Below are 57,056 nucleotides of genomic sequence, written 5' to 3' on the forward strand. Positions count from 1 at the left end.
GGCAGGTCGAGGTCTTGGGCGGCGGCCTTGGCGGCAGCCAGCGAGACGGCCAGGATGGCGTTGGCGCCCAATTTGCCTTTGTTTTCAGTACCGTCGAGCTCGATCATGGCGCGATCGAGGGCTTTTTGCTCGGCAGGGTCTTTGCCCAGCAGCAGGTCGCGGATCGGGCCATTGATGTTGGCTACCGCCTTGAGCACACCTTTGCCCAGGTAACGGCTCTTGTCGCCGTCACGCAGCTCCAGCGCTTCGCGGGAGCCGGTCGAGGCGCCAGAGGGTGCGCAAGCGCTGCCGATGATGCCGTTGTCGAGGATGACATCGGCCTCCACAGTAGGGTTGCCACGCGAATCCAGAACCTCACGGCCTTTGATCTCGACGATTTTTGCCATTGTTGTAAGCACTCCAGTATTTGGACGAAATACGACGCAACGGATGAAATTTCAGGCGCCAGGGGACGGCAGCCGCCCCGGCTGGGCGATGTACGAATACAACGATGCCCGGCGAACCGGGCATTGTCGGGTCAGGCGGTTTCTATGATCGGAAAACCTTTGACCAGTTCATCCAGCGCCTTGAGTTGAGCCAGAAATGGCTCCAGCTTGTCCAGGCGCAGGGCACATGGGCCATCGCACTTGGCGTTGTCCGGATCGGGATGGGCCTCCAGGAACAGCCCTGCCAACCCCTGGCTGATGCCTGCGCGGGCCAGCTCGGTAACCTGCGCACGGCGCCCCCCGGCCGAGTCGGCCCGGCCACCGGGCATCTGCAGCGAATGGGTGACATCGAAGAAGACCGGGTAGCCCATCTGCTTCATGATGCCAAAGCCCAGCATGTCGACCACCAGGTTGTTGTAGCCGAAGCTGGAGCCGCGTTCGCACAGAATAAGCTGCTCGTTGCCCGCCTCCTCGCACTTGGTGAGGATATGCTTCATTTCCTGAGGGGCAAGGAACTGCGCCTTCTTGATATTGATGACCGCGTTGGTCTTCGCCATCGCGACCACCAGGTCGGTCTGGCGCGACAGGAAGGCAGGCAACTGGATGATGTCGCACACCTCTGCTACCGGCGCTGCCTGATGTGGCTCGTGCACGTCGGTGATCAGTGGCACATTGAAGGTCTTCTTGATTTCTTCGAAGATCTTCAGGCCTTCCTCCAGCCCCGGCCCGCGATAGGAATTGACCGAGGAACGGTTGGCCTTGTCGAAGCTGGCCTTGAACACGTAGGGGATGCCGAGCTTTTCGGTGACCTTGACGTACGCCTCGCACACTTGCATGGCCATGTCACGGGATTCAAGCACGTTCATGCCGCCGAACAGTGCCATGGGCTTGTCGTTGGCCAGCTCGATGCTGCCGACACGAATGGTTTTCTGAGTCATGTTCAGCCCTTAGCGCGCTGTGCCAGCGCTGCCTTGACGAAGCCGCTGAACAGCGGGTGGCCATCGCGCGGAGTCGAAGTGAATTCAGGGTGGAACTGGCAGGCCACGAACCAGGGGTGATCCTTGCCTTCCACCACTTCGACCAGCGCACCGTCACCGGAGCGACCCGAGACCACCAGGCCCGCGTCCAGCAGTTGCGGCAGCAGGTTGTTGTTTACCTCGTAGCGGTGGCGATGGCGCTCGACGATAACGTCCTTGCCATAGCAATCGTGCACCTTGGAGCCTGCGTGCAGCTGGCACTCCTGAGCGCCAAGGCGCATGGTCCCGCCCAGGTCGGAAGCTTCGGTGCGCGTCTCGACCGCGCCAGTGGCGTCGGCCCATTCGGTGATCAGGCCCACCACTGGGTGCGCACTGTTGCGTTCGAACTCGGTGGAGTTGGCATCGGCCCAGCCCACCACGTTACGGGCGAACTCGATCACCGCCACCTGCATACCCAGGCAGATGCCCAGGTACGGCACTTTGTTCTCGCGGGCGAACTGCACCGCCTTGATCTTGCCTTCCACACCCCGCAGGCCGAAGCCGCCCGGAACCAGAATCGCGTCGACGCCCTCGAGCAGGCCGGTGCCTTGGTTCTCGATGTCTTCGGAGTCGATGTATCGCAGGTTGACCTTGGTGCGGTTCTGGATGCCGGCGTGGCTCATGGCCTCGATCAGCGACTTGTACGCATCCAGCAACTCCATGTACTTGCCGACCATCGCGATGGTGACTTCGTGCTCGGGGTTGAGCTTGGCGTCGATGACTTTGTCCCATTCGGACAGATCGGCACCGCCGCACTGCAGGCCAAAACGTTCGACGACGAAGTCATCCAGCCCCTGGGCATGCAGCACGCCGGGGATCTTGTAGATGGTGTCGACGTCTTCCAAAGAGATTACGGCACGCTCTTCGACGTTGGTGAACAGCGCGATCTTGCGGCGCGACGAGCTGTCGACAGCGTGATCGGAACGGCAGATGAGCACATCAGGCTGCAGGCCGATCGAGCGCAGCTCCTTGACCGAGTGCTGAGTAGGCTTGGTCTTGGTTTCGCCGGCGGTGGCGATGTAGGGCACCAGGGTCAGGTGCATCAGCATCGCGCGCTTGGCGCCGACCTCGACCCGCAACTGGCGGATCGCTTCGAGGAAGGGTTGCGACTCGATGTCGCCCACGGTACCGCCAATCTCAACCAGCGCAACATCGGCGTCACCGGCACCCTTGATGATGCGGCGCTTGATCTCGTCGGTGATGTGCGGGATGACCTGGATGGTCGCGCCCAGATAGTCGCCCCGGCGTTCCTTGCGCAGTACGTGCTCGTAGACGCGGCCGGTGGTGAAGTTGTTGTTCTGGGTCATGGTGGTGCGGATGAACCGCTCGTAGTGGCCCAGGTCGAGGTCGGTTTCGGCGCCGTCGTGGGTCACGAAGACCTCACCATGCTGGAACGGGCTCATTGTGCCGGGGTCGACGTTGATGTACGGGTCCAGCTTGAGCATGGTGACCTTCAGCCCCCGCGCCTCCAGGATGGCCGCCAATGATGCCGACGCAATGCCTTTCCCCAAAGAAGAAACAACACCGCCCGTGACGAAGATGTAGCGCGTCATGAAAAACCCTAGAAGTCTGCGTTAAAGCGGCCTTGGCCGCCCGGGAAAGCGAAGGAGAATCGCCAGCTGCCGGTGCCCTGAGGGGCGTGCCGGAAGCTGTATCAAGAAGGGAGGGTAGTCTACCGGAACTGCCCTTTCATCACAAACACTGCGCGTTCGTCGGCGGCCGCCAGCGCAATAGCGGGCCCTGCCCCGCTTCCAACGCGAACTCCGCTACCGCCACCAGTTGCTCATCGGCGAACAGCAGCGGCCAGCGACTGCGTGCGAATGCTGGCACCCCACGTTCCTGCAACCAACGCTTGAGGTCCCGGCGGCCGCGCCCTGGCAGTGTGAGCACCTCCCCTCCACGGCGATAGCGCACCTGCAATGCCCCGGCCGGCACCTGGGCAAGCATGACCTGGCCATTGCCCGGCAGCGACAGGGGCTGGTGCGGAGCGAGCCAGTGCACGGAAGCGAGCGGCACCGCGCTCAACCAGGGCTCCGCCAGCCACCAAAGGTGGTCGCCGCTGCGTCGCAGTTCGCCACCTTCCAGGCGCCAAGCTGGCTCACCTGCCAGCCGCGCATCCCGAAGGTCTTCCCAGCCCTTCCAGTGTCGGGCGTCTGGCAGCCGTGTCAGTGGTTCGAGAAAACGCCTGAGTGCATTGCGCTGGCGAGCCGGGGACAACGCCTGCAGCGGTGCCAGGGCGAGGCTGGGCAATCCAAGCCAAGTGAACGCAGACGGTGTTGCGTCGGCCAGGTCCTGCGCTGCCAGCTCGCCCAGCAACTCATTCGCCTCGGCCAGGTGACCGGCCGCCTGAGCAATGCGCGCCTGCGCCGCTGGCCAGCGCTGGGTCAACTCGGGCAGGATTCGATGGCGCAGGAAATTACGATCGGCGTCGGTCTGCGCATTGGTCGGGTCTTCGACCCACTCCAACCTGTGGACCCGCGCGTAGGCCTCCAAGTCTCGGCGTGACAGTTCCAGCAGCGGCCGAAGCAAGGTACCTGCACCCAGTGGGCGCTGGCGGCTCATGCCACTCAGCCCCTTGGCCCCAGCCCCCCGCAACAAGCGAAACAGCACGGTTTCGGCTTGATCGTCGCGGTGATGCCCCAGTAGCAGGACCTCGCCCTCAGAAAGCTCGCTTGCGAAGGCTTGATGGCGCGCCTGGCGCGCTTGCGCTTCGAGGCTGGCACCGCTGGCCACCTGCACCGGCACTACGCACAACGGCACGCCCAACCCATGGCACAGCCGCTCGCAATGGGCGGGCCAGGCATTGGCTACGGTTTGAAGACCATGATGAACATGCACTGCGCGTAAGGGTGGCAGTGCGTGCTGGCAAGCGAGACCGCTCAGAAGATGCAGCAGGACAGTGGAGTCCAGGCCGCCAGAGAAACCCACTACCCAGCCTGGCGCGCTGCGCCAGGGGGCCAATGTCTCGAGCAGGGCATCGGCCAGGTTCATCTCCGGGCCCCGCTCAGGTACTGCCTCAGACGCCGTAGCTCATCAGCCGCTGGTAGCGACGGTCGAGCAGGCTGGGCATGTCCATCGCCTTGAGCATGTCGAGCTGCTCGATCAGCGAGTCGCTGATGCTTGCCGAAGCTTCGGCAACATTGCGGTGCGCACCGCCCAGGGGCTCTGAAATAACCTTGTCGACAATGCCCAGGCCCTTGAGCCGCTCGGCGGTAATTCCCATGGCTTCGGCCGCGTCGGACGCACGCTCGGCGGTTTTCCAGAGAATCGAAGCGCAGCCTTCCGGGGAAATTACCGAGTAGGTGGAGTACTGCAGCATGTTCAGCTGGTCGCATACGCCGATCGCCAGGGCACCGCCAGAACCACCTTCACCGATGACGGTGGCGATGATGGGGGTTTTCAGGCGAGCCATCACACGCAGGTTCCAGGCGATGGCCTCGGACTGATTGCGCTCCTCGGCATCGATGCCTGGGTAGGCGCCCGGCGTATCGATGAAGGTGAGAATCGGCATCTTGAAGCGCTCGGCCATTTCCATCAGGCGGCAGGCCTTGCGGTAGCCTTCGGGGCGCGGCATGCCGAAATTGCGGCGCACCTTTTCGCGCACCTCGCGGCCTTTTTGGTGGCCGATGACCATCACCGGTTTACCGTCCAAACGAGCAGTACCACCTACGATGGCCGCGTCGTCGGAGAAATGGCGGTCGCCGTGCAGCTCTTCGAATTCGGTGAAGATGTGATCGAGGTAATCCAGGGTGTAGGGGCGGCGCGGGTGGCGGGCCAAACGCGCGATCTGCCAGCTGGTCAGGTTGCCGAAAATGCTTTCGGTCAGCGTGCTGCTTTTCTCCTGCAGCCGCGAGATTTCGTCACTGATGTTCAGTGAATTGTCATTACCAACGAGACGCAGCTCTTCGATCTTGGCTTGCAGGTCCGCGATGGGCTGTTCGAAATCCAGAAAATTCGGGTTCATAGCTTTCCGTCTTGGGTCGACGGCCTGGCGGCCGGTTGATCCGTTTGGCGCCATACCATACGTAAATGGCGCCTTGAGGTCGAGATAAAATCTTGGTTAACGATACTGGAGGAAGACGTTCTCCCGCCCGAACTGGTCACGCAGTGCCTGAATCAGTGCGTCGGCCGGGTCTATCCGCCAGCTTTCGCCCAGTTGCAAAACGGCCTTGGCGTCGCTGCCGGTGTAGTCGACGGTCACCGGGCAGGCGCCGCGATGGCGCTGCAGGGTTTCGCCCAGCCAGCCCATGTGCCGCGCAAGCTCGGTGCCTGCCACTTTTACTCGCAGGCTCTCGGCCAACTGGGTGCGTGCCTCCTCGATGGTCATGACCCGCTTGACGCGCAGGCGCAGGCCGCCAGAGAAGTCATCGTTACTCACCTCCCCTTCGATGACCACTACCGCATCGTTTTGCAGCAGGTGCTGGGCCCCGGCGAACGCATCGGCAAACAGCGAGGCCTCGATACGGCCGGAGCGATCATCGAGCGTGATGAAGCCCATCTTGTCGCCCTTCTTGTTCTTCATCACCCGCATGGCAACGATCATTCCGGCGATGGTCTGGGTATCGCGTGCCGGTTTGAGGTCAACGATGCGCTGGCGGGCGAAGCGTCGTACTTCGGCTTCGTATTCGTCGATAGGGTGGCCGGTGAGGTAAAGGCCGAGGGTGTCCTTCTCGCCCTTGAGCCGCTCTTTGAGCGCCAGGGGCCGAGCCTTGCGATAGCTGGCATAGACGTCGACGTCTTCAGCTTCGAACAGCCCGCCGAACAGGTCGACATGGCCGCTGTCATGGCTGCGCGCGGTTTGCTCTGCCGACTTGATGGCCTCTTCCATGGCGGCGAGCAGTGTGGCGCGGTTCTGGTCCACCGTCGCCTGGTAGGCCTTGAGCTCATCGTTGAAAAACGGGCCAAGGCGGTCGAGCGCACCGCTGCGAACCAGCGCATCGAGGGTGCGCTTGTTGATGCGCTTGAGGTCGACACGGCTGCAGAAGTCGAACAGGTCCTTGAACGGCCCGCTGGCGCGCGCCTCGACGATCGCTTCGACCGGGCCTTCGCCCACTCCCTTGATCGCCCCCAGGCCATACACGATGCGCCCGTCCAGGTTCACGGTGAACTTGAACTCCGACATGTTCACGTCCGGGGTGTCCAGGCGCAGCTTCATGCTGCGCACTTCCTCGATCAGGGTCACGACCTTGTCGGTGTTGTGCATATCCGCCGACAGCACCGCCGCCATGAATGCTGCCGGGTGATGGGCCTTGAGCCAGGCGGTTTGGTAAGACACCAGGCCATAGGCGGCGGAGTGGGACTTGTTGAAGCCGTAACCTGCGAACTTTTCTACCAGGTCGAAGATGTTGCCCGAGAGCGTCGGGTCGATATTGTTGGCCGTGCAGCCCTCGATGAACGCCCCTCGCTGCTTGGCCATTTCCTCGGGCTTTTTCTTGCCCATGGCACGGCGCAGCATGTCGGCACCGCCGAGGGTGTACCCGGCCATCACCTGGGCAATCTGCATCACCTGCTCTTGGTAGAGGATGATGCCGTAGGTGGGCGCCAGCACTGGCTGGAGGCCTTCGTATTGGTAATCCGGATGGGGCCAGGCAAGCTCGGCACGGCCATGCTTGCGGTTGATGAAGTCGTCGACCATGCCCGATTGCAACGGGCCCGGGCGGAACAGCGCCACCAGTGCGATGAGGTCTTCCAGGCAGTCGGGCTTGAGCTTTTTGATCAGCTCTTTCATGCCACGCGACTCGAGCTGGAATACGGCCGTGGTTTCGGCTTTTTGCAGCAGTGCGTAGGTGGGCTTGTCGTCCAGCGGAATATGGGCGATATCCACCGGCGTTTCGCCGGTTTTTGCGCAATCCCGGTTGATGGTTTCAAGGGCCCAGTCAATGATCGTCAGGGTGCGCAGGCCAAGGAAGTCGAACTTGACCAGGCCGGCTGCTTCGACGTCGTCCTTGTCGAACTGGGTGACCAGGCCATCGCCAAACTCATCGCAATAAATAGGCGAGAAGTCAGTGAGCTTGGTAGGGGCAATGACCACGCCGCCGGCGTGTTTGCCGACGTTGCGCACAACCCCTTCGAGCTTGAGCGCCATGCTCCAGATTTCGGCGGCTTCCTCATCACTGGCGAGGAAGTCGCGGAGCATTTCCTCCTGCTCATGGGCCTTTTCAAGCGTCATGCCGACTTCGAATGGAATCATCTTGGACAGCCGATCGGCCAGGCCGAAGGACTTGCCCTGCGCCCTTGCCACGTCACGCACCACCGCCTTGGCCGCCATCGAGCCGAAGGTGATGATCTGGCTTACCGCGTTGCGCCCGTATTTGTCAGCGACGTAGTCGATGACCCGATCTCGCCCATCCATGCAGAAGTCGACATCGAAGTCGGGCATCGATACCCGTTCGGGGTTCAGGAACCGTTCGAACAGCAGGTCGTATTCCAGCGGGTCCAGGTCGGTGATTTTGAGCACATAGGCAACCAGCGAGCCGGCGCCCGAACCTCGCCCTGGCCCTACCGGCACGCCGTTGTTCTTGGCCCACTGGATGAAGTCCATCACGATCAGGAAGTAACCGGGAAACCCCATCTGCAGGATGATGTCGATCTCGAAGTTCAAACGGTCGACATACACCTGCCTGCGCTGCTCGTAGTTTTCCGAATCAGGTGGCAACACCACAGCCAACCGCTCTTCGAGGCCATCGAAGGACACCTTGCGGAAGAACTCGTCGATGGTCATGCCATCGGGGATTGGGTAGTCAGGCAGAAAGTGCTTGCCCAGCTTGACGTCGATGTTGCAGCGCTTAGCAATCTCGACGGTGTTTTCCAGCGCCTCGGGCAGGTCGCTGAACAGCTCGGCCATTTCCTCGGGGCTCTTGAGGTACTGTTGGTCGCTGTAGCCACGATTGCGGCGCGGGTCGTCCAGGGCCCGGCCTTCGCCGATGCACACACGGGTCTCATGAGCCTCGAAATCCTCGGCCTTGAGAAAACGCACGTCATTGGTGGCCACCAGCGGCGCGCCATGGCGATCAGCGAGCGCCACCGCGGCATGCAGGTACTCCTCATCACCGGCTCGGTTGGTGCGCTGAACCTCGACGTAGAAGCGGCCTGGGAAAGTTTCCATCCAGCCGGTGAGCAAGGCATCTGCTTCGGCCGGGTTGTTGCCCATCAGCGCCTGCCCGATATCCCCTTCCTTGGCGCCCGACAACGCGATGACGCCACCCGAAGCCTCGGTGATCCAATGCCGCTGCAGCACAACCAGGCCATCCCGCTGACCTTCCATGAACCCTCGGGAAATCAGCTCGGTGATGTTGCGGTAGCCCTCGGCATTCATTGCAAGCAGGCTGATCCGGGACAATGGTGCATCGGCGTCCTTGCCGGCCAGGTACAGGTCTGCGCCGCAGATGGGCTTGATACCCGCCCCCATGGCCGCCTTGTAGAACTTGACCAGGGAGCACATGTTCGACTGGTCGGTGACCGCCACTGCAGGCATGCCCATGCCAGCCAGCGCCTTGACCAGCGGCTTGATCCTGACCAGGCCATCGACCAAGGAATATTCGGTATGAAGGCGCAGATGAACGAAAGAGACCGACATGCTGATCCTGTCTGTGACGATGAGCGAAAGGTGCCATTGTACCGGCAGCGAGTGCTGCCGGCGATCAGGCGGGCAACGCTGCCAGGTTGATCAGGCCGCCACGAGCTTCGAGGGCGGCGCGCACAGGCGCGAAAGACTGCCGGTGAATGGGCGTCGCACCCAGGCGAGCCAGGGCTTCGAGATGAACCGGTGTCGGGTAGCCCTTGTGGCTTGCAATGCCATACCCAGGGTAGAGACGTTCCAGCTCAGCCATCTCGCGATCGCGGCTAACCTTGGCCAGGATCGAGGCCGCAGCAATCGCCGGCACCTTTGAGTCACCCTGCACTACCGCCGAGGCCGGCATGGCCAGGCGCGGGCAGCGGTTGCCGTCAATCAGCGCCAGGCGCGGAGAAACGTGCAGCCCCTCTACCGCGCGCTGCATGGCCAACAGGGTAGCGTGCAGGATATTGAGGGTGTCGATCTCTGCCACGTCGGCGCGGGCGATGCACCAACTCAATGCCTTCTCGCGGATTTCATCGTACAGCGCCTCACGGCGCGCCTGGCTGAGCTTCTTGGAGTCATTCAGGCCATGAATCGGGCGAGCCGGGTCGAGAATTACTGCTGCGGTGACCACTGGGCCGCACAACGGCCCACGCCCAACCTCGTCGACGCCTGCCACATATTCTTCGACGAGCTCGAAATCTAGCCCCATCTGAAGTTGCCTGGATGCCATGCTGGGCGCTCCTCGATATCAGCGATGAATCAACTGCAGCAAGGCTTCGGCCGCCTGATTGGAGGCGTCGCGGCGCAGCGTGCGATGGATGGCGTCGAAGCCTTCGGTCTGGCTTTGCTTGCCGTCGAGCAGCGGCGCAACGGCTTCGGCCAGGCGCTCAGCGGTGGCATCATCCTGTAAGATTTCGGGCACCAGCGCCTTCTGTGCCAGCAAGTTGGGTAGCGACACCCACGGGCTGGTCACCATGCGCTTGAGCAACCAGAACGTCAGGGGCGCAAGGCGATAGGTAACGACCATCGGGCGCTTGTACAAAAGCGCCTCCAAGGTCGCGGTTCCGGAGGCAATCAGCACCGCGTCACAGGCTTCCAGGGCCAGGTGTGATTGGCCGTCGAGCAATGCCACCGGAAGAGAACGCCCCGCAAGCATCGCCTCCAATTGTTGCCGGCGCTGTGGGTTGGCGCACGGCAGCACGAAACGAAGCCCTGGCCGCTGCGCAAGCAAACGCTCGGCGGCATCGAGAAACAATGGCCCAAGCCGCTTGACCTCGCCACCGCGGCTGCCAGGCATCAGTGCGACCACTTTCGCTTGCTCAGGTATACCCAATGTATAGCGTGCAGCTGCGCGGTCAGGTTCCAGGGCAATGGTATCTGCCAGTGAATGCCCGACGAACCGGACAGGCACGCCCTGCTCTTCGTAGAAGCGAGCTTCGAAGGGAAACAGCGTGAGCATCAGATCACACCCCTCGCGGATCTTGAGCACACGCTTCTGCCGCCAGGCCCATACCGAAGGGCTGACGTAGTGAGCGGTCTTGATGCCGGCCCGGCGCAGTTGCAGTTCGATGTTGAGGGTGAAATCCGGCGCATCGATACCGACGAACAAATCGGGTTTGGCGGCCTTCAGCTCGGCGATTAGCGATTTACGGCGCCCCAACAGCTCACGCAGGCGGCCCAGCACTTCAACCAGGCCCATGACCGCCAGGCGCTCCATGGGGAAGGATGAACGCATACCTTCTGCTTCCATCAAAGGACCGCCCACACCGATGAAACACGCATCCGGGTGGCGTGCCTTGATAGCGCGCATGAGGCCGGCACCCAGAATGTCACCGCTGGCCTCGCCTGCAACCAGAGCGACCAATAGTGGCTTAACATTTCCCATCAGCGAGTGATGCCCCGATTGGACTGCGCCACGGAGTCGCGAAAGATTGCGACTTCCGGATGCTGCAACGCTGGGCCATGCAATGCTGCGATCGCTTGCTCGATCGTCAAGCCTTCCCGGTAGACGGTTTTATAGGCCCTGCGCAGTGCCTGCATGCAGGGCTCGCTGAAGCCACGGCGCCGCATCCCTTCGAAATTCATGCTGCGCGCCTCGGCAGGGTTGCCGAACACGGTGACGAACGCCGGCACGTCCTTTCCGATGGCAGTGCCCATCCCGGAAAAGGCGTGGGCGCCGATGTGTACGTATTGATGCACAAGGGTGTAGCCGGACAAGATGGCATAGTCGCCCACATGAACGTGGCCGGCGAGTGCCGTATTGTTGACCAGGATGCAATGGTTGCCGATCACGCTGTCATGGCCGATGTGAGCATAGGCCATGATCAGATTATGATCACCCAGCGTGGTTTCGCCGCGATCCTGAACCGTGCCCCGGTGAATGGTCACCCCTTCACGGATAACGTTGTGATCGCCGATCACCAAGGTTGTGGGCTCACCCTTGTACTTGAGGTCAGGGGTGTCCTCGCCGACCGAGGAGAACTGATAGATACGGTTGAACTTGCCGATCCGGGTGGGGCCTCGCAGCACCACATGGGGGCCGATCACGGTGCCTTCGCCAATTTCCACATCCGCGCCAACGATCGACCACGGGCCCACCTCGACGCCGTCGGCAATCTTGGCCGAGGGATCGATGATTGCACGAGGGTCGATCGAACTCATAGTTTCTGTTCCGCGCAGGTAATTTCGGCCGAGCACACCGGCTTGCCAGCGACGGAGGCTACACAGTCGAACTTCCAGATCTGGCGTTTGCTGCTGACAAAACGGGCCTCGAGCACCAGTTGGTCACCTGGGCGAACGGGCTGGCGAAAGCGCAACTTGTCGGAGCCGACGAAATAGTAGAGCGTGCCGTCGGCAGGCGTGACGCCCATCATCTTGAACCCCAGGATGCCGGCGGCCTGGGCCATGGCCTCGATGATCAGAACGCCCGGCATGATCGGGTGCGCCGGGAAATGGCCATTGAAGAAAGGCTCGTTGATGCTGACATTCTTGTACGCGCGAATGCGCTTGGCCTCGACGTCCAGCTCCTCCACGCGGTCTACCAGCAGGAACGGGTAACGGTGAGGCAGGTATTCGCGAATCTCGTTGATGTCCATCATGTCGTGGAAAAGCCTGTATATGGAAAGTAAGGCGCTGCCATGATGCAGCGCCCCTTCATAGATCAAGACGGCAGATTATAGGCGGCGCGTGCTTGATAGTGAGCAGTTATCAGCCATCAGATGGCGTGTCGCTGCCGCGGGTCACGGCATCGACACGTTTTTCGACTTGGGTGAGCCGCCGCGACATGTCGTCAAGATGGCGGATCCGCGCAGCGCTCTTGCGCCATTCAGCTGCAGGCTGCATCGCCGTGCCCGAGGAATACGCACCCGGCTCGGTGATGGAGCGAGTGACCATGGTCATGCCGGTGATGAACACGTTGTCACAAATTTCGATATGCCCTACCAGCCCTACGCCACCGGCCAGCATGCAGTTGCGGCCGATCTTGGTGCTTCCGGAGATACCGACGCACGCAGCCATCGCAGTGTGATCACCGATCTGGACGTTGTGGGCAATCTGGATCTGGTTATCGAGCTTGACCCCGTTCCCGATCACGGTATCGGCCAGCGCGCCACGGTCCACGGCGGTGTTCACGCCAATTTCGCAGTCATCGCCCACGGTGACCCCACCGATCTGGGCGATTTTCTGCCACGTGCCTTTCTCGTTGGCAAAGCCGAAGCCTTCACCACCCAGTACAGCACCCGATTGGATGGAGACTCGCTTACCAATCCGCACGTCGTGGTACAACGTGACCCGAGGGGCAAGCCACCCGCCGTCGCCCACTTCCGAGCGAGCACCGACGAAGCAGTAAGCACCCAGCGTCACCCCAGCGCCGATCCGGGCGCCGGCTTCGATCACCACGAACGGGCCAACACTGGCCGTAGGATCTACCTGCGCATCTGCTGCGATGAGCGCGGTCGGATGCACGCCTGCCGGCGCCCTTGGTTTAGGGTCGAACTGGTGAGAGATCCGAGCGTAGGCCAGGTAGGGATCTGGGACGATCAGGGCATTGCCCCTGAACCCTTGCGCGTCGGCCGCTTTGAGCAGCACGGCACCTGCGGTGCAAGTGTCGAGGAATTTGCGGTACTGAGGATTGGCCAGGAAGCTCAGCTGCGACGGGCCGGCCTCCTGCAAGGTGGCCAGCCCGGTAATTTCAAGCGCTTCGGCGCCGCGAAGTTCAGCGCCTAGCGTAGCGGCCAGCTGGCCGAGGGTAATGCTCAAGGCCGTGCTCACTTGGCCTGGTTCATGCGCTCGATCACCTGGCGGGTGATGTCGAACTGAGGCTTCACGTCGACCACCGCGCCACGCTCGAGAACCAAGTCGAAGTTGCCTTGCTTGATAACCGACTCGACAGCGCTGTCGAGCTTGGGTTTGAGCTGCTGCAGCATATCGCGGTCAGCGGCGGCCTTCGCTTCGTTGAGCTCCTTGGACTGGAACTGGAAGTCGCGTGCCTTCTGCTTGAAGTCGAGCTCCAGGCGCTCGCGCTCGGCCTGTTGCATTTTGTCACCGCCGCTCACCAGGCGGTCTTGAATACCCTTGGCGCTGGCTTCCAGTGCCTTGAGCTTGTTCAGCTGAGGGCCGAACTTCTTCTCGGCATCGACAGCGTACTTCTTGGCAGCATCGGATTCGAGCAGGGCCATCTGATAGTTCAGAACGGCAATTTTCATTTCGGCGAAGGCCGGGGTAGCGATCATGGCCGCTGCGACGATGACCAGTTGGGTGAGCTTGCGCACGATGAACTCCTGCAGAAACCTTGTGTGATAGTGAGGCCCGACGTCAGAACGTCTGGCCCAGGGAGAACTGGAATACCTGCGTTTCGGCATTGTCAGGCTTCTTGACTGGCATCGCCAGGCTGAAGCTGAGCGGGCCCAGGGCCGTGATCCAGGTCACGCCAACGCCAACCGAAGCTGCCATGTTGGAGAAGTCGATGGTGCCGCAATCCTGTGTACGCACGGGGTGCGCGGCATCGTTGCTCGACTTGTACTGGCACTTGGAATCGAAGGTATTGCCCACGTCCCAGAACAGCGAAGTACGCAGCGATTTTTGATCCTTCACGAACGGCATCGGGAACAGGACTTCGGCGCCACCGGTGATCAGTACGTTGCCACCGAAGGCTACGTCGTCCTGGTCCGGGTCGGCGGTAGCGGGCGTACCGCGCGGGCCGAGGGTGCTGTCCTTGAAGCCGCGCACGGAGTTGAAACCGCCCGCGTAATAGTTCTCGTAGAACGGCAAGCCATCGGTTGAGCCGTAACCATCGCCATAACCCAGCTCGGTATGGAAACGCAGGGTATAGGTGTCGGTGATCGGCGCGAACACTTGGCCACGGTAGTCGATCTTGTAGAACGACAGGTCACTGCCCGGCGTGGTGGTTTCGAATGTCAAGCTCTGCGAGTGGCCACGGGTCGGCAGCGTACCGCGGTTGAGGGTCGAGTCAGACCAGCCAGCCGAGGCCTTGAAGTTGGTGAAGCTGTCGCCTTCACGATTGATGAAGTCGTAGATCTCGCCAACAGTGTAGGTACCGGTATTGATGTTATCGCGCTGTACCGTCAGGCCGAAGTTCAGGCGAGAGGTTTCGCTGATCGGATAGCCGAAGTTCAGGCCGGCACCCAGGCTGTCCACCGCGTAGCTGGCCACGTCGACATCCAGCTCATCGTAGTCGGTCTTACGGTAGAAGGCGTTGTAGCCGAGGCTCACGCCATCGGGCGTGTAGTACGGGTTGACGAAACTGAAGTTGTAGCGGGTCTGGTACTCCGAGCGGGTCAAGCCGATGCCGACCTTGTTACCCGAACCCAGGAAGTTGTTCTGGCTGATCGAACCACCCAGGATCAGGCCGGCGCTCTGAGCGAAACCGACGCTGGCGGTAATCGAGCCGGAAGGTTGCTCTTCCACGGCGTAGTTCACGTCTACCTGGTCATCGACCCCCGGAACGGCTGGAGTTTCGACGTTCACTTCCTTGAAGTAGCCCAGGCGCTCCAGGCGCGTTTTGGACTGGTCGATCAGGTAAGTGGAAGCCCAGCCACCCTCCATCTGACGCATTTCGCGGCGCAGCACCTGGTCGTCGGTTTTGGTGTTGCCCCGGAAGTTGATGCGATCGACATACGCACGCTTGCCCGGGTCGACGGTGAACAGGATATCGACGGTGTGATCGTCGTCATGAGGCTGTGGTACGCCGCGCACGTTGGCGAAGGTATAACCTTCGTTACCCAGCCGGCGAGTGATCAGCTCGGAGGTATTGGTCATTACCTTACGGGAAAACACTTGGCCTTTCTGGACCAGCAGCAGCGCCTTGATCTGGTCTTCGGGAACCTTCAGATCACCGGCCAGCTTCACGTCACGAACGGTGTACTTGGCACCTTCATTGATGTTTACGGTGATGTAGACGTGCTTTTTGTCCGGGGTGATGGACACCTGAGTCGAGGTGATGTCCATGTTGATGTAGCCGCGGTCCAGATAGTAGGAACGCAAGCGCTCGAGGTCGCCGGACAGTTTCTCGCGAGCGTACTTGTCGTCATTCTTGATGAATGACAACCAGTTGGTGGTCTTGAGCTCGAACAGGTCGCGCAGGTCTTCCTCGGGGAAGACCGTGTTGCCCACCACGTTAATGTGCTGGATGGCCGCGACCGTGCCTTCGTTGATCTTGATCTTCAGGCCTACCCGGTTGCGCGGCTCGGTCACCACTTCGGTATCGACAGAGGCAGAGTAGCGACCTTGGGCAACGTACTGACGTTGCAGCTCGTTACGTACGCCTTCGAGCGTTGCACGCTGGAAGATCTCGCCTTCGGACAGCCCGGACTGACGAAGCCCCTTGAGCAGGTCGTCGGTGGAAATGGCCTTGTTGCCCTCGATCTCAATGCTGGCGATCGAGGGGCGCTCGACAACGTTGATGACAAGCACGTTGCCATCACGGTTCAGGGTAATGTCCTGGAAGAAACCTGTCTTGAACAGGGCTCGGGTGGAATCCACCAGGTGGGCGTCATCGGCAGTGTCGCCCACGTTGAGCGGCAGCGCGCCGAACACGCTACCGGCGGACACCCGTTGCAAGCCGTTGACACGGATATCGGAGATAGTGAAGGACTCGGCGTGAACTTCGGCGATCATCAGTGCGGACAGCACCGCGGTAAGCAGCAGACGTTTCATGAAGTCCTTTCTTGTTCCTTACGGCAATAAACAAACTGCCGCACAGGCGGCAGGTTCGCAATTGAGCGATGCGTTACAACAACCGACCCAGATCGTTGATCAGGGCAAGCAACATGACCCCGACCACCAGGCTGACACCAATCTGGATCCCCCAGCCTTGCACCCGATCCGATACGGGCCTGCCCCGCACCCACTCGATCAGGTAAAACAGCAAATGCCCCCCATCCAGTACCGGAATAGGCAGCAAATTCAGAACCCCCAGGCTAATACTCAGATATGCCAGGAAGTTCAAAAAATCTCCCAGGCCCGACTGGGCCGAAGCGCCCGCCACTTTAGCAATGGTTATCGGCCCACTCAAGTTTTTTACAGAGAGCTCGCCGAACAGCATTTTCTTTAGTGAATCAAGGGTCAACACAGTCATCGACCACGTACGCCGTGCGCCCTCAACCACCGCATCGAGCGGCCCGTAACGCACCTCACGCAGCATCTGCGCCGGAAACTCCACAGGCTTGACCCCTGCCCCCAGGTAGCCAGCCGCAGCACTGCCCTCGCCTCGCGTTGCCAGTGTGACGGGTACCTGCAGACGCTCCCCGCCCCGTTCGATACTGAATACCACCTTGGCACCGGCGCGCTGACGCACGCGGTCCACTACCTGCTGCCAGTCGCCCAGCGCCTGGCCATCGAGCGCCACCAACCTGTCACCAGCGTGCAGCCCAGCGGCGTGCGCTGGCCCTTCAGGATCGAGCTCGGCCAATACCGGTTCAAGCGCAGGCCGCCAAGGCTGCAGGCCCAGCGAGCGGATCGGGTCAGGCTCATCGGCACCTTGCAGCCAGTGATCGAGCTGCACCTGATGAATCACCGGCTGGCTGTTACCCTGCTCGATAACACCCAGAGCCAGGCTGCCGCTCTCACCCAGGCGCCTGACCATTGCCAGATTGACACCGGCCCAGCCCTGAACGGCGCGCCCGTCGACCGATACGATTTCCTGGCCCGAAGCCAAGCCGGCAGTTGCCGCGAGGCTGCCTGGCTGAACCTCGCCAACCACCGGGCGAACCTGCTGCGTGCCCAGCATCGCCAAGGCCCAGAAAAATACAATGGCGAGCAGAAAGTTTGCGATCGGCCCCGCGGCGACGATAGCGATGCGCTGCAACACCGGCTTGCGATTGAACGCCTGATGCGCCAACACCGCGGGAACATCACCCTCCCGTTCGTCGAGCATCTTCACATAGCCGCCCAAAGGAATCAGCGCGACCACGAATTCAGTACCGTGGCGATCGTTCCAACGCACCAGTGGCATGCCAAAGCCTACGGAAAACCGCAGCACCTTTACCCCACAGCGACGCGCGACCCAGAAATGGCCGAACTCGTGGAAGGTAACCAGCACACCCAGTGCAACCAGGGTGCCAAGGATCATGTAGAGCGCGCTCATTCGTGTCTCCAGTCTCGGGAGTGTCAGGCGTCAGGAGGCGGATCAGTGCGCCTCATCGGACCTCATTGCCCAGTGCGAGTCAACCATTGATTCGCCCTGGCGCGCGCTCTTGCATCGGCTTCGAACACTGCGGGCAAGGCCTCTAGCGCCACCACCGGCTCGGCTTGCAGCACAGCGTCGATCAGGCAGGGAATGTCGGTAAAAAGAATTCGCCGCTCAAGAAACGCCTCAACGGCGATTTCGTTGGCCGCGTTGAGCATCGCCGGGGCGCTGCCGCCCGCCCGTGCGGCGTCGAACGCCAAACCAAGGCAAGGAAAACGCTCGAAGGCCGGTGGTTGAAAGTCCAGGCGGGCGACCGTGAACAGATCAAGCGGCGCCACGCCCGAATCGATGCGCTCAGGCCAGGCCAACGCATTGGCAATGGGCGTGCGCATGTCGGGGTTGCCCAACTGCGCGAGTACCGAGCCATCTACATAGTCGACCAGCGAATGGATGACGCTCTGGGGGTGCACCACCACCTCGACCTGATCGGGTCGCGCATCGAACAGCCAGCAAGCCTCGATCAACTCAAGGCCTTTATTCATCATGCTGGCCGAGTCGACCGAAATCTTGCGCCCCATCGACCAGTTCGGGTGAGCGCACGCCTGCTCCGGCGTGACCTGTTCAAGGGCCTGAACAGGCATTTCACGGAATGGGCCGCCACTGGCTGTCAGGAGGATGCGGCGCACGCCAATCGGCGCGAGGCCCCGGCGATAATCGGACGGCAGGCACTGAAAGATGGCGTTGTGCTCGCTGTCGATAGGCAGCAACACCGCCCCGCTATCACGCACGGCTTTCATGAACAATGCGCCGGACATCACCAGCGCTTCCTTGTTGGCCAGCAGCACCTTTTTGCCTGCATGCACAGCCGCCAGGGTCGGCGCGAGCCCGGCTGCACCAACGATAGCCGCCATCACCGCGTCGACCTCTGGTGATTCGGCGACCTGGCAGAGCCCTTGCTCGCCCAGCAATACCTCGGTGCCTAGGTTCAAGGCTGCCAAGCCTTCGCGCAGCCGCACCGCGGCCGGTTCGTCTGGCACGACTGCAAAAGCAGGGCGATGCCGTTCGCACAGGGCTAGGAGTTGCTCGAGGCGGCTGTAGCCGGTCAGGGCGAAGACTTCGTAGCGCTCGGGGTGGCGAGCAATGACGTCGAGGGTGCTCAGGCCAATCGAACCGGTCGCACCCAAGACGGTGATCCGCTGAAGCCCGCTCACATCGCGCCCCAACCGGCAGCCCAGAGCAGAACTGCGAACACCGGCACGGCGGCGGTAAGGCTGTCGATGCGATCCATCACGCCGCCATGGCCCGGAAGCAGGTGGCTGCTGTCCTTGATACCGGCACGGCGCTTGAACATGCTTTCGGTGAGGTCGCCCACTACCGAGATGCACACCACTACGGCCGCACCAGTCAAGGCCAGTAGGGTTTCCAGCACGCCCAGATGCCGGTACATCGATACCCCTAGCGTAATCAGCAAGCTCAATGCCAGGCCGCCATAGGCGCCTTCCCAGCTTTTACCCGGGCTCACCTGTGGTGCCAGCTTGCGTTTGCCAAAAGCCCGCCCGGAAAAGTAGGCACCTATGTCGGCGGCCCATACAAGCACCATCACCATGACGATCAACCAGTTGCCCAGTGCCCACTGCTTGAGCAGGGTCAGCCCCTGCCATGCCGGCAGCAGGATGAGCAATCCAATGACCAACTTGCTCGCCACATTGTCCCAATGCACGGCGCTACGGGGGTAGGTCAACACCAGAAAGGTCGCCAATGCCCACCAGATCACGGCCAGGCCCAGCACCCAAGGGGCGAGCCCAGGCGAGAGGTAAAAAACGAACAGCACCAAGGCGATGACCAGGCCGTAGGCGACCCGTTGCCATTGCGCCTGAAGCCCTCCCATGCGAGCCCATTCCCAGCCACCAAGGCTGACCACCGCTCCGATGAACAAAGCGAACCAGCCCCCCTCAAGAAGGAAAAACCCTCCCAGCGCCAAGGGCAGCAGCACCAGTGCGGTAAGAATGCGTTGTTTTAGCATCAGGCTCGGGCTCCGGCCTCGACTTGTTCGCTGGTCTTGCCAAAGCGACGTTGACGCGAGGCGAAATCAGCCAGCGCGGTGCGCATGGCTTCGTGTTTGAAGTCCGGCCAGAACAGGTCGGAAAAATAAAGCTCCGCGTACGCCAGTTGCCACAACAGGAAGTTGCTGACGCGGTGCTCTCCACCGGTGCGGATGCACAGGTCTGGCAGCGGCAGGTCTCCAGTGGACAGGCAGGTTTGCAGCAAGCCGGGGGTTATGTCCTCGGGCCGCAGGTGGCCGGCCTGGACTTCCCGAGCCAGCCGCTGCGCTGCCTGCGCGATATCCCATTGGCCGCCGTAATTGGCGGCGACCTGCAGGATGAAACGCTGATTGCCCGCCGTCAAAGCCTCGGCCTCACGCATTGCCGCCTGAAGCTCCGGGTGAAAGCGGCTGCGGTCGCCGATGATACGCAAGCTGATGCCGTTGTCGTTCAGCCGCCGCGCCTCGCGGCGCAGCATGGTGAAGAACAGCTCCATGAGCGCACCCACCTCGTCGGCCGGCCGCTGCCAGTTCTCGCTGGAAAACGCGAACAGCGTAAGCACCTCGACCTTGGCCTCGGCGCACACTTCGATCACTGCACGTACCGCATCGACTCCGGCTTTATGCCCGGCAACACCCGGCAGCAGGCGCTTCTTGGCCCAGCGATTGTTGCCGTCCATGATGATCGCCACGTGCCTGGGCACCTGCTGTTGCATAACGGGCTTGGTCTTTTCCATGGGGCAAGCTTGGCCTCAAACGGCCATCAGATCCTTTTCCTTTGTTTCCAGAGCGCTGTCGACATCGGCAATGTGCTTGTCGGTCAGCTTCTGGATGTCATCAGCGGCACGACGCTCTTCGTCTTCGCTGATTTCCTTGTCCTTGACCAGCTGCTTGAGCTTGCTCAGGGCATCACGGCGCACGTTGCGCACTGCCACGCGCGCATCTTCGGCGACGCCACGCGCCTGTTTGGTATAACCCTTGCGGGTTTCCTCGGTCAGTGGCGGCATCGGCACGCGAATGGTGGTGCCGGCGCTGGATGGGTTCAGGCCCAGGTCGGAGGTGAGGATGGCCTTCTCGATGGCGGCTCCCAAGGACTTGTCGTGAGCGACGATCTTCAGAGTGCGGGCGTCTTCCACGGAGATAGCAGCCACCTGGTTCAGCGGCATCTCGCTGCCCCAGGCCGGAACCTTGACGCTTTCCAGGATACTGGGGTGCGCGCGACCGGTACGAATGGTGCCAAGGTTGTGGCTAAGCGATTCCAGGGTCTTGCCCATGCGCTCCTGAGTGTCTTTCTTGATGTCGTTGATCATTCCACGCCTTCCTCGATCAAAGTACCTTCGGCGCCGCCCACGACGATGTTGAGCAGGGCGCCGGGCTTGTTCATGTTAAAGACTCGCAGCGGCATCTTGTGGTCACGGCACAGGCAGATTGCCGTGAGGTCCATCACGCCCAGCTTGCGGTCCAGCACCTCATCATACGTGAGGCGGTCGAATTTCTCGGCATGCGGATCCTTGAATGGATCGGCCGTGTAGACGCCATCGACCTTGGTGGCCTTGAGCACTACGTCTGCATCGATCTCGATCGCGCGCAGGCAGGCCGCCGAGTCGGTGGTGAAGAACGGGTTGCCGGTACCTGCGGAGAAGATCACCACGTCGCCAGTCTTGAGGTGGCGAATGGCCTTGCGGCGGTCGTAATGATCGGTAACACCGACCATGGAGATGGCGGACATGACGATGGCGGAGATGTTCGAACGCTCCAGCGCATCGCGCATTGCCAGCGCGTTCATTACGGTAGCCAGCATCCCCATGTGGTCGCCGGTCACCCGATCCATGCCGGCTGCGCTCAAGGCGGCGCCGCGAAAGAGGTTACCGCCACCGATCACCAGGCCTACCTGAACACCGATGCCGACCAATTGGCCAACCTCCAGCGCCATGCGGTCAAGCACCTTGGGATCGATGCCGAAGTCTTCGGAGCCCATCAGGGCCTCGCCACTGAGTTTGAGCAAAATGCGTTTGTAGCGAGGTTGCCGACCACTCACCTGCTGGGCCATTGCGTATCTCTCCTGCGGCGTCTGTTTGCAAAAAATTCTAGGGCACTTTCTACCCTGGGTAACTCTAGCGCTATCGCGCCGTCCCGGCATGGCTGGATAAGCCAGCGCCAGGTTTCAGGTTGTGTATGAAAAACAGGCCAATGGCCGACCTTTCGTACAAATCCTGCCCTGCTTTGAAAAAGAGGCTGCGCGCTTTAGCGGGCAGCCTCTTTTCACGACCAGCGAAAGCGGATTACTGCTTGCTGGCGGCAGCTACCTGGGCAGCAACTTCGTCAGCGAAGTTGTCGACCGGCTTCTCGATGCCCTCGCCCACTTCGTAACGAACGAAGGAAACGATTTCTGCACCGGCTTTTTTGACCAGCTCGCCGACCTTGACTTCAGGGTCCATGACGAAGGCCTGCTCGACCAGGCTGGCTTCAGACAGGAACTTGTTGATACGGCCCTTGACCATGTTCTCAACGATGTTGTCTGGCTTGCCAGCGATCTTGTCGGCGTTGAGCTGCAGGAAAATTTCCTTTTCCTTGGCTACCAGCTCGGCAGAGATCTGGTCAGGCGAAACCACGGCAGGGTTGCTGGCGGCAACGTGCATGGCAACGTGCTTGGCCAGTTCCTCGTTGCCGCCCTTGAGCACAACCAGAACGCCGATGCGGTGGCCGTGCAGGTAAGCACCGACGGTGTCACCGGAAACGGAGGCCAGGCGGCGGATGTTCACGTTCTCGCCGCATTTGGCAACCAGCGCCTCACGGGCCGATTCGCGCGAAGCGATCAGCGGAGCGGCGTCAGTCAGGTTCTGCTCGAACGCTTCGTTCAGGCTGTCCTTGACGAAGCCTTTGAAGTCATCCTGCAAAGCCAGGAAGTCGGTCTGCGAGTTGACTTCGATGATCAGGCCACGGCCGCCTTCGACGCGAACGGCGATGGCGCCTTCAGCAGCGATGTTGCCGGCCTTTTTGGCAGCCTTGATGGCACCGGAGGCGCGCATGTCGTCGATGGCCTTCTCGATATCGCCATTGGCGGCAACCAGAGCCTTCTTGCATTCCATCATGCCTTGGCCGGTACGCTCACGCAGTTCCTTGACCAGCGCTGCAGTAATTTCTGCCATTTCAAAATCCTCTTGGATAAATTTCGACCAGACCACCCGACGATGCGGGCGCTCGAATCTTGGATCATCGCGCGCGAAGGTTACGAACGCGGGCGCCAATCCTGAAGGTGGCAAAAAGGGGGCCTAGCCCCCTTTTTGCGTGACAAGCCGTGCCGGTTGGCCTACGGCTCAGCCTTCAGCTGCGGTGTTGGCAGCTTCTTCCTGCACGTACTCTTCGGTGCCGCCACCTACATTGTTGCGGCCACGAATCACGGCGTCAGCCATGGCAGTCATGTACAGCTCGATGGCGCGGATGGCGTCGTCGTTACCTGGGATGACGTAATCGACGCCTTCCGGGCTGCTGTTGGTATCGACGATACCGATGACCGGGATGCCCAGCTTGTTGGCTTCGCTGATGGCAATGCGCTCGTGATCGACGTCGATAACGAACAGGGCATCAGGCAGGCCGCCCATGTCCTTGATACCACCCAGCGAACGGTCCAGCTTCTCCAGATCGCGCGAACGCATCAGCGCTTCTTTCTTGGTCAGCTTGGTGAAGGTACCGTCTTCGGCCTGGGTTTCGAGCTCGCGCAGGCGCTTGATCGACTGGCGGATGGTTTTGTAGTTGGTCAGCATGCCGCCCAACCAGCGATGGTCGACGTACGGCGAACCGCAACGAGCCGCTTGCTCGGCGACGATCTTGCCAGCGGAACGCTTGGTGCCGACAAACATGATCTTGTTTTTGCCCTGGGCCAGACGCTCGACGAAGGTCAGTGCCTCGTTGAACAGCGGCAGGGTTTTTTCAAGGTTGATGATGTGAATCTTGTTGCGCGCGCCGAAAATGAACTTGCCCATTTTCGGGTTCCAGTAACGGGTCTGGTGGCCGAAGTGCACACCGGCCTTCAGCATATCGCGCATGTTGACTTGGGACATGATAGTTCCTTGATAAGTCGGGTTAGGCCTCCACGCATCCCAATGATCCAACCTCTGGCACAAAGCCTTCGGCACCCAGGTCATCGTGTCGATACGTGTGTGGGTTTGAGCTTCGCGGAGGCACCCCCGCGAAACGGCGCACTTTATACCACAGTTCCCTGGCAGAAGGAACTGCCACAAGGCTGGCCCCGTCTGTTTTGCGCCACGCAGGCAATCGCGCGACAATCACACCCAGCCTGGGGCCCGACGCGGGGGCGGCGCCTCTGGTAGAATCGCGGCCTTATACATTGTTTCAAGCGCTGCGGCGCCAAGAGAGCATTCATGACCGTGACCATCAAGACGCCCGAGGACATCGAGAAAATGCGCATCGCCGGCCGCCTGGCCGCCGAAGTGCTGGAGATGATCGAGCCTTACGTCAAACCCGGGGTAACCACCGAGGAACTGGACCGCATTTGCCACGATTACATCGTCAACGAGCAAAAGGCCATTCCTGCGCCCCTGAACTACAAAGGCTTCCCCAAGTCGATCTGCACCTCGATCAACCACGTAGTGTGCCACGGCATCCCCAATGAAAAGCCCCTGAAGAACGGCGATGTATTGAACATCGACATCACCGTCATCAAGGACGGCTACCATGGCGACACCAGCCGCATGTTCAACGTAGGCACCGTGCCACAGTGGGCAGAACGCCTGTCGAAGGTCACCCAGGAGTGCCTGTACATGGGCATCGAAGTGGTACGGCCGGGCGCGCACCTTGGGGACATTGGCGCAGTGATCCAGAAGCATGCCGAGAAAAACGGCTTTTCGGTCGTACGTGAATACTGTGGCCACGGCATCGGCAAGGTCTTTCACGAAGAGCCCCAGGTGATGCACTACGGCGTCGCCGGCGAGGGCCTGGAGCTCAAGGAGGGGATGATCTTCACCATCGAGCCGATGATCAACCAGGGCAAGGCCGATACCCGCCTGCTCGGGGATGGCTGGACGGCCATCACCAAGGACCGCAAACTCTCCGCCCAGTGGGAGCACACCATTCTGGTGACTGCCACCGGCTACGAGATCCTCACCCTGCGCAGCGACGACACCCTGGCCCGCTGCAACTGATCGACGTTCGCACGCATATAAAGGAAGGCCGCCCGATGCCCCAGATGGACCCAGAGCTGTTCGACCGTGGCCAGTTCCAGGCGGAGCTGGCCCTTAAGACCAGCCCGATCGCTGCGTTCAAAAAGGCCATTCGCCAGGCGGGTGAAGTGCTCGACAGGCGCTTCATCGAGGGCCGAGACGTGCGCCGCCTGGTCGAAGATCGCGCCTGGTTCGTCGATTGCCTGCTCCAGCAGGCATGGGGACAGTTCGACTGGAGTGAAGACGCCGACATCGCGCTGGTAGCAGTGGGTGGCTACGGCCGTGGCGAGCTGCACCCGTATTCGGACATCGACCTGCTGATTCTGCTGGAAAGCGCCGACCACGAGATATTTCGTGAGCCTATCGAGCGCTTCCTCACCCTGCTCTGGGACATCGGCCTGGAAGTGGGCCAGAGCGTGCGCTCGGTGGATGAGTGCGCTGAACAGGCCCGGGCGGACCTGACCGTTATCACCAACCTGATGGAATGCCGGACCATCGCCGGCCCTGATCGGCTGCGCAAGCGCATGCTCGAGGCCACTGCCACCGAGCGCATGTGGCCAAGCCGCGAATTTTTCCTGGCCAAGCACGAAGAGCAGAAGGCGCGCCATCACAAGTACAACGACACCGAGTACAACCTGGAACCCAACGTCAAAGGGGGCCCGGGCGGCCTGCGCGATATCCAGACCCTGCTCTGGGTAGCACGGCGGCATTTCGGCACCCTCAACTTGCAGGCCCTGGCCAGCCAAGGGTTTCTGGTGGAAAGCGAGATCAGCCTGCTGGCCTCGTCTCAGGAATTTCTCTGGAAGGTGCGCTACGCCCTGCACATGCTCGCCGGGCGAGCCGAAGACCGGCTACTGTTCGACTACCAACGCAAGATCGCCGAGCTGCTGGGTTACACCGACGGCGATGCCAAGCTGGCCATCGAGCGTTTCATGCAACAGTACTACCGGGTGGTGATGAGCATCGCCGAACTCAGTGACCTGATCGTGCAGCATTACGAAGAGGTCATCCTGGCCGATGACGGCAGCCGCGCGCTCACGCCACTCAACTCCCGGTTCCAGTTGCATGACGGCTACATTGAGGCCACCCACGCCAACGTGTTCCGGCGCACGCCCTTCGCAATGCTCGAAATCTTCGTGCTGATGGCACAAAACCCGGATATCAAGGGCGTACGCGCCGACACCATCCGCTTGCTGCGCGAGCATCGGCACCTGATCGACGACAGCTTTCGCAACGATATCCGAAACACCAGCCTGTTCGTTGAGCTGTTCAAATGCGAGGTCGGTATCCACCGCAACCTGCGCCGTATGAACCGTTACGGCATCCTGGGTCGGTACCTGCCAGAGTTCGGTCACATCGTTGGGCAAATGCAGCACGACTTGTTCCATATCTATACCGTCGATGCGCACACGCTTAACCTGATCAAGCACCTGCGCAAGCTGCAGTACACCCCCATCTCCGAGAAATTCCCGTTGGCCAGCAAGCTGATGGGCAAGCTGCCCAAGCCCGAGCTGATCTACATGGCGGGCCTGTACCATGACATCGGCAAGGGGCGCGGCGGGGACCATTCGGAGCTGGGTGCGGTGGATGCCGAGGCGTTCTGCTCGCGCCATCAGCTGCCGGCTTGGGACAGCCGGCTGATCGTGTGGCTGGTGCAAAACCACCTGGTAATGAGCACCACCGCCCAACGCAAGGACCTTTCCGACCCGCAGGTGATTCACGATTTCGCCCAGTTCGTTGGCGACCAGACGCACCTGGACTACCTGTACGTGTTGACCGTGGCTGACATCAACGCCACCAACCCGTCATTGTGGAATTCCTGGCGAGCCAGCCTGCTGCGCCAGCTCTACACGGAAACCAAATTGGCGCTGCGCCGGGGCCTGGAAAACCCGGTCGACCGCGAACAGCAGATCCGCCATACCCAGAATGCAGCACTCGACACCCTGGTACGGGGCGGGACCGACCCGGACGAGGTCGAGCAGTTGTGGTCGCAATTGGGCGATGATTATTTCCTGCGTCACACCTCCGGCGACGTGGCCTGGCACACCGATGCCATCCTCCAGCAGCCGCCCAGTGGCGACCCATTGGTGCTGATCAAGGAAACCACGCAGCGCGAATTCGAAGGCGGCACGCAGATCTTCATCTATGCGCCCGACCAGCACGACTTCTTCGCCGTGACGGTAGCCGCGATGGACCAGCTCAACCTGAACATCCACGACGCGCGCATTATCACCTCCAGCAGCCAGTTCACCCTCGACACCTATATCGTGCTGGACAACGAAGGTGGCTCGATCGGCAACGACCCGGCGCGCATCGAGCGCATTCGCCTGGGCCTTACCGAAGCGCTGCGCAACCCCGACGATTACCCGACCATCATTCAGCGCCGCGTACCGCGCCAGCTCAAGCACTTCGCCTTCGCCCCGCAAGTGACGATCCATAATGACGCCCAGCGCCCGGTTACGGTACTGGAACTGGCCGCGCCCGACCGCCCAGGCTTGCTGGCGCGGGTCGGCAAGATCTTCCTGGACTTCGACCTCTCTCTGCAGAACGCGAAGATCGCCACATTAGGCGAGCGCGTCGAAGACGTCTTTTTCATCACCGACGCGGCTAACCAGCCGCTGTCCGATCCACAACTGTGCGCTCGCCTCCAGGAGGCGATCGTCGCGCAGCTGTCGGTCGAGCAGCCGGAACTGCCGCGCATCAGCATCTGACTTGCGAACGCACTCATGAACGACGCCCTGAACCAGCTGCAACCCTACCCTTTCGAAAAACTGCGCAAGCTGCTCGCCGGCGCCGAACATACCCAGGGGCTTGGCCACATCGCCCTCTCTATCGGCGAACCCAAGCATGCCTCACCCGAGTTCGTCGCCCAGGCGCTGCGCGACAACCTGGCGCAAATGGCCGTCTACCCCACCACTGCTGGGTTGCCGGCGCTGCGCGAGGCTATCGCGCATTGGTGCGAGCGGCGCTTTGGCGTGCCCGCTGGTTGGCTGGACGCAGCCCGGCATGTGCTGCCGGTCAACGGCACGCGCGAGGCCTTGTTCTCGTTCGTGCAGACGGTGGCGCAACGTGGCGTCGACGGCTTGATCGTCAGCCCCAATCCGTTCTATCAGATCTACGAAGGGGCGGCGCTGCTGGCGGGAGTGCAGCCGCACTACCTGGCTTGCCTGGCCAGCCACGGCTTCAACCCGGATTTCGACGCCGTACCCACCCAGGTCTGGGAGCGCTGCCAGATCCTGTTTCTTTGCTCACCCGGTAACCCCACTGGCGCGTTGATCCCGCTCGAAACGCTCAAGCGCTTGATCTCCCTGGCCGATGAGCACGACTTCGTGATCGCCGCCGACGAGTGCTACAGCGAACTGTACTTCGACGAGGGCACCCCGCCCCCTGGCCTGCTGACCGCCTGCGCCGAACTGGGCCGCAGCGACTTCAAGCGCTGCGTGGTGTTTCATAGCCTGTCCAAGCGCTCCAACTTGCCTGGCCTGCGCTCGGGCTTCGTGGCAGGCGATGCCGACATTCTCAAGGCGTTTCTGCTCTACCGCACCTACCACGGCTGCGCGATGCCGGTACAAACGCAACTGGCCAGCATCGCGGCCTGGAGCGACGAAGCCCACGTGCGCGCCAATCGTGACCTGTACCGCGAGAAGTTCGACGCGGTATTGAACATCCTCTCGCCTGTTATGGACGTGCAACGCCCTGATGGCAGCTTCTATCTGTGGCCGAATGTGGGTGGCGACGATGCTGCATTCTGCCGGGAGCTGTTCGAGCAGCAACACGTGACCGTTGTACCCGGCTCTTACCTTTCGCGCGATGCTGGCGGCCAGAACCCGGGAGCCGGCCGCGTGCGCATGGCACTGGTTGCGCCCTTGGCAGAGTGTATCGAAGGGGCACAGCGGATTCGTGAATTCGTTACGCGCTGAAGGGCCTGCACCTGCCCAGTGCGCTGAGGGCAGGCCGGCGGTCGAGCCGGAATAGACTAAGTGACGCCTGCCCAGGCGGTCGTCTGGGCATGGGAAATTCGATGGTCGTGGGCAGTTTCGAAACGTGGTGAGCCGGGTGCTCACATCAAACGCTCCCGATGCCCTGATAGATTCGGGTCAAGGCTGTTTCTTACCTCTACCCCCTATCAGGCCTGAGCGTGTAACGTCAGCCCCTGCGTCACTACCTCACCGAACAGATCCACAGCGCCTTGAAGGTTGCCGACGAACGCCGCCTGTACCAGCCACAGATCGATGACAGGGCGAAAGTCGCTGACACTGATGACCTCCAGCCGGTCGCGGTGGCGGCTCCGTTGCAGCAGCGGCTCGGGTACTAGCCCAAAGCCCATCCCGTTGGCGACCAGCCCCAATTGCAAATCGGTGCCGAAGATCTCCAGGCTGACCTTCAAGCTTTGGCCTTTTTCGGCCAGCGCTCGCTGCAGCCCGGCGCGGAATCCACAACCGTCGGGGTTGAGGACCCACCCTTGGCCCTGGCAGTCGGCCAATTTGCAACGTTTGCGCGCGCAAGCCCCTTTGGCAACGACCACTACCAGTGACATCTGCGCCAATGATTGCCCGATGACACCTTCTGGGAACAGTTTGCCCGCTGGGAACAATACGGCGGCGGCATCGAGCTCTCGACGCTCAATGCGCTGCACCAGATTGCCGCCCCATCCCTGGGCCACCTGTACCTGTAGCTCCGGGAAGCGTGCCTTCATGCCCTGCAGAGCTTCCAGTAGCACCGCATCGCCTATGGTTTGCGGCACGCCCAGACGCAAGGTGCCAGACGGGGCAGCGTCTTCGGCTACCAACTCGCGCAGGGCTTCGACTTCCCGCATCACCGCCTGGCAACGCTCAAAGACCCGCCAGCCGATGGCGGTCGGCTTCATTGGCTTGGTATGGCGGTCGAGCAACACCGCGCCCAAAGCCTCCTCGAAATTCTGGAGGCGTCGGGTAATGGCCGATTGTGTGAGTTGCAGAGCATCTGCAGCGACGCTCAGCGACTGCGACCGCACTACGGCGATGAAGGCATCGATGTCATCTATTTTCATGCTCAGATCCGGAAGCACGCAGAGCTGCCTAGAATATTCCCGCCACGCATAATCTTCTGCCTACCCATTCAGAAATACTGATGATGAGCTTATAGCCAAACAGCCTTTTACAGTGCTGATCTATAAAAATACAGTGCGGGGCTAGCCACCTCACCGCCCAGAGGCGCTCGCGCAGCAAGCCCCCGATGCTGCAGTCTGCGCCCTTGGCCAGCCGCCATGGGCACGCTCCTCAACCTGGATCAGGACCGCCCATGAAACCGTTTACCGCCACCGCAGCGTCAATTGGCCTGCGCCAGCGTGTATCACCCGCAGAATGGGAAATACGCGTCAAACTTGCAGCGGCTTACCGCATTGCCGCGCAATTGCGCTGGACAGACCATATCTACACACACTTTTCCGCACGGGTGCCGGGTGAGCATGAGCATTTCCTCATAAATGCTTATGGCCTGCTGTTCGATGAGATCAGCGCCTCCAACCTGGTGAAAGTGGACATCGATGGCACGTTGATCGACGACCCTATGGGCTTGGGCATCAATCAGGCCGGCTATGTGATCCACAGCGCCATCCACCGCGCCAGGCCGGATCTCAAGGCCGTACTGCACACTCATACCCGCGACGGGGCCGCCGTGTCGGCACAACGCGGCGGCCTGCTGCCACTTTCGCAGCATGCATTGGCCTACTACAGCCGCGTGGCCTACCACGAGTACGAAGGCATTGCCTTGGATCTGGACGAACAGCAGCGCCTGGTGGCTAACCTGGGTGACAGCAACATCCTCATCTTGCGCAACCACGGCCTGCTCACCGGCGGGGTCAGCGTGGAGCATGCCTTTAGGGAGCTGCATGGCCTGGAGCGGGCTTGCAACATCCAGATCGCAGCCCAGGCCGGCGGCAATGTGGACCTTCTGCACGCTTCTACAGCTGCGATCGGCAGAGTGCGGGAACAAGCCGCCGCGACGGCCGCGGGTCGAAACCCCGGCATCCAATTGCATTGGAACGCACTGATCCGCCAGCTAAACCGCGAAACCCTTGCCTATGCCGACTGAGTTGCCTGTTGCCTCTACCGTTTGAGCTATCCGGCCAGCACTGGCCGCCGGCAAGACGCCCCACAGCGCGCTGGCCCATTGACAACCATGGCATCGAACCGCCCAATCCCGCATAATTCGGCCACTGAATTTTCCGGAGACAGCGGGAAGGCACGGGCAAACCCGGCCTGCCCACGTGAATCAATGGCTTACACCCTCTACGGCATCAAGGCTTGCGACACCATGAAAAAGGCCCGCACCTGGCTCGATGAGCACAAGGTTGCCTACGCCTTCCACGATTACAAAACCCAGGGCATCGACCGCGAGCACCTGGCGCGCTGGTGCGATGAGCACGGTTGGCAAACCGTGCTCAACCGCGCCGGCACCACCTTTCGCAAGCTCGACGAAGCACACAAGGCCGACCTCGACCAGGCCAAGGCCATCGAATTGATGTTGGCCCAGCCGTCGATGATCAAACGGCCGGTGCTCGAGCTGGGCGATCGCACCCTGATTGGCTTCAAACCTGACCTGTACGCCGCGGCCCTTTGAGCCCCGGCGCCGTTTACGAATATAGAGGTATCTGCATGTCCGCTAACCTGTTCAGCCTGGCCTTCGGTGTCGGCACCCAGAATCGCCAGGGCACCTGGCTTGAAGTGTTCTACGCCCAACCCCTGCTCAACCCCAGCGCCTCGCTGGTCCAGGCAGCTGCCAAGGTGCTGGGTTACACCGGCGGCAACCAGGCCATCGCCTTCAACAACACCCAGGCCAGCGAGCTGGCCGACGCCCTCAAGGGTGTCGACGCTGCGCAAGCCGCCCTGCTGACCCGCCTGGCCGAGAGCCAGAAGCCACTGGTAGCCACCTTCCTGGCTGAAGATGCAGCGCTCACCTCCACCCCCGAGGCGTACCTGAAGCTGCACCTGCTCTCGCACCGCCTGGTCAAGCCGCACGGCACCAGCCTGGCAGGTATCTTCCCGCTGCTGCCGAACGTGGCCTGGACCAGCCAGGGCGCCGTGGACCTCGCCGAGTTGGCCGAGCGCCAGCTCGAAGCACGCCTGAAGGGCGAGTTGCTGGAAGTGTTCTCGGTCGACAAATTCCCGAAGATGACCGACTACGTGGTCCCGGCAGGCGTGCGTATCGCCGACAGTGCCCGTGTGCGCCTGGGCGCCTACATCGGCGAAGGCACGACCATCATGCACGAGGGCTTCGTCAACTTTAACGCCGGCACCGAAGGCCCGGGCATGATCGAAGGCCGTGTCTCGGCCGGCGTGTTCGTCGGCAAGGGCTCGGACCTGGGCGGCGGCTGCTCCACCATGGGCACGCTGTCCGGTGGTGGCAATATCGTCATCAAGGTCGGCGAAGGCTGCCTGATCGGCGCCAATGCCGGCATCGGCATTCCGCTGGGTGACCGCAACACCGTGGAGTCGGGCCTGTATGTCACTGCCGGCACCAAGGTTCGCCTGCTCGACGACGCAGGCGAGCTGGTCAAGGTCATCAAGGCACGCGAGCTGGCCGGCCAACCGGACCTGCTGTTCCGTCGCAACTCCGAAACCGGCGCAGTGGAATGCAAAACCCACAAGTCGGCCATCGAGCTCAACGACGCGCTGCACGCTCACAACTGATCTGCCGCTGTGGCCGGGGCACCTGCCCCGGCCTCCGATGCGCGAGGCCCTCGCCATGTTTCACACCTCTCCCTGGCGCGCGGACTTCCCCGCCATCGCTGCGCTGCAACGCCAGCAGCAAACCTACCTGGACAACGCCGCCACCACCCAGAAGCCCCAGGCCCTGCTTGACGCGCTTGCGCATTACTACGGCCACGGTGCGGCCAACGTGCACCGTGCCCAGCACCTACCCGGCGCCCTGGCGACCCAGGCATTCGAGGCGAGCCGCGAGAAGGTCGCGCTGTGGCTGGGCATGCCTGGCGCAGGGCAGGTGGTTTTCACCCACGGCGCCACATCTGCGTTGAATTTGTTGGCCTATGGGCTCGAAAACCAGTGCCGCCCGGGCGATGAGGTGGTGGTCAGCGCCCTGGAGCATCACGCCAATCTGCTGCCCTGGCAGCAACTGGCGCAGCGCAAGGGGCTGAAGCTGGTAGTGCTGCCTCTGACCGAAGTGGGCATCATCGACCTCGAAGCGGCACGCGGTTTGATTGGGCCGGCCACTCGGCTGGTCGCGGTCAGCCAGCTCTCCAATGTGCTGGGCACGCAGCAGCCGGTGCGCGAGCTGGCAGCGCTGGCTCGTGAGCATGGCGCGTTGAGTGTGGTCGACGGTGCGCAGGGCGTAGTGCATGGCCGGCCGGAGTTTGCCGCCTTGGGTTGCGATTTCTACGTGTTCTCCAGCCATAAGCTCTACGGGCCCGATGGCGTCGGGGTGATCTGCGGCCGCAGGGAAGCACTGGAGCGGCTGGCGCACTGGCAGTTCGGCGGCGAAATGGTCCAGCAGGCTGGGTACCACCACGCGACCTTCCGCCCGGCGCCCCTGGGTTTCGAAGCCGGCACGCCTCCGATTGCCGGGGTCATTGGCCTGGGGGCCACCCTGGACTACCTGAGCGGCCTGGAAACCGAAGCGGTGCTGGCTCATGAGCAGGCGTTACACGAGCAACTGCTACGCGGGCTCAACGACCGGGACGGCGTGCAGGTGCTTGGCGCACCGGTGCGGGCACTGGCCAGCTTCGTGGTGCAGGGCGTGCACAACGCAGACCTCGCCCACCTGCTGACCGAGCAAGGCATCGCTGTCCGTGCAGGGCTGCACTGCGCGATGCCGCTGTTCGAGCGGTTGGGGCTGGGGGGCGCCATTCGTGTGTCACTGGCGTTGTACAACGACTCGAGCGACCTCCAGCGCTTCTTCGAAGCACTCGACGCTAGCCTGGAGCTGTTGCGATGAGCTTGCCCATCGCTGCGCAGGCCGCGTTGGACGAGCTGTCTGCCATCGCCAGCTGGGAACAGCGTGCACGCGCGTTGATGCAATGGGGCGAGCGCTTGGCGCCGCTGAGCGAGGCGGAAAAGACCGAAGCGAATCGGGTGCAGGGTTGCGAAAGCCAGGTCTGGCTGGTGGCCGAACGAAAGGCCGATGGCTGGGCGTTTCGCGCCAGCAGCGACGCCCGCTTGCTGCGCGGCCTGCTGGCGCTGCTGTTGGTCAGGGTCGAGGGCTTGAGCGCCCAGCAACTGGATGCGTTGGACGCGGCGCAGTGGTTCCAGGCGCTGGGGCTGGGGCGGCAATTGAGCCCCTCGCGCAGCAATGGGCTCAATGCGGTGGTGCAGCGGATGAAGACCTTGGTCTCGGGATGAGCGTGCGGCAGCGTCACCCCGAGACCGCCGTCTCAATCGTCATACACGGCGCAGCGTTCCATATCGACAAGCTCCACCCACAGCTTGCCCGTACCAGACCGCCTCAACTCGCCGAGCACCAGCAGGTGGCAGCCTGAGAGATCGTCCATCTCTCGCTTGCGGGCCCGCCGCAATAGGTCATCGACCAGTGCCTCAGAGACCAGCACGCTGTAATCCCGATAGGATCGAGAATTCAACCAGAACGAGCCTTCTTGTTTAGCAGGGCCGACACTGGCAATCATCCCCCAGAACCCGCGATATTGCCCTTCAAGGCCAGCGTGAACGTCGGCGGTTGCCACAAAAAAATCCCGGACCGTAGTAACGCCGTGCCCTGGCACCTCCAGAGCCTGCGAGGCATTGCGAAACTGCTCGGAATAGATCAGGTTGCGAAGAATCGGGGTCAGCCGCCGGCGCATACGCGCAGCCGGCCGGGGCCCTTGGCCGGTGTATCGGCCGCCAGCGCCAGGTGCCGGCACCTGAGCATGCTCGGGCACATGAAAACCCGTACCTGCCCGGCCGTAGCCGAGGTCGAGCTCGATCAGGTCGCCGGGATTGTCGAGGATGTCCTGCTCTTCCGAACTGGCGTTGCTTTTTGCGCCATCGGCCGCAGCGGCCTGGCATAGAGGGCCATGTGGCCTGGCACCGAAGCACGCCCCCTGCCCGCTGGTGGAAGCTTTGCGAAAGTATGCCTCGGCGCCGCAGCTGTCGCAGATCAGTGCCCGGCGTTTATATTCAAGCTCCTCTGCCGGTAGCAGGGCGAAGCGGCTGGCAAGGTAACAAACGTTGTCGTCGGTACATCTGGCAATGTCCATGGGCACTCCTTCGATAGGCGGTGACCTATACGTTGGTGCTGTGAGACCGGAGCAACCACACAAATGACAAACTTCAGATTTTTCACAGGGTAGCACCGCCGCTGGCGCGGTCGGATGCGAGCGTATATCATGAGTTATAACATAACATTTAGCCCCGAGAGGATTGCTCATGAAGCCCGGTATTCACCCCACCTATCGCCCCGTGCTGTTCCACGACGTCGGTGCCGATGCCTTCTGGCTGATCGGCTCGACAGTCGACACCGATAAAACCTTCGCCCACAGCGACGGCCAGACATACCCCTATGTGGCCCTAGACGTCTCCAGCGCCTCGCACCCGGTCTACACCGGCAAGGAGCGCAAGGCCAAGAGTGAAGGCCGAGTGGCGGGCTTCAACAAGCGTTTTTCAGGTTTCGTCAGCAAGCCTTGAAGCCTTGGGCCGTTCGCTTGGGCGGCGGGTGCCTGCGACCAATTTGTCTACCGCGCGCGCGGCAGCAGCCATGCCGAAGGTGGCGGTGACCATCATCACCGCGCCAAAGCCCCCCGCGCAGTCCAGGCGCACGCCCTCCCCCACAAAACTTTTGCTCAGGCACACGCCACCGTCTGGAAGCGGATAGCGCAACTGCTCGGTGGAGAACACGCACGGCACGCTGTAGCTGCGCGAGGTATTGCGTGAAAAGCCGTAGTCACGCCGTAGTAACGAACGTACTCGCGAAGCGAGCGGGTCATGGGTGGTGCGGTTGAGGTCGGCGATTTCGACGCGGGTCGGGTCGATCTGGCCACCCGCGCCGCCGGTGGTGACGATGCCGATCTTGCGGCGCTTGCACCAAGCAATCAGCGCTGCCTTGGCCGCAACGCTGTCGATGCAATCGACGACGAAATCCAGCTGTTCGGTCATGTACTGGGCCAAGGTGTCGGCGGTGACGAAATCCTGCACCGAATGCACGGTGCAGGCTGGGTTGATCGCCCGCAGGCGCTGAGCCATCACCTCTACCTTCGGCTGGCCGGTATGGCCCTCAAGCGCATGGGCTTGGCGGTTGGTATTGCTCACACAGACATCGTCCAGGTCGAAGAGCGAAATTTCCCCTACCCCACTACGGGCCAGCGCCTCGGCTGCCCAAGAGCCGACGCCGCCGATACCGATCACTGCCACATGGGCCGCGCGCAGGCGCTCAAGGCCTACTTGGCCGTACAGGCGGGCAATGCCGGCAAAGCGGGGGTCGTCGGTGCTCATCGGGTTACCTCCAGTCAGATCGGCGCGCATTATAGCCTCGTGCGCCATCACCGTCGGCAAGCCAATGCAGTAGAATGCGCCCCTTCCTGTTCCCGCGTGCCGCCCGGCCATGCTGCTCAACGACCCCCTGACGCTGCTGTATCTCATCACCCCGTTCGGGTTGATGACCACACTGGTGCTGTGCCTTTCTTACGTGGGCCATGGCCGCCATAGCCCGGCGCTGCACGCCTGGATTGCCGGGGACTTGGTGCTGGCCGCCTACCGCGTGGTGCCGATGCTGCAACCGGGGCTGCTGCCCGATACCCTGTCGTGGCTGGGGCTGTTCACCCCAGGCCAGTGCTTCACGCTCAACATCGCCTTGCTGCTGGTGGCGATCGGAGCGCACACCCTGGCGATGCATTACATGGGCAAGCCAAGCGTAGGTAACCAGCGGCTCCTGGCGACCGTGCTGGGCCCTGCCATGGCGTTTGCCCTAGGCGCTCAAGCACTGTTGCCCAGTGGGTGGGTATTGCCCTGGTTCACTGGCTGGCTCGCCCTGTCGATCGCCTGGCAACTTCGCGTGACCTGGCCGTTGCGCAAGCGTTACCGCGGCGCCTGGGGCCTGATCGCGGGGCATGTTGCGCTGGTGCTGTTCCACGCCGGCAACACCCTGGCGATGTTGCTGGAACCGCCGCCTGCGCTGCTCCTGGATGCACCGGATTTACCGTCGTATACCGCGCTGGCCATGGATTTCATGGTCTCGTTCCTGTTCACCCTTAGCTTCGCGCTGATGCTGCAGGAGCAATTGCGCCACCAGATCCACCAGTTGAGCGTCACCGACAGCCTCACCGGTGCGTTCAATCGCCGGGGCGCTACGGCGCTGCTTCGCCAGGAATGGGCCCAGGCCTTGATGCAGCGTTACCCTGCCGCGATGGCCATGATTGACCTGGACCACTTCAAGCGCATCAACGATCAGCACGGCCATGCCACCGGAGATGCCGCACTGCAGGTATTCGCCCGCACCGTTCAGGCGCTCAAGCGACAGAGCGATGTGTTCGTGCGCTGGGGGGGTGAAGAGTTTTTGCTGGTGTTTCCGCACACCGAAGCCGCCCAGGCTCAGCGCTTCCTCGAGCGCCTGAAAGCGGCGCTGGCGGCCAACCAGCAGTTGCCTTTTACCTTGGGTTTCAGCGCGGGCCTGGCAGACACCCGTAGCCTGGGGGCCGGGGACGATTTCGAAAGCCTGCTGGCGCAGGTGGACCAGGCGCTGTATCGCGCCAAACAGGCCCGTGGGCAGGTCGAGGTGGTCGCCTGATACGGCGCTTTTGCTATAACCTATCGCCCTTTGCCCGCTACCTCGCCCGGAGTTTCCCATGACGGCTGTCGCCGACCTTTCGCCCACCCTGCAACTGGCTTGCGACCTGATCAGCCGCCCCTCGGTCACCCCGCTCGATGCGGACTGCCAGGCCCTGATGATGCAACGCCTGGGCGCAGTGGGCTTCAAGCTCGAGCCAATGCGCTTTGAAGACGTCGACAACTTCTGGGCCACGCACGGCAGCGGCCAGGGCCCGGTGCTGTGCTTTGCCGGCCACACCGACGTGGTGCCCACCGGCCCCGTGCACGCCTGGCAGCACGAGCCGTTCGCGGCGAAAGTCGATGAAAACGGCATGCTCTGTGGCCGGGGCGCCGCCGACATGAAGGGCAGCCTGGCCGCGATGGTGGTCGCCAGCGAACGCTTCGTGCGCGACTTCCCCGATCACAAGGGCACCCTGGCCTACCTGATTACCAGTGACGAAGAAGGCCCAGCCGTGCACGGTACCCAGGCGGTGGTCGAAGTGCTGCGCGCCCGTGGCGAGCGCCTTGACTGGTGCATCGTCGGCGAGCCCTCGAGCACTACGCTGGTAGGCGATGTGGTCAAGAACGGCCGCCGTGGCTCGCTGGGTGGCACCCTGGTCGTCAAGGGCGTGCAAGGCCACGTGGCGTACCCGCATCTGGCGCGCAACCCCATCCATCAGGCCGCCCCGGCGCTGGCCGAGCTTGCCGCCGAGCACTGGGACGACGGGAACGCGTTCTTCCCGCCGACCAGTTTCCAGATTTCCAATCTCAATTCCGGAACCGGCGCCACCAACGTGGTGCCAGGTACGCTCACAGCACTGTTCAATTTCCGCTTCTCCACCGAATCTACTGTCGAGGGGCTGCAGCAGCGTGTGGCGGCAATTCTCGACAAACACTCGCTGGAGTGGCACGTCGACTGGTCGCTGTCAGGTTTGCCGTTCCTTACAGAACCCGGCGAGCTGCTTGATGCGGTGCGTGCCAGCATCCAGGCGGTGACTGGGCGAGACACTCAACCTTCCACCAGCGGCGGCACCTCCGACGGGCGCTTCATCGCCACCCTCGGCACCCAGGTGGTCGAGCTGGGGCCGGTCAACGCGACCATCCACCAGGTCGATGAGCGTGTGCTCGCCAGCGACCTGGACGTGCTCACCGACATCTATTACCACACCCTCGTGCGGCTGCTCGCCTGATGCTCACCTGCCCCTTGTGCTCTGCCCCGCTTGCCAGTGCCGAAAACGGCGTGGCCTGCCCGGCCGGGCACCGCTTTGATCGTGCCCGCCAAGGCTACCTGAACCTACTGCCGGTGCAGCATAAGAACAGCCGCGCCCCGGGTGACAACCAGGCGATGGTCGAGGCCCGCCGCGCCTTCCTTGAAGAGGGCCACTACGCCCCCGTTGCCCGCCGCCTGGCAGAGCTGGCGGCAGGCTATGCGCCCAAGCGCTGGGTCGACATCGGCTGTGGCGAAGGCTACTACAGCGCGCAGTTGGCCGAAGCGCTACCAGGCAGCGACGGCTATGCGCTGGACATCTCCCGCGAGGCGGTCAAACGCGCCTGCAAGCGTGCGCAGGGCGTCACCTGGCTGGTGGCGAGCATGGCGCGGATTCCGCTGCCCAGCGCCAGCTGCCAACTGCTGACCAGTGTGTTCAGCCCGCTGGACTGGGCCGAGACGCAGCGCCTGCTGGCGCCGGGCGGCGGCCTGCTGCGGGTAGGCCCTACCCGTGACCACCTCATGGAGCTGCGCCAGCGGCTTTATGACGAGGTGCGCGAGTACATCGACGACAAGCACCTGGCCCAAGTGCCTGCCGGCATGGCCCATGCTCACAGCGAAACCCTGACTTACACCCTCAAGCTGATCGCCCCCGACTCACGCGCAGCCCTGATGGCCATGACGCCTCATGGCTGGCGCGCCAGTGCCGAACGCCGTGCCGCCGTGATCGAGCGGCCCGGGCCTTTCAGCGTCACCGTGTCCATGCGTTACGATTACTTCGTCGCCCACTGACCCCTACCGAGTTCATGCCATGCGCCAACCCGACATCGAAATCTACCTAAAAGACAGCGACGTCGATCACCAGGCCATCACCGCCTGGCTCAACGGTGCTTTGGGCCAATGCAGCGGCTGGGTGCAACAGGGCCAGGCCTGGAAATGCACCGCCGGGAACGTGCCGGTCACCTGGGTCCCGAAGGCCGTCGGCAAATGGAACAGCCTGTTTCTTGAAAGTGACAGCACCCCGTGGCCCGACGATATCGCCTGCGCCCGCGCGGCCTATGCAGCGCTTGGGGTAGAAGTACGCTGCGCCCCCGGCACCTGGGTCGAAGAAGAGGCCGATGAGGAAGCCGACCGCTGGATACGCATCAGCGCCGACGGCGAGCAGGAGATCACCTGGCGAACTTCATAGGCGCTTCAAGCTTCAAGCGAGAGCAGATTTGCGTGGCATCTCGAATCTCACATCTCGCTTTTGCTTGTAGCTTTCAGGTTCCTAACCAACGGCCAGCACGATCTTCCCGCTGATCTGGTTCTGGCCCAATTCATCGAACGCGGCCTGGGCGTCGCGCACGCTGAACACCCGCTCAAGGCGCGGGTCCAGCCTGCCCTCTTCGAACAGCGGCCACACGTTAAGGGCCAGGTCTGCCAGCAGTTCGGCCTTGAATACGTCGTCGCGCGAACGCAAGGTGGAGCCCATCAGGTGCACACGCTTGGCCAGCACCTTGGCCAGGTCCAGCTGGGCATCCTTGCCGCTCATCAAACCAATCAACACCCAGCGGCCGTCTTGTGCGATGGCCTTCAGATTAAGCTCGCTGTACTTGGCCCCTACCGGGTCGAGGATCACATCGAAGGGGCCGAAGTCTGCCAGCGCCTCCAGGTTCTCGTGGCGCACCACACCGCCCTGTGCCCCGAGCCCTTCGCAATAGGCCAGGCGCTCGGCACAGCCAACACTCACCCACACCGGGTTGCCAAAGGCCTTGCATAGCTGGATGGCGGCAGTACCTACGCCGCTTGCGCCGGCGTGCAACAACACCTTCTCGCCCGGCTTCAGGCCGCCCAGTTGAAACAGGTTGAGCCAGGCGGTGGCGTACACCTCCATGATGCCTGCTGCCTGCTCCATGCTCAGCCCAGCTGGCACCGGTAGTACATGGCGAGCGTCGACCACCACCTGCTCCGCCATGCCACCACCGGCGAGTAACGCACACACCTTATCGCCCACCTGCCAGGCGCTGCCCGGCCCCACCTCTTCGATCACCCCGGCACACTCCAGGCCCAGAATGTCGGAGGCCCCTGGCGGCGGCGGGTACATCCCGGCGCGCTGCAAGAGGTCGGCACGGTTCAGGCCGGCTGCGGCCACACGGATGCGTACCTGCCCTACGTCACAGGTTGGCTCTGGGCGCTCGGCCCACTCGACTTGCCCTTCAACGCCTTGCAATGCCTTCACGCTACCTCCATAGTTGTTTCAGGACTGAGCCCCGCGCCTTGGCGCGGGGCTTTCGCATTATGCGACCGGCTTGCAGGCCCGCTGGATGAAAACTGCTTTATCACGGCGCCAGCATGGAACTCGGTCATCTTGAAGACGGCCCAATATGCGTTATCAATTGCCCCCACGTCGAATCAGCATGAAGCAATTTCTCCCCCGTACCGCCTTGGCACTGGCATTGGGCCTTGCCCTTTTGCCAGCAGCCGCCCCCTCATTTGCCGCAAACAAGTGGGACGGCCTGCAGCCTGACCGTGACGAGGTGATCGCCAGCCTCAACGTCGTGGAGCTGTTGAAACGCCACCATTACAGCAAGCCGCCGCTCGATGACGCGCGCTCGGTAATCATCTATGACAGCTATCTCAAGCTGCTTGATCCCTCGCGCAGTTATTTCCTGGCCAGCGACATCACCGAGTTCGACAAATGGAAGACGCAGTTTGACGACTTTCTGAAAGGGGGAAACCTCGACCCCGGTTTCACCATCTACAAGCGCTACCTCGACCGTGTGAAAGACCGCCTGGACTTCACCCTCGGCCTGCTGGGCCAAGGCGTCGACAAGCTCGACTTCACCACCCACCAGACGCTGATGGTCGAACGCAAAGACGCGCCCTGGATCACCAGCAAGGCCGACCTCGATGACCTGTGGCGCAAGCGCCTGATGGACGAGGTGCTGCGCATGAAGATCGCTGGCAAAGACAACAAGCAGATCCAGGATACTCTGACCAAGCGCTACAAGAACCAACTGGCGCGCCTGGACCAGACCCGTGCCGAAGACATCTTCTCGGCCTACATCAACACCTTTGCCCAGTCGTACGACCCGCACACCAACTACCTGTCACCTGACAGCGCGGAAAACTTCGACATCAACATGAGCCTGTCGCTCGAAGGCATCGGCGCAGTGCTCCAGAACGACAACGACCAGGTCAAGATCGTGCGCCTGGTACCCGCAGGCCCTGCCGAGAAAACCAAGCAGGTGGCGCCTTCAGACAAGATCATCGGCGTGGCCCAAGGCGACAAGGAAATGGTCGACGTGGTCGGCTGGCGCCTGGACGAAGTGGTCAAGTTGATCCGCGGGCCGAAAGGTTCTGTGGTCCGCCTGGAGGTGATTCCACACACCAATGCCCCGAATGACCAGACCAGCAAGATCGTCTCGATCACCCGCGAAGCGGTCAAGCTCGAAGAGCAAGCTGCGAAGAAATCCATTCTGCACCTGAACCAGGACGGCCATGACTACAAGCTCGGCGTGATCGAGATCCCGGCCTTCTACCTTGACTTCAAGGCCTTCCGTGCTGGCGACCCGAACTACAAAAGCACCACGCGCGACGTGAAAAAGCTGCTGGGCGAGTTGCAGCAAGAAAAGGTCGACGGCGTTGTGATCGACCTGCGCAACAACGGTGGTGGCTCGCTGCAGGAAGCCACGGAACTGACCAGCTTGTTCATCGACAAGGGCCCAACGGTACTGGTACGCAACAGCGATGGCCGCGTCGACGTGCTTGAAGACGAAAACCCCGGCGCCTTCTACAAAGGCCCGATGGCCCTGTTGGTGAACCGCCTTTCGGCATCGGCTTCGGAAATTTTCGCCGGCGCCATGCAGGACTACCACCGCGCCTTGATCATCGGTGGGCAAACCTTCGGCAAAGGCACCGTGCAGACCATCCAGCCACTGAACCATGGGGAGCTGAAGCTGACCCTGGCCAAGTTCTATCGGGTATCCGGCCAAAGCACTCAACACCAAGGCGTGCTGCCAGACATCGCCTACCCGTCGATTATCGACACCAAGGAAATCGGCGAGAGTGCGCTGCCCGAGGCCATGCCCTGGGACACCATTCGCCCGGCCATCAAACCGGAGGCCGACCCCTTCAAGCCGTTCATCGCTCAGCTCAAGCAGCTGCACGACCAACGCATCGCCAAGAGTGCAGAGTTCACTTACATCCGTGATCGCCTGGCGCTGACGCAAAAGCTCAGCGAAGAGAAGACTGTCAGCCTCAACGAAGCCGAGCGCCGAGCCCAGCACACCAGCATCGAGCAGCAGCAGCTGGCGTTGGAGAATGCCCGCCGCAAAGCCAAGGGTGAAGAGCCGCTCAAGGAGCTCAAGAAGGAAGAAGAAGACCCCCTGGGTACCGCGCCGGATGACAGCAAGCCCGAAGACGACGCGTACTTGAGTGAAACCGGTCACATTCTGCTGGATTACCTGCACCTGAATACACGCGTGGCGAAACATTGAGCCACGTAGTGGCACTTCAGTCATAAAGCTGTCATCAGACTGTCGTGAAATAGGGGCCGGCCGCACAAGCGACCGGCCCTTTTCATTGTTGTCGGGTACCTGCGCATGACCCTCACCGAACAGCTGAGCACCCTCACTTCCATCATTTCAGGCTGCAGGGTGCATAGCCTGTTCCAACCAATCGTCAGCCTCTCCCAGCGGCGAATTCTTGGTTACGAGGCCCTCTCCCGTGGGCCTTCCAACAGCCCACTGCATTCGCCCCTGAACCTGTTTTCGGTCGCCCGGCAGACAGGGCGGCTGAGCGAACTGGAAATGGCCTGCCGCGAAAGCGCCTGCCGGCATTTCCGCGACCAGCGCCTGCCAGGCAAACTGTTCCTGAACGTTTCCCCCGAAACGCTGCTCGAGCCGGTCCATCCTTCAGGGCTGACCTTGCAACTGTTGGAGCGCTTCGGCCTGAGCCCGCAACAGGTAGTGATCGAGCTCACCGAACAAACCCCAACCGATGACTTTCACTTATTGTCCACGGCACTGCACCACTACCGCGCCATGGGTTTCACCATCGCTCTGGACGACCTCGGCGCGGGGTATTCGAGCCTGCGCCTGTGGTCAGAGTTGCGGCCGGACTACGTCAAGATTGACCGCCATTTCATCGACAACATCCACCAGGACGCAGTCAAGCGCGAGTTCGTAGGCTCCATCCTTCAGATTGCGCGGACCTCCCGCGCCTTGGTGATCGCTGAAGGCATCGAGCGAGTTGAGGAGCTGGCAGTGCTTACCGAGATGGGCGTTGACCTCGTACAGGGCTACCTGCTGGCCCGCCCTGAGGAAGTGCCCCCGCGCGACGCAACGGCGCTGCTACCCAAGTTGGACAACCCGCCGGCATTGCAGGATGAAGGCAACGACCTGACCGATCTGCTGATCGACCAACCTGCCGTGCTTCGCGATACCCCCACTGCGCAGGTATTGGAGCGGTTTCGCCATCAGGCCAGCCTTAACTCCCTCGCGGTAGTCGATGCCCAGGGGCAGCCGTGTGGCATCGTGCATCGGCATTCGCTTGCCGATGCCCTCCTCAAACCCTTCGGCACCGAACTGTTCGCGCGCAAGCCGATCAGCCGCTTGATGAGCGACGACGTGCTGGCGGTGGATATCAACCAGACGCTGCAGCAGGTCAGCCGGCTGCTTACCAGCAGGGCGCGCCAGCGCATCGAGGAAGACTTCATCATTACCGAGGGTGGCCACTACCGGGGGCTGGGCCGGGTGATCGACGTATTGAAGCTGATCACCGAACTCAAGATCCAACAGGCTCGCTACGCTAATCCGCTGACCTTGCTGCCCGGCAACGTTCCGATTCAGCAATGCCTTGGCCGCCTGCTGCAACAGCAGCGGGAGGCAGCGGTGTGCTACGTGGACGTAGACAGCTTCAAGCCATTCAACGACCTCTACGGCTACGGCCGGGGCGATGAGATACTGCTTTGCCTGGCCCAGTGCCTAAGGAACCGCATAGACCCCGCGCGTGATTTCGTAGGGCATATAGGCGGTGACGACTTCATGCTGGTTTTGGGCTCGGCCGACTGGCGAGTGCGCCTGGACAGGCTGCTGGAGGACTTCCAGAACCAGTGCCACCGGTTCTATCGCCCGGAACATCAGCAGGCTGGCTGCTTCATCGCCCATAACCGCCAGGGCCAGCGCCAGACCTTTGCGCTGTTGTCACTGTCGATCGGCGTGGTGCACCTGCGCCCCCAGGCCTGTAGCGGGCTGGATGCCAGCCGCCTGGCAGAGCTGGCCTCGGAGGCCAAGCATCACGCCAAAGACTCCAGCGGTTCGTGCATCTACGTATTGGAAGCCTGAAGCAATTCGGGGTAGGTGTATTCGAACACCCGGGCGACCTCCGAAGCATGCCAGGAGGCTGCCGCAACGCCATCGGCCGGCCCGTCAAACCGGCCCAGCCGGGATACGCATTCGAAAAAACCTGTTCGTGGCAAGCGGCTGGCGCCCTGGCTGATCACCAGCGAGCTGCGCAGCGGTTGCTCGGCACGGGCATCGAGCGTGGCAAGGTATTCGAGGGCAGCGGTGAGGGTTTGCATCGCCGGGCTGGGTAATTGCAAACGCTCGAGCAACGCCCGATACGTCAGCAGGTGCCGCTGCCTACGCGCTGAATCCAGCTCGCTGATCAGATGGTTCCAGTGGTTGCGACTGATCCGCACGCTCATGAGTACCTCTCCCTGTAGGCCAGCCTGGGCCCCGACATCGATTCCACCTTGCGTCGCGGCAGTTTAGGGGCAGCCAGTGGCGGCACAGGGCCACCCCGCTGCATCATCGGCCCAGGTACTCGCCCTCCAGCGCGGTCGCCCCTTCCGGCACACGCTCCACTGCACGCAGGCGCTCTGGCGACTGCTGATCTCGCCAGGCGCGAAAGGCATCCAGCTCGCCTGCCAGCACCTTCATCACCCAGCTCAGCACAACGATGTCATCCAGCATGCCAACACCCAGCAGCCAGTCGGGAATGGCATCGATAGGGCTTACGAAATAGAGCAGGCCGGCCACCACAGACAGCATCGCCTTGCCGCTGATGGCGCGATATTCACCCCGCCACCACGCACCGCACAGCGCGCTGAGCAGGCTGACATCATCGCGCAGCTTGCCCGGCCCGCGCCCACGCAGCTTGTTCGCGACCGAAATCAGCAACGCTGGCAACCGCCCGCGGCTGAGCAGGCGCTGGGCCAGTGGAAGAAAGCGTGCGAATGTGAAAGGTGCTTTCATGGAACCTCCGCGAGTAAACCGGGAAGGGTTATCCACATTATTTGTGGATAACCATGTGAACAGTGAAGGATTTTCAGCCCCAAGAGCCCGTAAGCCAAGGGGTAACCTCAGATCGGGCGTTTTTCAATCAGCGCCCGCTCACGAAACCTTCGACAACCGCACACCGACTTGATGCCGCCGGCGTGCTGCAAGCATGACCCGTACTCAGCGTGAGCACCGACCGGAAACGACAGCGCCCCGGCAAGCGGGGCGCTGTGGGTATTACCGAATTACTTCTTGGCAGGCTTGGCCGCGGGCTTCTCCGCAGGCTGGCTCTCTTGCTCCTGGGCCGCAGCAGCGTCTTCGTCTTCGCCTTCGTCGGCGGCACTGGCGCCGGCTTGGGCCGGGTCTTTGATGCCCAGCAGCTCAAGGTCGAACACCAGCACCGAGTTGGCCGGGATCGCCGGGCTCGGGCTCTGCGCGCCGTAAGCGAGATCGCTAGGAATGAAAAGCTTGATCTTCTCGCCTACGTGCATCAGTTGCAGGCCTTCGACCCAACCTGGAATCACACCGCTGACCGGCAGGTCGATCGGGCTGCCACGGTCGACGGAGCTGTCGAAGGTGGTGCCATCGGTGAGCTTGCCGGTGTAGTGCACGGTCACGACGTCAGTAGGCTTGGGCTGCGGGCCGTCGCCTTGCTTGATCACCTGGTATTGCAGGCCGGAGGCAGTGGTGGTCACGCCGTCTTTCTTGCCGTTTTCTTCAAGGAATTTCTTGCCATCGGCGAGGGCTTGCTCGCTCTTCTTGGCCATGCGCTCCTCGGCGCGCTTTTGCAGATCGGCGAAGGCTTGCACCAATTCGTCGTCTTTGAGTTTCTGCTCTTTCTTGCCAACGGCATCCTCGATGCCCAGGGCTACAGCCTTGGAGTCGAGGTCGTCCATGCCTTCCTGGGCCAGGCTCTTGCCCATGTTCAGGCCAATGCCGTAGGAGGCTTTCTGGGCGGGGGTTTTCAGCTCGACACTGCTGGTTTGCTTGTCGCAACCTGCGAGTACCAAACCTACCAGGGCGATAGCCGCGGCCAATCGATGCTGTTTCATGCAGTTTCCTTCAATGTTGCGCCATGGGAGCAGTCGGAACGAAGCGGCGAGCTTAGCAGGCGCGCCCGACCGATGGCTACGGCATGAGAGCAGGAATGCGCTGATAAGTTCAAGCAACTCAATGGGTTTGCGCACTTTCTGTTCAAAATCCATTCAGAAATGTGAAAAACCTGTTAAATCCTCATCGGTTGGCGCAAGACGATGGCCCTGGCCGCCAGCGCTCCATGGCCCTACCTGCGCGACTTTGCCGCGGATTCGGGTATAGTGGCACCCTCATATAACCGATTCAGCCATTGCGGCGGCGGATCGGAGCGACAACATCGCCGCAGTCCTGAAAAACGCCAATACCTGCTACCCCGCCGTGGGCCGCGGGTCACTCGCTAACGTGGATAAACACAATGTTTGATAGGGTCAACACAACCCTGATCGGGCTGGCTCTTGCCGTCTCGATGGGGGCCGGCTCTGCGTGCGCAGACCAAGTCAAGAAAGTCGACGTGCTGCTGATCGGCGGCGGCGTCATGAGCGCCACTCTCGGCACTTGGCTCAACGAGCTGGAGCCAGGCTGGTCGATGGAGATGGTCGAGCGCCTGGACGGCGTGGCCGAAGAGAGCTCCAACGGCTGGAACAACGCCGGCACCGGCCACTCGGCCCTTGCCGAGCTCAACTACACGCCCACTGACAAAGACGGCAAGGTGCAAATCGCCAAGGCCATCGAGATCAACGAAGCGTTCCAGATCTCGCGCCAGTTCTGGGCCTACCAGGTCACTCAGGGCGTGTTGAAGAACCCCAAGTCGTTCATCAACTCCACCCCGCACATGAGCTTTGTATGGGGTGACGACAACATTGCCTTCCTCGAGAAGCGCTTTGAGGCGCTGAAGGCCAGCCCGTTGTTCAGCGGCATGCAGTTCTCTGAAGACCCCGAGCAGATCAAGAAGTGGGTCCCGCTGATGATGGAAGGCCGCGACCCGGCCCAGAAAATCGCCGCCACCTGGTCGCCGATCGGTACCGACATGAATTTTGGCGAGATCACCCGCCAGTTCGTCGCCAACCTGCAGACCAAGCAGAACTTCACCCTGAAGCTTTCGAGCGAAGTCGAAGACATCACCCACAACGATGATGGCAGCTGGCGTGTCAGCTACAAGAACCTGAAGACCGGTGATACCACCGAAACCGACGCCAAGTTCCTGTTCATAGGCGCCGGCGGCGGTGCACTGAAGTTGCTGCAGAAGTCGGGCATCCCTGAAGCCAAGGAGTACGCAGGGTTTCCGGTTGGCGGCTCGTTCCTGGTCACCGATAACCAGAGCGTGGCCCTGCAACACATGGCCAAGGCCTACGGTATCGCCTCCACCGGCGCGCCGCCCATGTCCGTGCCGCATCTGGATACCCGCGTGCTCGATGGCAAGCGCGTGATCCTGTTCGGGCCATTCGCGACCTTCTCGACCAAGTTCCTCAAGCAAGGCAGCTACCTGGACCTGCTCAGCAGCACCACCACCCACAACTTCTGGCCGATGACCAAAGTGGGCTTGGACGAATTCCCATTGGTGGAATACCTCGCCGGCCAGCTGATGATGTCGGACGACGATCGCTTCCAGGCGCTGCAAGCTTACTTCCCGCATGCCAAGAAGGAAGACTGGCGCCTATGGCAGGCTGGCCAGCGCGTGCAGATCATCAAGCGTGACGAGGCTAAAGGCGGCGTGCTGAAGCTGGGCACCGAAGTGGTAGCCTCCAAAGACGGCTCGATCGCCGGCCTGCTGGGCGCATCGCCAGGCGCCTCGACCGCTGCACCGATCATGCTCAACGTGTTGGAAAAGGTGTTCAAGGACAAGGTCGCCACGCCGGAGTGGCAGGCCAAGATCAAGACCATCGTGCCGAGCTACGGTACCAAGCTCAACGACAGCCCTGACGCTGTCGCCAAGGAATGGGCCTATACCGCTCAGATCCTGCAGCTTGACACCCCGCCACCGGTGAACAACGCCAGCCCGTCGCCAGCTGCCTCCAAGGCGCCGGTGGCGCCGAAGGCAGACGCTGACCTGGCACTGTAAGCGTTACATGGCACCGCCGTCACACCCGTGGCGGCAGGTGCCCCTCCTCCTGCCGGTATTGCCCGGCCACCTCCCTGACCACCTCGCAAACCCAGTGCGCCGGCACCGGCAGCGGCAAGGCTGCATTGCTGCACAAGCCCACCGAGCCACCCGGCTCATTCACCCCCAAATCCAGCTCGCTCAGCTCGCCCACCCCCAGCTCCTGGCGCACCGCATCGCGTGGGGCGACCCAAATGGCATCACTGCCCAGCACATAGCGCCGGCTCAAGGTGGGTGAGAGGGTTTCCAGGCGCTGCGCCGAAGGCGCGATGCCGCACTGCACGAACAGGCTGTCGGCGTGCTTGCGGATGGTGGTTCCGGCCAAAGGCAGCACCAGCGGATAGCGGCCGGCAGCCTCCCGCGCGGCAGGGCCCAGCGCTAGCAGCGGATGGCCCGGGCGCACGATCAGGGTCATCGCTTCGCTGTACAGGTGCTCGAACGCCAGCCCTTGCACCTGGGGGCTGTCGGCCATACGGCCGATCACCAGGTCCAGGTCACCAACGTGCAACTGCCCCAACAGGTAGGCCCCCGGCCCGGTCGCCACGCTCACCACCAGGGCGGCATGGCGTGCATGCAGGCGTTGCAGCACCTGGGGCATCAACTGGCTCTCCACTGTCGACAATACCCCCACGCGCACCAACGGCGGTTCGTGGCGATCGCTGCGCAAGGTGCTCACACCTTCGCGCAGCGCTTGTACGCAGGGGCCGGCGTAGCGCATGAAGCGGGTGCCGGCAGGGGTGAGTTCAACACCCGCCTTGTCACGCTCGAACAACCGCGTGCCCAGCAGCGCCTCCAGTTCCTTCAAGGTCTTGGAAATAGCCGGCTGGCTCACCGCCATGGCATCGGCGGCGCGGGCGAAGCTGCCCTGCCGGGCGATCTCCAGAAAGCACAGCAGGTGGCGGAACTTGATGCGGGTGTCCAGGTTCATGGGCGCTTCGCTTATTGGCCGGCCCAGGCGCTGACGTAGTCACCGGTAGGCAGTGGCGCCGGCGAGCGTGGCTGGGTTTCAGCGGTACCCAGGTAGATGAACCCGATCACCTGCTCGTTCGCAGCCAGCCCCAGGCCCTGTGCAACGATTGACGAAAACGACACCTCGCCACTGCGCCACATCGCGCCGATGCCCTGTGCATAGGCCGCCAGTATCAGGCCGTGGGCTGCGCAGCCTGCGGTGAGCAATTGCTCGCTGGCCGGTACCTTCGGGTGCTCCTGCAGGCAAGCAATGGCGACGACGATCAGCGGGGCACGCAGGGGGTTCTTGCGCGCTTTGTCGACGGCCGCTTGAGGAACATCCTCGGCCGAGGCCGCCGTGGCCTCGGCGAGCAGCTCACCCAGCCGGCTCAGCCCTTCACCCTCGATGGTCAGGAACCGATAGGGGTGCAGCACCTTGTGGTCAGGGGCGCGAAACGCGGCCTGGAACAGAATCTCGCGTTGCTCGGCGCTCGGCGCCGGGGCGACCAAGCGGCCAACCGAAACCCGTTGCAGCAGGGCGTCAAGTGCATCCATCGTGTTTCTCCTTGAAGTGATCGGCTGTGCAATAAGCGCGCGAAAGCTGGCAAAATCAGTCGCACGCTACCGTGGCCACGCGGCGATTGCCAGCCTGGCGTTTACAGGCAGGCGGGCACAGGTAGAATGGCCGGCTGACTTCCTGCCAGCGTGGGCACCATGGCATCGGCGACCATTCGCATCATCGGTTTCATCATCGGCATCTTCCTGATCACCCTGGCGATCGCCATGCTGCTGCCGATGGCCACGCTGCTGTACTACGGCCACCATGCCCAACTGCGGCCATTCATCTGGGCCAGCGCCCTGACTTTTGTCGCAGGCACTCTGCTGGTACTGCGCGGGCGCCCCGAGCAGGTGCACCTGCGGCCACGCGACATGTACATGCTCACCGTCAGCAGTTGGGTGATCGTGGCAGTGTTCGCGGCCCTGCCCTTTCTCTTCACCCAGCACATCAGCTATACCGACGCCTTTTTCGAAAGCATGTCGGGCATTACCGCCACCGGCTCGACCGTCCTCAGTGGGCTCGACGGGATGTCACCGGGCATCCTGATCTGGCGCTCGCTGCTGCATTGGCTCGGCGGCATCGGCTTCATCGGGATGGCCGTGGCGATCCTGCCGATGTTGCGCATCGGGGGGATGCGGCTGTTCCAGACAGAGTCGTCCGATCGCTCCGAGAAAGTCATGCCGCGCTCGCACATGGTCGCCAAGTCGATCGTGCTGGTGTACGTCTGCTTCACCGCAGTCGGGGCACTGGGGTTCTGGCTGGCAGGCATGGGGGCTTTCGATTCCATCAACCATGCGATGTCGGCAATCTCCACGGGCGGGTTCTCCACTTCCGACCAGTCGCTCGCCAAATGGCAGCAGCCAGCTGTGCACTGGGTAGCAGTGGTGGTGATGATCCTCGGCAGCCTGCCGTTCACGCTGTACGTCGCCACCCTGCGGGGTAACCGCTGGGCACTGTGGCGCGACGAACAGGTGCGGGGGTTCATCGGGCTGCTGCTGGTGTGCTGGGCGGTGATGGGCACCTGGTACTGGGCCACCACCGGCCTGCCTTGGTATGACGCGCTGCGCCACGTCGCCTTCAATACCACGTCGGTGGTGACCACCACCGGCTTTGCATTGGGCGACTACAGCCTGTGGGGCAATTTCGCGCTGATGTTCTTTTTCTACCTGGGCTTCATCGGCGGCTGCTCGGGCTCCACGGCAGGCGGGATCAAGATCTTTCGTTTTCAGGTGGCGTGGATCCTGCTCAAGGCCAGCCTCAATCAGTTGATCCACCCGCGCGCGGTGATCCGCCAGCAGTACAACCGCCACCGCCTGGACGAAGAAATCGTGCGGTCGGTACTGACCTTCTCGTTCTTCTTTGGCGCCACCATCGGCCTGATCGCCTTGGCACTGGGCCTGATGGGCCTTGACTGGATGACCGCACTCACCGGTGCGGCCAGCACCGTGGCAGGCGTTGGCCCTGGGCTGGGCGACACCATTGGCCCTGCGGGTAATTTCGCCCCGCTGCCGGACGCGGCCAAATGGCTGCTGTCCTTCGGCATGCTGATCGGCCGGCTGGAAATCGTGACCGTGCTGGTGCTCTTCATGCCCGCCTTCTGGCGCCACTGATCGGAGCCTGCCCATGCAGCCACGCCAGGCCCTGATCGCCCTGCATGCCGGCGCGTTGCTGTTCGGCCTGGCAGGTATCTTCGGCAAGTTGGCGCAGGCCACGCCTTGGGTGATCGTGTGCACCCGCGCTGGGTTTGCGGTGCTGGCACTGGCAACCTTCATGGGCTTGGTGCGCGCCGAACCCTGGCGGCGGCCAAGGCGGGGTGAGGCCGCACAGCTGGGCCTGGCGGGGCTGCTTTTGGCCGCTCACTGGGTGGCGTTCTTCCAGGCGATCAAGGTGGGCGGTGTCGCTATCGGCACCTTGGGTTTCTGCAGCTTCCCGGCGTTTACGGTGGTACTTGAGGCGTTGCTGTTTCGCGAGCAGCTGCGCCGGGCCGAGCTGTTGCAAATTCTGGCGGTCACCCTCGGGCTTGCGCTTGTCACGCCGGGAACAGGTTCGGCCACGGGGGCGATGGCGGGGCTGCTCTGGGGCGTGTTATCGGGTTTGCTGTTTGCACTGCTGGCGCTGCTCAATCGCGCACGTTCCCCTGGCATCGGCCCGGTGCAGGCCGCGCTGTGCCAGAACGCGGTAGTGGCGCTCGCCTTGCTACCCCCTGCCCTTCCCGAGGCCGGCAGCCTGCGTGCGCTGGACTGGCTTTGGCTAGGCCTGCTGGGCGTGCTCTGCACCGGCCTGGCGCATGGGCTGTTTGTCGCCAGCCTGCGGGTGATCAAAGCCCGCACCGCGGCGGTGGTGTTCGCCCTGGAGCCGGTCTACGGAATTGCCTTTGCCTGGTGGGTCTTCGCCGAGCAACCGACCGGCTTGATGCTCGCTGGGGGGGTACTGATCATTGCCGCCACCTTGCTGCCGGCACTTGAGCGTTAGCGGTCGTTATGGCCCAGGTCGCGTTCGGGGTCGATACGATCACGCACACGCTGCTTGAGCACCTTCGCTTCGGGAAAGCCGCCATCGGCCTTGCGTTCCCAGATCACCTGCTCATCGCAGGTGATCTCGAAGACGCCACCGGTGCCCGGTACCAGAGTCACGCCTCCCAGCTCTGAACCGAAAGTGCTGAGCAGTTCCTGCGCCAGCCAGGCTGCGCGCAGCAACCACTGGCACTGGGTGCAGTAGGTGATGCGGATGATTGCTGCCCCGGCCATGCTCAACGGTTTTCCAACTGGGCGAGCAACGTTCGGGCCTGCTGGCGGCTGGCGCCGTCGCCCTCACGCAGCAGCTCGTAGAGCAAGCGGCTCGCTGCATCGGCGTCGCCGCCGTCGATCAGGGCTTGCGCTTGCTCCAGTTTTTCGGCCCCGTCGTACTGGCTGTCGATGTCATCCATGTCAAGTGACAACTCCCCCAGTTCCCTCAGCTCATCCATCGAGGGCAGTTCGTCGAGATCAGGCAGGTCGGGTATTTCACCGAGCAGTTCGAACTCATTCGAAGCAAGAGGCTCGTCACCGAAATGGCGCTCGAAATCCACTTCAAGCGCTTGCGCGTCGAATTCCTGCACCGGCGCCAACGCCAGCCGCTCGTCCTGATGGGCGGTGAAGTCACCGAGGAAATCCTCCTCGGGCATCTCGAAAACCTCGGGCAATTCCTTGAGGTTGCTGGTGAAGCCGAGGTCTACCGGCGCTGGCTCTTCGAAGGGCTCGGGCGCTACTTCCTCAACACCCGCACTGCGTGGCGCGGGTGTATCGAAAGGGTCGACCGAGGCCCAGTCAGCATCGAGCGATAGGTCGTCCAGGCTTAGCTGGAACTCGGCCGGCTCCGCGATAGCGGGATCGACAGGCGGCTCAAGGTCCGAAAGGTCCGGCAAGTCGCTGAGTTCGAGATCCAGTGGCAGCTCGGCTGCAGCAGCGGGTGGCTCGGGCATCACGTGCCGAGCAGGCTCAGGTTGCGGTGGTTCAGCCTGGGCCGTGCTTGCAGTAGCGGCTGCCGCAGCAGTGGCAGCCAATGCCAGGGCGATCTTGGGATAGCGCTCGCGAACCTGGTCGAGCTCGTGGGCAGGCACACCATGCCCGCGCAGCTGGCGATCCTCGTCGACATAGGCCGCGGTATCACCCTGCATCGCGAGCACTTCGAGGATCCGAAGGCGCAGGTCCATGCGCCCGGGCTCACGCTTGACGCCTTCGCGCAGGATACCCAGCGCTTCGTTGAAGCGCCCGTAGGCAATATAGATGCTGGCGCCGTCGAGCGCGTCGGTGGCTGGCGGCGACTTGCGAGCAGGGGCCGGGCCGGGTGCCACGGGCGTTTCCTGAAGGTCATCGTCTTCTTCCAGCGCAGCCGTTGCAGCCACGGCGGGCCCCCTGTAGGGCTGCGGCGCCGTGGGGTGTTCGGCCACTACCACGCCTTTGGGCGCCTTTGCGGTGCGCCGCCGCCATAGCAGCAAGCCCAGCAGCAGCGCGACCGCTACCAGTGCCGCGACTTGGTACATCCAGCTGTCGTCCTCGGCCATCACCGGTTCTGAGACCACCACAGGTGCCGCCGGGGCGGGCTTTGAGGGAGCCGAACTCGGCACCGAACCGGGAGCCGAAACGGGAGCCGCAGGCGAGGCGGTTGGCGCCGGCTGAGCAGGTGCTGCAGGAGGTTGCGAGGCTGGCGGTTTGCTGCCGCTCAATTGATTTTGCAACTCATCGATATGCTGGTCGCGGCTCGCCAGGTCGCTCTGCAGGCTCTTGACCTGGTTTTGCAGGTTGTCCAGGTTCTGCTGCAATTGTTGGTTGAGTACGCTCGCGGCCATATCCGGGGCGGGCGCTGGCGGTGCGGGGGCCGTTTTATCCCCGGTCGAGGCAGCCTCTGCGGGCGAAGGGGCTTGCGGCAACACTGCAACATCAGGTAGCAGGAGGGCCTGGCCAGCCTTGAGCGGGCCACGGCTGGGGTTCAAGGCCCGCAGGTCGCGAGCCAGCTCGTTAGGGGGCGTTGGCGTACCGGCAGTGACCAGGCGCTGGGTGATCGTCCACAACGTATCGCCCTTCTGCACAACGTAGCGCTTGCCTTCGGTAGCTGACGGCCGAGCACGCTCGGCGGCCGGCGCAGCCGGCTTAGCCTGCACAGGCGGCACGGGTGTTACGTCAGCGGCCTGGCGGCTGCCAGGGCTCGGAATTTGCGCCGGTGCAAGGGCTACCGCACCCGGCGGATCGATCAGCAGGGTATAACCGCGCAGCAGCTGGCCGCTGGGCCTGTCGACCTGCACAACGAAGCTCAGATACGGTTCAACCACCGCCTTGGTCGAGGCCACGTGGATGAACGCGCGCCCATTGCGGAAAACTGGGGTGAAGCTCAGATCGGAGAGGAAAAACGGGCGGTCCAGCCCAGCGTTGGCGAATGCCTGTGGCGATGCCAGCCCGACCCGCATGTCTTCAGGCCCCAGCCCTGCAACGTCGAGCAGCTCGATATCAGCATTGAAAGGCTGGTTCAGCCCAGAGTGCAAGCTGATGTTCCCCAGCCCAAGCGCATTGGCCATGCCTGGTAACGCCACGGCAGCGGCGAGGCAGGAAGCCTTCAGAAGGCGCAGGGCCAACCTGGGTGTGGGCGTGAAACGCATGTGCATGAGCATCCCTTGGGAAATACTGCTACCGGTAACATCGTTATAGCTTGCAGCCGATCATTCTCAAAGCGCACACCTCAGGATTTCTTTTCGAGGTTGGCCAGCACCTTGGCGTGCACAGCCATCGCTATTCGCAGTTCCTCATCACCCACCCCGTCGAAGAGCTCGGCACGCAACGCCTGGGCGATCGCTTCGATCTGGTCGATCAACGGCATCGCTACCTGGCTGAGCATGATCTTCTTGGCTCGGCGGTCTTCCTGCACGGCCAGGCGCTGAACCAGCCCCTGGCTCTCCAGGCTGTCGAGAAGCCTGGCCAAAGTCGGGCCCTCGACCCCTACACTCTTGGCGAGCTCGCGCTGAGTGGGGGCCTCGGTAAAACGCGCCAGGTGCAGCAATACAAGCCAACGTGCCTGGGATAACCCCAGCCCAGCCAGGCGCCGGTCCAGCTCGCCACGCCACGCACGGGACAGCTGCGCCAATTGAGTACCGAAACGGTGTTGATCGTTCAACGGCATAAAAAACCCACGGTTCAGAAAGACACGTTCGAATAATTTGTTAGTGAGCTAAGCATGACCCATGCCAAGCTGCAAGCTGCCTGTTCCGGCAGGCTACAGCTGGAATTCAGCCTGCAGTGCCGCACGCACGCAGTGCAGCACGCCATCGGGCACGCGCCCGGCGAACAGCGGCTGGACCTCACTGACCGAGGGGAGCTCACCCTCACCATCGAGGAAAGCATCCTGCAGCTCCATGAGCAGCTCCTCGGGCAAGTCCAGTGCTTGCTCAAGCGACAGCTGTTGCTCGCCGATGAGCTCGGCGAGCAGGCTGTAGACGTTCTTTTCGGTGCACTTGAGCTGGCCGGCGATCTGCGCTGGCGTCATGCCCGCCCGCGCCAGGCTCACCAATTCGTGGCGCAGGTCGGTGGGCGAAGCCGAGGCCGATGGCGCTTGCCCCCCGGCCAGCACTTCCAGGAAGGCCTGCCCGTAACGCTCGAGCTTGCGCGCACCGACGCCGCTCACCTGGGCCATGTCGCCTAGGTCGCGTGGCTGGCTACGCAGCATTTCGAGCAAGGTCGAGTCGGGGAAGATGACATAGGGCGGCACCTTGTGCTCTTCGGCCAGGCGCCTGCGCAAGGCCCGCAGCGCCTCCCACTGCTCGCGCTCCTCGCCCCGCACCAGCTGGCTCGCGGGGCTGCCGCCACCGCTGGAGCGAGCGGCCACT

52 protein-coding genes (2 of these 52 cut by a window edge) are annotated in these 57,056 nt (G+C 62.4%); 18 read left to right on the forward strand and 34 right to left on the reverse strand.

Annotated features, from left to right (window positions below; all coding sequences use genetic code 11):
• The 21 genes from eno to rpsB all read right to left on the reverse strand — a co-directional run.
• Positions 1-386, reverse strand: partial view of a phosphopyruvate hydratase gene (gene eno, locus F474_RS06655; RefSeq protein ID WP_097083345.1) — the 5' end (the start) only. It extends 904 nt beyond the left edge of the window; the window shows 386 of its 1,290 coding nt (coding positions 1-386); its start codon is at positions 384-386; the stop codon falls past the left edge of the window.
• A gap of 131 nt (positions 387-517) precedes the next feature.
• The gene (gene kdsA / locus F474_RS06660; RefSeq protein ID WP_097083344.1) at positions 518-1,363 is read right to left on the reverse strand and encodes a 3-deoxy-8-phosphooctulonate synthase; all 846 of its coding nucleotides are present in this window, start codon (positions 1,361-1,363) and stop codon (positions 518-520) included.
• A gap of 2 nt (positions 1,364-1,365) precedes the next feature.
• Entirely contained in the window at positions 1,366-2,994 is a 1,629-nt protein-coding gene (locus F474_RS06665; protein ID WP_097083343.1) for a CTP synthase, read from the reverse strand.
• A gap of 139 nt (positions 2,995-3,133) precedes the next feature.
• On the reverse strand, positions 3,134-4,432 hold the full coding sequence (gene tilS, locus F474_RS06670; protein ID WP_097083342.1) for a tRNA lysidine(34) synthetase TilS: 1,299 nt from the start codon (positions 4,430-4,432) through the stop codon (positions 3,134-3,136).
• A gap of 25 nt (positions 4,433-4,457) precedes the next feature.
• Entirely contained in the window at positions 4,458-5,405 is a 948-nt protein-coding gene (locus F474_RS06675; RefSeq protein ID WP_097083341.1) for an acetyl-CoA carboxylase carboxyltransferase subunit alpha, read from the reverse strand.
• Positions 5,406-5,501: 96 nt separating this feature from the next.
• On the reverse strand, positions 5,502-9,017 hold the full coding sequence (gene dnaE, locus F474_RS06680; RefSeq protein ID WP_097083340.1) for a DNA polymerase III subunit alpha: 3,516 nt from the start codon (positions 9,015-9,017) through the stop codon (positions 5,502-5,504).
• A 64-nt stretch (positions 9,018-9,081) separates the two neighbouring features.
• The gene (rnhB, locus tag F474_RS06685; RefSeq protein ID WP_165830273.1) at positions 9,082-9,729 is read right to left on the reverse strand and encodes a ribonuclease HII; all 648 of its coding nucleotides are present in this window, start codon (positions 9,727-9,729) and stop codon (positions 9,082-9,084) included.
• Between the two features lie 18 nt (positions 9,730-9,747).
• Positions 9,748-10,884, reverse strand: a complete 1,137-nt coding sequence (gene lpxB, locus F474_RS06690; protein WP_097083338.1) for a lipid-A-disaccharide synthase — start codon at positions 10,882-10,884, stop codon at positions 9,748-9,750.
• The gene (lpxA, locus tag F474_RS06695; RefSeq protein WP_097083337.1) at positions 10,884-11,660 is read right to left on the reverse strand and encodes an acyl-ACP--UDP-N-acetylglucosamine O-acyltransferase; all 777 of its coding nucleotides are present in this window, start codon (positions 11,658-11,660) and stop codon (positions 10,884-10,886) included. The genes lpxB and lpxA overlap by 1 nt, the downstream gene beginning before the upstream one ends.
• Positions 11,657-12,097, reverse strand: coding sequence for a 3-hydroxyacyl-ACP dehydratase FabZ (fabZ, locus tag F474_RS06700; protein ID WP_097083336.1), 441 nt, complete (start codon positions 12,095-12,097; stop codon positions 11,657-11,659). Before fabZ ends, lpxA begins: the two co-directional genes overlap by 4 nt.
• Positions 12,098-12,206: 109 nt before the next feature.
• Positions 12,207-13,268: a UDP-3-O-(3-hydroxymyristoyl)glucosamine N-acyltransferase gene (gene lpxD, locus F474_RS06705; protein ID WP_097083335.1), complete on the reverse strand. Its 1,062-nt coding sequence runs from the start codon at positions 13,266-13,268 to the stop codon at positions 12,207-12,209.
• Entirely contained in the window at positions 13,265-13,768 is a 504-nt protein-coding gene (locus F474_RS06710) for an OmpH family outer membrane protein (RefSeq protein ID WP_097083334.1), read from the reverse strand. The genes lpxD and F474_RS06710 overlap by 4 nt, the downstream gene beginning before the upstream one ends.
• A gap of 43 nt (positions 13,769-13,811) precedes the next feature.
• Positions 13,812-16,172, reverse strand: coding sequence for an outer membrane protein assembly factor BamA (bamA, locus tag F474_RS06715; protein WP_097083333.1), 2,361 nt, complete (start codon positions 16,170-16,172; stop codon positions 13,812-13,814).
• A gap of 73 nt (positions 16,173-16,245) precedes the next feature.
• On the reverse strand, positions 16,246-17,601 hold the full coding sequence (gene rseP / locus F474_RS06720; RefSeq protein ID WP_097083332.1) for a sigma E protease regulator RseP: 1,356 nt from the start codon (positions 17,599-17,601) through the stop codon (positions 16,246-16,248).
• Positions 17,602-17,663: 62 nt separating this feature from the next.
• Positions 17,664-18,854, reverse strand: a complete 1,191-nt coding sequence (gene ispC / locus F474_RS06725; protein ID WP_097084246.1) for a 1-deoxy-D-xylulose-5-phosphate reductoisomerase — start codon at positions 18,852-18,854, stop codon at positions 17,664-17,666.
• Positions 18,851-19,666 carry a phosphatidate cytidylyltransferase gene (locus tag F474_RS06730; protein ID WP_097083331.1) on the reverse strand — a complete coding sequence of 272 codons (816 nt, stop codon included), beginning with the start codon at positions 19,664-19,666 and terminating at the stop codon, positions 18,851-18,853. Before F474_RS06730 ends, ispC begins: the two co-directional genes overlap by 4 nt.
• On the reverse strand, positions 19,666-20,421 hold the full coding sequence (uppS, locus tag F474_RS06735) for a polyprenyl diphosphate synthase (RefSeq protein WP_097083330.1): 756 nt from the start codon (positions 20,419-20,421) through the stop codon (positions 19,666-19,668). The genes F474_RS06730 and uppS overlap by 1 nt, the downstream gene beginning before the upstream one ends.
• A 15-nt stretch (positions 20,422-20,436) precedes the next feature.
• A complete protein-coding gene (frr, locus tag F474_RS06740) occupies positions 20,437-20,994 on the reverse strand; it encodes a ribosome recycling factor (RefSeq protein ID WP_097083329.1) in 558 nt (185 codons plus the stop codon).
• Entirely contained in the window at positions 20,991-21,734 is a 744-nt protein-coding gene (gene pyrH, locus F474_RS06745) for a UMP kinase (protein WP_097083328.1), read from the reverse strand. The genes frr and pyrH overlap by 4 nt, the downstream gene beginning before the upstream one ends.
• A 232-nt stretch (positions 21,735-21,966) precedes the next feature.
• Positions 21,967-22,833 (reverse strand): translation elongation factor Ts, encoded by an 867-nt coding sequence (gene tsf, locus F474_RS06750; RefSeq protein ID WP_097083327.1) that lies wholly within the window; start codon positions 22,831-22,833, stop codon positions 21,967-21,969.
• Between the two features lie 168 nt (positions 22,834-23,001).
• Positions 23,002-23,745: a 30S ribosomal protein S2 gene (rpsB, locus tag F474_RS06755; protein ID WP_097083326.1), complete on the reverse strand. Its 744-nt coding sequence runs from the start codon at positions 23,743-23,745 to the stop codon at positions 23,002-23,004.
• A gap of 321 nt (positions 23,746-24,066) precedes the next feature.
• Between rpsB and map the strand changes: the two genes are divergently transcribed.
• Genes map through dapC form a run of 3 tightly spaced genes read left to right on the forward strand, consistent with a single transcriptional unit; the run spans position 24,067 to position 28,784 of the window.
• Positions 24,067-24,846 carry a type I methionyl aminopeptidase gene (gene map, locus F474_RS06760; protein WP_097083325.1) on the forward strand — a complete coding sequence of 260 codons (780 nt, stop codon included), beginning with the start codon at positions 24,067-24,069 and terminating at the stop codon, positions 24,844-24,846.
• 35 nt (positions 24,847-24,881) lie between these two features.
• Positions 24,882-27,575, forward strand: a complete 2,694-nt coding sequence (locus F474_RS06765; protein ID WP_097083324.1) for a [protein-PII] uridylyltransferase — start codon at positions 24,882-24,884, stop codon at positions 27,573-27,575.
• 15 nt (positions 27,576-27,590) lie between these two features.
• Positions 27,591-28,784, forward strand: a complete 1,194-nt coding sequence (gene dapC / locus F474_RS06770) for a succinyldiaminopimelate transaminase (protein ID WP_097083323.1) — start codon at positions 27,591-27,593, stop codon at positions 28,782-28,784.
• Positions 28,785-28,990: 206 nt separating this feature from the next.
• Here dapC and F474_RS06775 read toward each other — a convergent pair whose 3' ends face one another.
• Complete coding sequence (locus F474_RS06775; RefSeq protein ID WP_097083322.1) at positions 28,991-29,893, reverse strand: LysR family transcriptional regulator; 903 nt, start codon at positions 29,891-29,893, stop codon at positions 28,991-28,993.
• Positions 29,894-30,144: 251 nt separating this feature from the next.
• Between F474_RS06775 and F474_RS06780 the strand changes: the two genes are divergently transcribed.
• From F474_RS06780 to F474_RS06800, 5 genes are all read left to right on the forward strand, one after another.
• Positions 30,145-30,936 (forward strand): class II aldolase/adducin family protein, encoded by a 792-nt coding sequence (locus F474_RS06780; RefSeq protein ID WP_097083321.1) that lies wholly within the window; start codon positions 30,145-30,147, stop codon positions 30,934-30,936.
• A gap of 183 nt (positions 30,937-31,119) precedes the next feature.
• Positions 31,120-31,464: an ArsC family reductase gene (locus F474_RS06785; protein ID WP_097083320.1), complete on the forward strand. Its 345-nt coding sequence runs from the start codon at positions 31,120-31,122 to the stop codon at positions 31,462-31,464.
• Between the two features lie 35 nt (positions 31,465-31,499).
• Complete coding sequence (gene dapD, locus F474_RS06790; RefSeq protein ID WP_097083319.1) at positions 31,500-32,534, forward strand: 2,3,4,5-tetrahydropyridine-2,6-dicarboxylate N-succinyltransferase; 1,035 nt, start codon at positions 31,500-31,502, stop codon at positions 32,532-32,534.
• A gap of 55 nt (positions 32,535-32,589) precedes the next feature.
• A complete protein-coding gene (locus F474_RS06795) occupies positions 32,590-33,795 on the forward strand; it encodes an aminotransferase class V-fold PLP-dependent enzyme (RefSeq protein ID WP_097084245.1) in 1,206 nt (401 codons plus the stop codon).
• Positions 33,792-34,199 carry a SufE family protein gene (locus F474_RS06800; protein WP_097083318.1) on the forward strand — a complete coding sequence of 136 codons (408 nt, stop codon included), beginning with the start codon at positions 33,792-33,794 and terminating at the stop codon, positions 34,197-34,199. Before F474_RS06795 ends, F474_RS06800 begins: the two co-directional genes overlap by 4 nt.
• 32 nt (positions 34,200-34,231) lie before the next feature.
• On the opposite strand, the gene F474_RS06805 is transcribed toward F474_RS06800, so the two are convergent.
• Positions 34,232-35,050 (reverse strand): hypothetical protein, encoded by an 819-nt coding sequence (locus tag F474_RS06805; protein WP_097083317.1) that lies wholly within the window; start codon positions 35,048-35,050, stop codon positions 34,232-34,234.
• A 169-nt stretch (positions 35,051-35,219) separates the two neighbouring features.
• On the opposite strand from F474_RS06805, the gene F474_RS06810 reads away from it, so the two are divergent.
• Positions 35,220-35,477, forward strand: coding sequence for a type B 50S ribosomal protein L31 (locus F474_RS06810; RefSeq protein ID WP_097083316.1), 258 nt, complete (start codon positions 35,220-35,222; stop codon positions 35,475-35,477).
• Here F474_RS06810 and tcdA read toward each other — a convergent pair.
• Entirely contained in the window at positions 35,454-36,281 is an 828-nt protein-coding gene (tcdA, locus tag F474_RS06815; protein ID WP_097083315.1) for a tRNA cyclic N6-threonylcarbamoyladenosine(37) synthase TcdA, read from the reverse strand. The two genes, F474_RS06810 and tcdA, sit on opposite strands and share 24 nt — an antisense overlap.
• 109 nt (positions 36,282-36,390) lie before the next feature.
• Between tcdA and F474_RS06820 the strand changes: the two genes are divergently transcribed.
• From F474_RS06820 to F474_RS06835, 4 genes are read left to right on the forward strand one after another with little or no spacing between them, the layout of a single operon-like run.
• Positions 36,391-37,572 (forward strand): diguanylate cyclase, encoded by a 1,182-nt coding sequence (locus F474_RS06820; RefSeq protein WP_097083314.1) that lies wholly within the window; start codon positions 36,391-36,393, stop codon positions 37,570-37,572.
• 58 nt (positions 37,573-37,630) lie between these two features.
• On the forward strand, positions 37,631-38,782 hold the full coding sequence (gene dapE / locus F474_RS06825) for a succinyl-diaminopimelate desuccinylase (RefSeq protein ID WP_097083313.1): 1,152 nt from the start codon (positions 37,631-37,633) through the stop codon (positions 38,780-38,782).
• On the forward strand, positions 38,782-39,591 hold the full coding sequence (locus F474_RS06830; RefSeq protein ID WP_097083312.1) for a putative RNA methyltransferase: 810 nt from the start codon (positions 38,782-38,784) through the stop codon (positions 39,589-39,591). The genes dapE and F474_RS06830 overlap by 1 nt, the downstream gene beginning before the upstream one ends.
• Before the next feature lie 19 nt (positions 39,592-39,610).
• Entirely contained in the window at positions 39,611-39,988 is a 378-nt protein-coding gene (locus F474_RS06835) for a hypothetical protein (RefSeq protein WP_097083311.1), read from the forward strand.
• Positions 39,989-40,069: 81 nt separating this feature from the next.
• On the opposite strand, the gene F474_RS06840 is transcribed toward F474_RS06835, so the two are convergent.
• Entirely contained in the window at positions 40,070-41,020 is a 951-nt protein-coding gene (locus tag F474_RS06840; RefSeq protein WP_097083310.1) for an NAD(P)H-quinone oxidoreductase, read from the reverse strand.
• A 178-nt stretch (positions 41,021-41,198) separates the two neighbouring features.
• Here F474_RS06840 and F474_RS06845 point away from each other — a divergent pair, with 178 nt between their 5' ends.
• Together F474_RS06845 and F474_RS06850 are read left to right on the forward strand one after the other, a co-directional pair.
• Positions 41,199-43,280 carry a carboxy terminal-processing peptidase gene (locus F474_RS06845; RefSeq protein WP_165830274.1) on the forward strand — a complete coding sequence of 694 codons (2,082 nt, stop codon included), beginning with the start codon at positions 41,199-41,201 and terminating at the stop codon, positions 43,278-43,280.
• 105 nt (positions 43,281-43,385) lie between these two features.
• Positions 43,386-45,128 carry a GGDEF domain-containing protein gene (locus F474_RS06850; RefSeq protein WP_097083308.1) on the forward strand — a complete coding sequence of 581 codons (1,743 nt, stop codon included), beginning with the start codon at positions 43,386-43,388 and terminating at the stop codon, positions 45,126-45,128.
• Here F474_RS06850 and F474_RS06855 read toward each other — a convergent pair.
• From F474_RS06855 to F474_RS06865, 3 genes are all read right to left on the reverse strand, one after another.
• A complete protein-coding gene (locus F474_RS06855) occupies positions 45,110-45,490 on the reverse strand; it encodes a hypothetical protein (protein ID WP_097083307.1) in 381 nt (126 codons plus the stop codon). The genes F474_RS06850 and F474_RS06855 overlap by 19 nt on opposite strands.
• Positions 45,491-45,593: 103 nt before the next feature.
• On the reverse strand, positions 45,594-46,040 hold the full coding sequence (locus tag F474_RS06860; protein ID WP_097083306.1) for a YkvA family protein: 447 nt from the start codon (positions 46,038-46,040) through the stop codon (positions 45,594-45,596).
• Positions 46,041-46,309: 269 nt separating this feature from the next.
• Positions 46,310-47,116, reverse strand: coding sequence for an FKBP-type peptidyl-prolyl cis-trans isomerase (locus tag F474_RS06865; RefSeq protein ID WP_097083305.1), 807 nt, complete (start codon positions 47,114-47,116; stop codon positions 46,310-46,312).
• Between the two features lie 398 nt (positions 47,117-47,514).
• Between F474_RS06865 and mqo the strand changes: the two genes are divergently transcribed.
• Positions 47,515-49,158, forward strand: coding sequence for a malate dehydrogenase (quinone) (gene mqo / locus F474_RS06870; protein WP_097083304.1), 1,644 nt, complete (start codon positions 47,515-47,517; stop codon positions 49,156-49,158).
• A gap of 19 nt (positions 49,159-49,177) precedes the next feature.
• Here the strand turns inward: mqo and pcaQ are convergent, their stop codons facing one another.
• Both pcaQ and F474_RS06880 read right to left on the reverse strand, forming a co-directional pair.
• On the reverse strand, positions 49,178-50,125 hold the full coding sequence (pcaQ, locus tag F474_RS06875) for a pca operon transcription factor PcaQ (protein ID WP_097083303.1): 948 nt from the start codon (positions 50,123-50,125) through the stop codon (positions 49,178-49,180).
• Between the two features lie 11 nt (positions 50,126-50,136).
• Positions 50,137-50,700 carry a nitroreductase family protein gene (locus F474_RS06880; RefSeq protein WP_097083302.1) on the reverse strand — a complete coding sequence of 188 codons (564 nt, stop codon included), beginning with the start codon at positions 50,698-50,700 and terminating at the stop codon, positions 50,137-50,139.
• A gap of 159 nt (positions 50,701-50,859) precedes the next feature.
• On the opposite strand from F474_RS06880, the gene F474_RS06885 reads away from it, so the two are divergent.
• Both F474_RS06885 and F474_RS06890 read left to right on the forward strand, forming a co-directional pair.
• Positions 50,860-52,314: a TrkH family potassium uptake protein gene (locus F474_RS06885; protein WP_097083301.1), complete on the forward strand. Its 1,455-nt coding sequence runs from the start codon at positions 50,860-50,862 to the stop codon at positions 52,312-52,314.
• Between the two features lie 13 nt (positions 52,315-52,327).
• Positions 52,328-53,176, forward strand: a complete 849-nt coding sequence (locus F474_RS06890; RefSeq protein WP_097083300.1) for a DMT family transporter — start codon at positions 52,328-52,330, stop codon at positions 53,174-53,176.
• Here the strand turns inward: F474_RS06890 and F474_RS06895 are convergent.
• From F474_RS06895 to recQ, 4 genes are all read right to left on the reverse strand, one after another.
• Entirely contained in the window at positions 53,173-53,451 is a 279-nt protein-coding gene (locus tag F474_RS06895; protein ID WP_097083299.1) for a SelT/SelW/SelH family protein, read from the reverse strand. The two genes, F474_RS06890 and F474_RS06895, sit on opposite strands and share 4 nt — an antisense overlap.
• A 2-nt stretch (positions 53,452-53,453) precedes the next feature.
• Entirely contained in the window at positions 53,454-55,841 is a 2,388-nt protein-coding gene (locus F474_RS06900; protein WP_165830275.1) for a FimV/HubP family polar landmark protein, read from the reverse strand.
• 74 nt (positions 55,842-55,915) lie between these two features.
• Positions 55,916-56,353, reverse strand: coding sequence for a MarR family transcriptional regulator (locus F474_RS06905; RefSeq protein ID WP_097083297.1), 438 nt, complete (start codon positions 56,351-56,353; stop codon positions 55,916-55,918).
• A 93-nt stretch (positions 56,354-56,446) separates the two neighbouring features.
• Positions 56,447-57,056, reverse strand: the 3' portion of a protein-coding gene (gene recQ / locus F474_RS06910; RefSeq protein WP_097083296.1) for a DNA helicase RecQ. Its footprint extends 1,529 nt past the window's final position; only the last 610 of its 2,139 coding nucleotides appear in the window; its start codon lies off the right edge, out of view; it ends in the stop codon at positions 56,447-56,449.

Source organism: Pseudomonas sp. URIL14HWK12:I12 (assembly GCF_003097135.1).
Taxonomy (GTDB): Bacteria; Pseudomonadota; Gammaproteobacteria; order Pseudomonadales; family Pseudomonadaceae; genus Aquipseudomonas.

Excerpts from the sequence above, each read along its gene's own strand:
- F474_RS06805 (WP_097083317.1), bottom strand. The coding sequence starts at position 35,050 with ATGGACATTGCCAGATGTACCGACGACAACGTTTGTTACCTTGCCAGC.
- F474_RS06835 (WP_097083311.1), top strand. The coding sequence starts at position 39,611 with ATGCGCCAACCCGACATCGAAATCTACCTAAAAGACAGCGACGTCGAT.
- kdsA (WP_097083344.1), bottom strand. The coding sequence starts at position 1,363 with ATGACTCAGAAAACCATTCGTGTCGGCAGCATCGAGCTGGCCAACGAC.
- F474_RS06775 (WP_097083322.1), bottom strand. The coding sequence starts at position 29,893 with ATGAAAATAGATGACATCGATGCCTTCATCGCCGTAGTGCGGTCGCAG.
- F474_RS06730 (WP_097083331.1), bottom strand. The coding sequence starts at position 19,666 with ATGCTAAAACAACGCATTCTTACCGCACTGGTGCTGCTGCCCTTGGCG.
- rseP (WP_097083332.1), bottom strand. The coding sequence starts at position 17,601 with ATGAGCGCGCTCTACATGATCCTTGGCACCCTGGTTGCACTGGGTGTG.
- pyrH (WP_097083328.1), bottom strand. The coding sequence starts at position 21,734 with ATGGCCCAGCAGGTGAGTGGTCGGCAACCTCGCTACAAACGCATTTTG.
- F474_RS06845 (WP_165830274.1), top strand. The coding sequence starts at position 41,199 with ATGAAGCAATTTCTCCCCCGTACCGCCTTGGCACTGGCATTGGGCCTT.
- F474_RS06880 (WP_097083302.1), bottom strand. The coding sequence starts at position 50,700 with ATGGATGCACTTGACGCCCTGCTGCAACGGGTTTCGGTTGGCCGCTTG.
- F474_RS06795 (WP_097084245.1), top strand. The coding sequence starts at position 32,590 with ATGTTTCACACCTCTCCCTGGCGCGCGGACTTCCCCGCCATCGCTGCG.
- F474_RS06890 (WP_097083300.1), top strand. The coding sequence starts at position 52,328 with ATGCAGCCACGCCAGGCCCTGATCGCCCTGCATGCCGGCGCGTTGCTG.
- F474_RS06885 (WP_097083301.1), top strand. The coding sequence starts at position 50,860 with ATGGCATCGGCGACCATTCGCATCATCGGTTTCATCATCGGCATCTTC.
- F474_RS06665 (WP_097083343.1), bottom strand. The coding sequence starts at position 2,994 with ATGACGCGCTACATCTTCGTCACGGGCGGTGTTGTTTCTTCTTTGGGG.
- dnaE (WP_097083340.1), bottom strand. The coding sequence starts at position 9,017 with ATGTCGGTCTCTTTCGTTCATCTGCGCCTTCATACCGAATATTCCTTG.
- tilS (WP_097083342.1), bottom strand. The coding sequence starts at position 4,432 with ATGAACCTGGCCGATGCCCTGCTCGAGACATTGGCCCCCTGGCGCAGC.
- F474_RS06850 (WP_097083308.1), top strand. The coding sequence starts at position 43,386 with ATGACCCTCACCGAACAGCTGAGCACCCTCACTTCCATCATTTCAGGC.
- uppS (WP_097083330.1), bottom strand. The coding sequence starts at position 20,421 with ATGGAAAAGACCAAGCCCGTTATGCAACAGCAGGTGCCCAGGCACGTG.
- map (WP_097083325.1), top strand. The coding sequence starts at position 24,067 with ATGACCGTGACCATCAAGACGCCCGAGGACATCGAGAAAATGCGCATC.
- frr (WP_097083329.1), bottom strand. The coding sequence starts at position 20,994 with ATGATCAACGACATCAAGAAAGACACTCAGGAGCGCATGGGCAAGACC.
- lpxB (WP_097083338.1), bottom strand. The coding sequence starts at position 10,884 with ATGGGAAATGTTAAGCCACTATTGGTCGCTCTGGTTGCAGGCGAGGCC.
- rpsB (WP_097083326.1), bottom strand. The coding sequence starts at position 23,745 with ATGTCCCAAGTCAACATGCGCGATATGCTGAAGGCCGGTGTGCACTTC.
- tsf (WP_097083327.1), bottom strand. The coding sequence starts at position 22,833 with ATGGCAGAAATTACTGCAGCGCTGGTCAAGGAACTGCGTGAGCGTACC.
- F474_RS06895 (WP_097083299.1), bottom strand. The coding sequence starts at position 53,451 with ATGGCCGGGGCAGCAATCATCCGCATCACCTACTGCACCCAGTGCCAG.
- F474_RS06765 (WP_097083324.1), top strand. The coding sequence starts at position 24,882 with ATGCCCCAGATGGACCCAGAGCTGTTCGACCGTGGCCAGTTCCAGGCG.
- F474_RS06780 (WP_097083321.1), top strand. The coding sequence starts at position 30,145 with ATGAAACCGTTTACCGCCACCGCAGCGTCAATTGGCCTGCGCCAGCGT.
- pcaQ (WP_097083303.1), bottom strand. The coding sequence starts at position 50,125 with ATGAACCTGGACACCCGCATCAAGTTCCGCCACCTGCTGTGCTTTCTG.
- F474_RS06675 (WP_097083341.1), bottom strand. The coding sequence starts at position 5,405 with ATGAACCCGAATTTTCTGGATTTCGAACAGCCCATCGCGGACCTGCAA.
- F474_RS06800 (WP_097083318.1), top strand. The coding sequence starts at position 33,792 with ATGAGCTTGCCCATCGCTGCGCAGGCCGCGTTGGACGAGCTGTCTGCC.
- F474_RS06830 (WP_097083312.1), top strand. The coding sequence starts at position 38,782 with ATGCTCACCTGCCCCTTGTGCTCTGCCCCGCTTGCCAGTGCCGAAAAC.
- bamA (WP_097083333.1), bottom strand. The coding sequence starts at position 16,172 with ATGAAACGTCTGCTGCTTACCGCGGTGCTGTCCGCACTGATGATCGCC.
- F474_RS06855 (WP_097083307.1), bottom strand. The coding sequence starts at position 45,490 with ATGAGCGTGCGGATCAGTCGCAACCACTGGAACCATCTGATCAGCGAG.
- F474_RS06785 (WP_097083320.1), top strand. The coding sequence starts at position 31,120 with ATGGCTTACACCCTCTACGGCATCAAGGCTTGCGACACCATGAAAAAG.
- rnhB (WP_165830273.1), bottom strand. The coding sequence starts at position 9,729 with ATGGCATCCAGGCAACTTCAGATGGGGCTAGATTTCGAGCTCGTCGAA.
- F474_RS06865 (WP_097083305.1), bottom strand. The coding sequence starts at position 47,116 with ATGAAACAGCATCGATTGGCCGCGGCTATCGCCCTGGTAGGTTTGGTA.
- F474_RS06820 (WP_097083314.1), top strand. The coding sequence starts at position 36,391 with ATGCTGCTCAACGACCCCCTGACGCTGCTGTATCTCATCACCCCGTTC.
- fabZ (WP_097083336.1), bottom strand. The coding sequence starts at position 12,097 with ATGATGGACATCAACGAGATTCGCGAATACCTGCCTCACCGTTACCCG.
- mqo (WP_097083304.1), top strand. The coding sequence starts at position 47,515 with ATGTTTGATAGGGTCAACACAACCCTGATCGGGCTGGCTCTTGCCGTC.
- F474_RS06900 (WP_165830275.1), bottom strand. The coding sequence starts at position 55,841 with ATGCACATGCGTTTCACGCCCACACCCAGGTTGGCCCTGCGCCTTCTG.
- dapC (WP_097083323.1), top strand. The coding sequence starts at position 27,591 with ATGAACGACGCCCTGAACCAGCTGCAACCCTACCCTTTCGAAAAACTG.
- tcdA (WP_097083315.1), bottom strand. The coding sequence starts at position 36,281 with ATGAGCACCGACGACCCCCGCTTTGCCGGCATTGCCCGCCTGTACGGC.
- dapD (WP_097083319.1), top strand. The coding sequence starts at position 31,500 with ATGTCCGCTAACCTGTTCAGCCTGGCCTTCGGTGTCGGCACCCAGAAT.
- F474_RS06905 (WP_097083297.1), bottom strand. The coding sequence starts at position 56,353 with ATGCCGTTGAACGATCAACACCGTTTCGGTACTCAATTGGCGCAGCTG.
- lpxA (WP_097083337.1), bottom strand. The coding sequence starts at position 11,660 with ATGAGTTCGATCGACCCTCGTGCAATCATCGATCCCTCGGCCAAGATT.
- F474_RS06810 (WP_097083316.1), top strand. The coding sequence starts at position 35,220 with ATGAAGCCCGGTATTCACCCCACCTATCGCCCCGTGCTGTTCCACGAC.
- dapE (WP_097083313.1), top strand. The coding sequence starts at position 37,631 with ATGACGGCTGTCGCCGACCTTTCGCCCACCCTGCAACTGGCTTGCGAC.
- F474_RS06860 (WP_097083306.1), bottom strand. The coding sequence starts at position 46,040 with ATGAAAGCACCTTTCACATTCGCACGCTTTCTTCCACTGGCCCAGCGC.